Genomic DNA, 57,671 nt, shown 5'->3' with positions numbered 1-57,671 from the left:
ATCTGGCGCACGATTGGCACAGGGTCAGGGTGTTGATCCAGCTCGCGAGTATAATGCTCAATGAACTCACCAAACTCTTTTATCGTGCCATACGCTTTAGACGGCAAGACATGAGCAAGACCGGCGTGCGTGCAAGAGGCTAATAATGAGATGCTATGCTCTTGCGAAAACAAGCCTAATTTTTCCAGCGTTGCCGGTCCCATGCCGCGTTTGGGCGTATTGATAATACGTAAAAATGCACTGTCGTCTTCTGGGTTTAGGATAAGACGCAGATAACCCATGATGTCTTTGATTTCACTACGGGCAAAGAACGACTGACCGCCTGATAGCTTATAAGGCACTTGCAACTGGCGCAATTGCGCCTCCAGCATGCGCGCCTGAAAGTTACTGCGATACAGAACGGCATACTGCTCCCACTCATTACCGAAACGTAGCTTATGCGTGACAATCTCTTTTGCCACGCGCTCAGACTCATCGTCGTCATTACGGCAATTAATAATGCGAATCTTTTCGCCTTGCCCTTTATCTGACCACAGTTTCTTTTCGAATAAATGCTCGTTATTCATAATAACGGCGTTAGCAGAGGTCAAGATGCGCGTGGTCGAGCGATAGTTTTGCTCAAGCATGACGATTTTAAGCTTTGGAAAATCTTCTTTTAGTAGCGCCATGTTTTCAGGCTTAGCGCCTCGCCACGCATAGATAGATTGGTCATCGTCACCAACGACAGTAAAGCGCCCTTGTGGCCCGACCAAATATTTAATCATCTCATACTGCGCGGTATTGGTATCCTGATATTCATCGACGAGCAAATAACGAATACGGTTTTGCCATTTATCACGCAGCTCTCGATTTTCACGCAGGATTTTGGTTGGCAAGACAATCAAATCATCAAAATCGACGGCATTATAAGCCCGCAAATTACGCTCGTATAATGCATATAGGGTGGCAAAAATCATATCTTCTGGGTCGTCTAAGGTTTCCATCGCCTTGTCAGGTTCAACCAAATCATTTTTCCAGTCAGAAATGAATTTAATGGCCTTGCCAACCAGCTCGCGACTTTCCGCACCGCTTAAGTTGTCACGCATCATCAGCTCCATCAGCAAACGCTTACTATCGTCGCTGTCCATGATAGAGAAGTTACCTTTTAGAGGCGTATGAATCAGCTCATAGCGTAAAAATTGCAGACCAAATTGGTGAAAAGTTGATACCGTTAGGCCACGCATCTTATCGCTTGGTAGCAATTTACTGACACGCGCTTTCATTTCACGCGCCGCTTTATTGGTAAAGGTCACCGCCGTGATGCGCTCAGCTGGCATGTTGCATTCTTCGATCAGATACGCAATCTTGCGCGTAATCACCGACGTCTTACCGGAGCCAGCACCTGCTAGTACGAGCAATGGGCCCGATACGTAGAGCATCGCTTCTTGTTGTTTGGGATTAAGTTGACTCATAAGGTGACCTGTAAGACAAAAGCAAAAAAGAGGGCAGAGCTAAGACAGTCAGTCCAAAATAACATCAGTACAAGACAAGGAAACCGAATGCAAGCTATACCTTAGTATAGTAATCGAGGTCGAGGCTGTAGTGATTTTATAGTGGGTAGACTATAGCCGCATAGCTAAAAGAGCGCGGTATATATCATTAAAATTGATAGCGGAGCGATATTTTTAAATACATAAATCAGATAATAACGCTAATAAAATCTACAGTTTATTGACTATGTGTCATTGAAATTAGGTGGGCTATTATAAAGCAAAAATCACCACTTTGGGGAAGGAGTTAGCTAATGATAGTGGCATGATAAAGCATGCAGTATTTGGCAGCTAAAGTGCTAACAGTGGCTAGCGGTAAAAATTGATGACAGTTGACCATAAAATATAATTATTTGACATCAATATAAGGTAACGTCTATATCATAATTTATAATAAAAAAAACATGTTTTATTACATATAAAATGACCGCTCAATACAGTTAAAAACTAGCTTTTGGACACTGATATGCGTATAGTACGTACATAATTTATGCCAGTTGTCTCGTCATTATTGACTACGTGTAATGAGCTATTAAATCAATTAAGTAAACTATCGAATATGATATTGATTTAATAAGTTGATCTTACGTTTTTAGAAGATGCGTTAGACGACCAGCCATGTTTCCGTGCGTATATCGGAATCCCTGCCGTTGGTTATGTCTGACATCGTCGTCAATACACTTGATAATTGGTTGTTACTAGCAAAATACCTAACATGTGACTCAATGACAGTTACTTAAACACAGTGACAGTTACTGAAGTGCAGTGACAATTACTTAAATAAAGTCACTTTGTGTTTTCGTCTGCGTTATACCTGTCGCAACATGGCCTGAGTGGGTCAGTGCTTGCGCTGTGTCTAACACTCGATTGGGTGAGGAGCACGTATTATCATGTCTGCTTTTAATTGGTCAGCCATTGCTTTTATCTTAGCCGCCATTGGGCTAGTTGTCTTTATGCTGGTCGTACCGCGCTTACTTGGCGGTCGCTCTCAAGGCTCACAAAAGGAAGAAGTATTTGAAGCGGGTGTTGTCGGATCTGGCAACGCCCGTATTCGTTTGTCTGCCAAATTTTATTTGGTCGCAATCTTCTTTGTGATTTTTGATCTAGAGGCGCTATATCTCTACGCTTATGCTGTCTCGGTACGAGAGGCGGGTTGGCTTGGCTTTGCCGCCGCTGGCACGTTTATCACTATTCTGATTATCGGTTTGATTTATGAGCTGAGCTTGGGTGCGATGAACTGGGCACCTGCTGACAAGCTACGCAAAAAAGCACGCTTATATGCGGCGCCTGCAGGCTTTAATCTGGCAGACATCACCAAGTTTGATGGTGCTCATGAGCTAATGGTCGATCCGACAGGTAAAGTGCCAGCGCAGTCATCCGGTCAAATCAATGTCTCAAACAATATTGAGACCAATCGTCGTCATCTACAAAACATCGATCATATTAATACCACGGGTAACGTTACTTCTGTGGATTTTGCGACGTCTGCTCAGCAGGACAAAACTGAACGTTAATAGCAGTTGATGCTCAGCTTATAGCGTTTGCAAAAACGAGCAGCAAAGCATGAAAGCGTCAGTTCTGTTTGTATTAATGATCGCTGATGATTAGCCACTTATTTATCATAAAAGTTATGGTGACAGCGCGAGCAAGATGATTGCCACGCCAAGCCTAATATGAAGGTTGTATGTTATGAAATACACATTAACAAAAGCCAACCCCGATGCAGATACCTATCCTGCACAGACCAGTCAAACGGTCAATGATCCTATCGAAGATGAAGTGAATAAAAACGTCTTTATGGGTCGTCTCGAAGACCTCGTTCATTCAACAGCAAACTGGGGGCGTAAGAACTCACTTTGGCCATTTAACTTTGGTACCTCTTGCTGTTATGTTGAATACGCTACTACCTTAACCGCCGTTCATGATTTGTCACGTTTTGGGGCAGAGGTTATTCGTGCCTCGCCTCGTCAGGCGGATGTCATGATCGTCGCGGGTACTTGTTTTGTCAAAATGGCCCCTGTTATCCAGCGTCTTTATGAGCAAATGCTTGAGCCAAAATGGGTCATCTCAATGGGTGCCTGTGCCAACTCGGGCGGCATGTATGATATTTATTCTGTCGTACAAGGTGTCGATAAGATTATCCCTGTTGATGTCTATGTGCCAGGTTGTCCGCCGCGTCCAGAAGCGCTTATTCAGGGTTTGATGTTGTTACAAGAATCTATTACTAAAGAGCGTCGTCCGCTGGGTATCCATGTCAATGAGCAGGGTATCTATCAGCCGCAAATGACGCCTGAGCGTGACCGCAAGCAGGCAGATCGTATTGCTGTCAAAAACTTGCGCAGCCCAGACAGTATTTAAGTTTCAAACAGCATTTAGACTTGTAGCAACAGTTTCAATATTTTATGCGCTTATCATAGTTCGGTTATGATTAACATAGCTCAGTTATGGTTGACATAGTTCGGTTATGACTAACATAGTTCAGTTATGATTAATGAAGGAATACATCATTCATGGTCACGGTAGTCGAAAACATAGATCCTAAGATCAAGCCCGTCCCAGCAGTCATCACAGAGCTGGAGCAAAAGTATGCTGGTAAATTTGTCGTGCAGCAGACTGTGGATGAGATTCCAACGGTTTGGGTGGCGCGTGCTGATTTATTAGATATTCTTTTATTCTTGCGCAAACTGCCTAAACCTTACGTCATGCTATTTGACTTGTCAGCGATAGATGAGCGTTTACGCCAGCATCGCGCAGGTTTGCCTGACAGTGATTTTACGGTGTTTTATCACTTGATGTCGCTTGAGCGCAATAGTGATGTACGCATCAAGGTCGCGCTAAGCGAAGACGATGTCAATGTACCGAGCGCCACCAATATTTGGCCAAATGCCAACTGGTATGAGCGTGAAGTGTGGGACATGTTCGGTATTGTCTTTACAGGTCATCCGCATTTGACCCGTATCTTGTTGCCAAAATACTGGGAAGGTCATCCACTGCGTAAAGAGTATCATGCGCGGGCGACTGAATTTACCCCGTATTTCTTGAATACCGCCAAGCAACAATACGAGCAAGAAAACCTACGTTTTGTCCCAGAAGAGTGGGGCATGAAGCGTTCAGGTCGTGATGAAGACTTTATGTTCTTGAACATCGGTCCTAACCATCCCTCTGCTCACGGTGCATTCCGTTTGGTACTACAGCTCGATGGCGAAGAAGTTGTCGATTGTATTCCTGATATCGGCTATCACCATCGCGGTGCAGAAAAGATGGCTGAGCGCCAAACTTGGCATTCATTTATTCCTTATACCGACCGTATTGATTATCTCGGCGGTGTAATGAATGAGCTACCGTACATCATGTCGGTCGAAAAGTTGGCTGGAATTACCATTCCACCGCGCGCTGAAACTATCCGCGTGATGATGAGCGAGTTTTTCCGTATCACCAATAATTTACTATTCGTCGGTACGTTCATTCAGGATGCGGGCGGTATGACCCCTGTATTCTATATGTTTACCGATCGCCAAAAAGCCTATGACGTTATCGAAGCCGTGACTGGCTATCGTATGCATCCCGCTTGGTTCCGTATCGGCGGTACTGCTGCTGATTTGCCACGTGGCTGGCAGCGTTTGGTACGTGAGTTCTTAGATTGGATGCCAAAACGTCTGGACGAGTATGTCAAAGCAGCATTGCAAAACAGCGTGCTCAAAGGCCGTACTCAAGGGGTTGCTCAGTACAATGCTAAGCAAGCACTTGCTTGGGGCGTGACGGGCGCTGGTCTGCGCGCGACAGGCGTTGATTTCGACCTGCGTAAAGCGCGTCCATACATGGGCTATGAGAATTACGATTTTGAAGTGCCAGTTGGTTACAACGGTGATGCTTATGATCGCTGTATGGTCAAAGTTGAAGAGATGCGTCAGTCATTGCGTATTATTCGTCAATGTATGGACAATATGCCACAAGGTCCTTACAAAGCGGATCATCCGCTGGCCGTACCTCCGCCAAAAGACCGTACATTGAATGATATCGAAACGCTTATTAATCACTTTATCTCAGTATCTTGGGGTCCTGTGATGCCAGCGGGCGAATGTACAACGATCGTCGAGGCGACTAAAGGTCTGAACAGTTATTACATCACCTCAGATAAGGCCACGATGAGCTATCGTACCCGTATTCGTACGCCGACATTTGCGCATTTGCAGCAGATGCCATCGGTCATCAATGGCTCGCTGGTTTCTGATGCCATTATGTATTTGGCATCGATTGATATCGTGATGGCGGATTGTGATCGTTAGAGCCGCTGCTTCAAAAGTATTTGTTCATCAATATATTACTGCCAAATGGCACACCAAAATGCTGTAATATTTCAGTGCAATGATAGTCAATGTTTAGACAGTCGTTGTAGTGTGATAAAGCGTGATGAGTGAGGAAAGATAAAAGATTATGAAAATTGTTTCCGATAAAATGCCAAAAGTAGATGTGGCAAGTATCCTCACTGCTGAGGAAATTGCTGCCATTCATGAGTTTATGCACCATTACCCACAAGCACGTGCTGCCTCGTTAGACGCGCTAAAAATCGTGCAAAAGCGCAACGGTTGGGTCGATGATGCGCAAGTGAATGCTATTGCTAATATCTTAGATATTCCGATGTCAGATATGGACGGTGTTGCCACGTTTTTTAACCGTATTTATCGTCAGCCTGTCGGTCGTCACGTCATTCTCATTTGTGATTCAGTGGCTTGTTATTTGACCGGTTATGAGGCGTTATCGGCTGAAATCAGATCGCAATTAAATATTGAGTACGGCCAGACGACTGCTGATGGTCGTTTTACGCTATTACCGATTTGCTGCTTGGGCAACTGTGATAAGGGACCAGCGGTACTGATTGATGAAGACACTTACGGCCCTGTCCAGCCCTCCGAGGTCGCGCAATTATTGGAGCTATACGCATGAGTTTAACGATTTCAGAGCAAATTGCTCGTCGCGGTCAAGGCCAAGCGCCAAGCCAGCTAAATGCACAGCGTGTTCCAATCTATGGCGATAAAGCAACCGCCACTAGCGAAACCAAGCCTTTGACTTGGCGTTTAGCCCATCATGATGCGGTGCTTGATTTAGCCACTTATGAGTCTCTAAAAGGCTTTACAGGTCTAAAAGAAGCGTTATCTAAGTCGCCTAAAGACGTTGGCAATATGATTAAAGCGGCCAATGTTCGAGGTCGCGGCGGTGCAGGTTTTAACGCTGGTCTTAAATGGTCATTTATGTCGCCGCCGGACGGTTTGCCGCGTTATCTCATCTGTAATGCTGATGAAATGGAGCCGGGCACGTTTAAAGACCGTCTGCTCATGGAGCGTCTACCGTTTCAGCTTATCGAAGGTATGCTAATCACCGCTTATGCGATTGGCGCCACTGACGGTTATATCTTTATCCGCGGTGAATATATATTGGCTGCTGAGCGTTTGGTTGCGGCTATTGAAGAATGTCTGGCCAATAATCTAATGGGCGACAATATTCTTGGCTCAGACTTTAGCTTCAATCTGCATGTGCATACTGGCGCTGGGCGTTATATCTGCGGTGAAGAAACCGCATTGATTAACAGCTTAGAAGGTCGCCGTGCTAACCCACGTACCAAACCGCCGTTTCCACAAATCTCTGGTGCATGGGGTCGTCCAACGGTTGTCAATAACGTTGAAACTCTATGTAATATGCCAGCGATTTTGAATCACGGCGTTGAGTGGTATCAGTCGTTATCTGAAATAAAAGGCAAAAGTAAAACGCCAGGCACCAAATTATTTGGCTGTTCAGGCTTGGTCAATGATCCAGGCCTCTGGGAGTTACCCTTTGGTTATACGGCTCGCGAAATCATTGAAGATTTAGCCGGTGGTATGAAAGATGGTAAAACGCTGAAGGCTTGGTTACCGGGCGGCGCCTCGACTGACTTTTTGACTGCAGAACATTTGGACGTGGTCGTAGATTTTGACACCATTCAAGAAGCGGGTAGCCGTATGGGTACTGGGCTTATCATGGTCGTCGATGAGTCGCAAGATATGGTGCCGTTACTTCGTAACCTTGAGATTTTCTTTCAACGCGAGTCGTGCGGCTGGTGTACACCGTGTCGTGATGGCTTACCGTGGGGCGTCAAATTGCTGACCGCTATCAATAACGGTGAGGGACAAGTGGGCGATGTCGAAAAACTAGAGGGCCTGACGCGTGATTTATGGATTGGCAAGACGTTTTGTGCCCATGCACCAGGTGCGATGGAACCACTAATGAGTGCGATTAAATATTTCCGTCCAGAGTTTGATCAAAAAATCGCGCAGGCGGTTGGTGTCGATGTGATTGATGCGGCAGCCAACCAACAGCCAGCAGTGAAATAAGGAGAGCGGCATGGCAGTCATACATATTGATGGAACCACTGTCGAAGTAGATAGCAGCGACAACTTACTACAAGCCTGCTTATCACTCGGCATTGATGTGCCGTATTTTTGTTATCATCCAGCCCTTGGCTCAGTAGGATCGTGCCGTCAGTGCGCGGTCAAGCAATTCCAAAATAAAGAAGATATGGAAGCGGGTCGCGGTCGCCTCGTGATGTCATGTATGGTCGCTCCTGGCGATGATATGTACATCTCTGTGACTGACGATGAAGCCAAAGCATTCCGCAAGTCGATGGTTGAGTTACTCATGACCAACCATCCACATGACTGTCCAACTTGTGAAGAGGGTGGACATTGTCATTTGCAGGACATGACCTATATGTCAGGTCATAGCCGTCGTCGCTATCGCTTTACCAAACGCACCCATCATAACCAAGAGCTTGGGCCATTTATCGCCCATGAGATGAACCGTTGCATCGCTTGCTATCGTTGTGTCCGTTTTTATAAAGACTACGCAGGCGGCGAAGATTTGGGTGTTTATGGCTCAAACAATCGCGTCTACTTTGGCCGTGATAAAGATGGTCAGTTTGAAAGCGAGTTCTCAGGCAACTTAACCGAAGTATGCCCAACGGGTGTATTTACCGATAAAACGCATTCTGAACGCTATAACCGCAAATGGGATATGCAGTACGCACCAAGCATCTGTCATGGTTGCTCAGCAGGTTGTAATATCTCACCGGGTGAGAGATATGGTGAATTGCGCCGCATCGAAAACCGCTATAACGGCGAAGTAAACCGTTACTTCTTATGTGACCGTGGTCGCTTTGGTTACGGTTATGTCAACCGCGCTGATCGTCCAACCCAAGCGCTTGAGCGCATCAATGATAAACATGTCAAAATCAATATCGACTATGCTCTTGATGAAACCATCAAACGTATCAAAGATAAAAAAGTCATTGGTATTGGCTCGCCGCGCGCCAGCCTTGAGACTAACTTTGCCCTAAAAAACCTCGTTGGCTTTGATAACTTCTCAACAGGTCTGAATCATCAGCAACAAGCACTGGTCAATAAATGCATCGAAGTGCTTAGCACGGAAGGCATTTATAACCCTAGCATGACCGATATCGAAACGCATGATGCAGTGCTCGTATTAGGTGAGGACATCACGCAAACCTCATCACGAGTGGCGCTATCAGTACGCCAAGCCGCAAAGAACGAAGGCCTAAAAATGGCGGCGGCGCTGCAAACGCAGCCTTGGCTTGCTGAACCAGTTAAGCGTATCGCGCAAGATGCATTAAGCCCAGTTTATGTCATTGATGTGACCCAAACCAAGCTAGAAGACATCAGTAAAGTGAGCGTAGTCGCGACACCTGAAGACATCACTAAACTTGGTTTTAAAGTCGCTGATGAAATTGCTAACTTCGCTGATGATTTAGCAGAAGTAGCGGACCCACAAGCGGCTGAACAAGACGCTAATGTGGATGCGATGCAAGCATTGGCTCAGCAGATCGCTTATGATTTGGTTCAAGCGGATAAGCCATTAATCATCTCTGGTACTAGCCTGTCGTCTACCGCATTAATAGAAGCGGCGGCACAGATTACTCAAGCATTAACACAAAAACGTGCTGCGATTAAAGCAACGGAACAGCAGCAAGTTGAGGCACATAATGAGCAGGTTCGCGCCGCTGAAGCACAAACAGCAACTGCTCAGCAAAGCGAAGACAAAGACTTGTCTGCTAAACCCAACAAACCGGAAACGGGCGTTGATACAGAAGCACAAGACGATGTCGAGCGTGAGCCTGCAACCAAGCTTGAGCTAAAAGAAGTGAATGATAGCTATCATGCGCAAGCCGGTATCTATCTAACGGTTCCTGATGCCAACAGCATGGGTGTCTGCATGCTCGGCGGTCAGTCAGTCGAAGAATTGTTAGCGACTGATTTTGATGTCGTCATCGTCGCTGAAAACCAGCTAACTGATGCCATCGATGCCAATAAATTAACGCAGCTATTATCTGATAAGACCGTCATTGCACTGGATCATCAGCTACTTGATTGGCACAAAGATGTCGATATCGTATTGCCAGCGGCTAGTTTTGCAGAAGCGGACGGCACATTGATATCTGCTGAGGGTCGTGCCCAGCGCTTCTTCCAAGTTTATGATAACGAATATTATCATCCGATGAGTAGCATCAAAGAAGGCTGGCGCTGGCTGCACGCGGTACATAGCAGTATTGAAGGTCGCGACGTCGATTGGACACAGCTTGATGATGTTATTAATGCACTAATCGCTACGCATCCTAAGCTTGCTGGTATCAAGAATGCTGCGCCTGATGCTGATTACCGTATGACGGGTCTAAAGATTGCCCGTCAGCCGCGTCGCTATTCAGGCCGTACCGCCATGCGGGCCCCAATCTCAGTCCATGAGCCAATGCAGCCAAAAGATTTGGATACTGGTTTAACCTTTTCAATGGAAGGCTATAGTGGCAAACAAACACCAAGCTCGATGATTCCTTTTGCCAATGCGGCAGGTTGGAACTCACCGCAAGCGTGGAATAAGTATCAAGACAAAGTGGGCGGCAGTCTAAAAAATGGTGATCCCGGTGTACGCTTATTTGATCAATTAGAGCGTTTAGCCATGCGTCAATATGTTGCACCAGAAGCGATGTCTGCAACCACGACCGACATGCAGCAGGGACAGGCTAAGCTTGTGCCTATTTATAATATTTATGCCAGCTCAATGATGGCATCACGTAGCCCAATCGTAGCTGAGCAACTGCCTATCGCGACATGGCGTATTGGTATGGACGATGCCAAAGACTGGAATATTGCAGCTGGTGATTACTTAGCCATTGAGATTGATAAGCAGCAAATCACCTTGCCAGTACAGATTGTCGGTTATCTAGCAGAAGGTTGTATTGGTTATCCGGTTGGGCAGGTGAGTATTATTCATCCATCCATGCCAGCATCAGTACGTAAGGTTGATGCGCCAGTAACGATGATGGGCAGTATGGCTAATGACAGCTCTTTAACTGCGAATACTAACGATACAGCGCCAGTAGATAACGCGCCGACCACTACACAGGAGGTGTAATATGCAAGTTACCCGTATTATCCCTGATGTGCCAAGCTTCTTAGCGAGTAGCATGAGCTTTGATACTTGGTCGATACTTTTTTTGGTCGTACAATCTTTGGTTATCTTTTTAGTGGTAGTCATTGTTGCAGCGTTGATGATTGTCTATGAGCGTCGTATGTTGGCGCTTTGGCAAGACCGTTATGGTCCAAACCGTGTGGGACCTTTTGGCTCTTTGCAACTGGTCGCGGATATGCTCAAAATCTTCTTTAAAGAAGATTGGACGCCCAATTTTACCGACAAATTTATATTTACTCTAGCACCTGCAGTGGCCATGTTTACTGCATTGGCATCGTTCGCAGTTATTCCTATCTCACCAACACTGGGTGTGGCTGATTGGGATATCGGTATCCTGTTTTTCTTTGCGATGGCAGGTATCGCTGTTTATGCCGTTATGTTTGGTGGCTGGGCATCGGCTAATAAATTTTCGTTACTCGGTGGCTTACGGTCTGCGGCACAAACCATCAGTTATGAAGTATTCTTGGGTTTATCGTTGATGGGTGTCGTCGCCTTGACCGGCTCATTTAACTTACGCGAGATTGTCGAGTCACAAATTGATGGCTGGTATATCATTCCACAGTTTTTCGGATTTTTGACCTTTGTCGTGGCTGGTGTGGCTGTTACGCACAGACATCCATTTGATCAGCCAGAAGCAGAGCAAGAGCTGGCCGAAGGGTATCATGTTGAATATTCAGGCATGAAGTTTGGGATGTTCTTTATCGGCGAATATGTCAACGTCGTTTTGATTTCTGCATTAATGACATGTTTATTCTTCGGTGGTTGGCTTGCGCCTTTTAACCTAGATATTCCATTCATTCCACCCGCTTTTTGGTTCATGATTAAGACGCTATTCTTTATGACCATGTTTATTCTGGCTCGAGGCTCACTCATGCGTCCGCGCTATGATCAGGTGATGAACTTTGGCTGGAAAGTCTGCCTGCCCGTCACGCTAATTAATTTATTGGCTACTGCGGCAGTCATATTGCTGATGATGGATTAAAGGCATTGACGTAATATCATTGCGGTAGTTTGGAATGAAGAACACGTATCTTATTTTATAAGTTTGTTTGTGGTAGATACATCCGTGATTTTTCGGATAGAAATGAGGTGATTGCTCGTATTGTTGAGCAACTTTATCCATATTTGGGATAAACCTAATCATTTAGCATTGCAAATATGCAAAGGAAAGTTCCATGTTAGCAACTTTTTTTACGGCCATAAAAAAGATCGTCATTGGTATGTTTACCATTGTACGCAGTATGTGGATGGTTAACAGTCATGCCCTTAGGCCACGTGACACCATCCTTTATCCTGAAGAGCCGGTACTGGTACCGCCGCGCTTTCGTGGACGTATTATATTGTCTCGCGACCCTGATGGTGATGAGCGCTGTGTTGCTTGTAACTTATGTGCCGTGGCCTGTCCAGTCGGCTGTATCTCCTTACAAAAAGCGGAGCGTGAAGATGGTCGTTGGTATCCGGAGTTTTTCCGTATCAACTTCTCGCGCTGTATTTTTTGTGGCCTATGCGAAGAAGCCTGTCCGACGACCGCGATTCAAATGACCCCCGACTTTGAGCTCGGTGAATATAAGCGCCAAGATTTGGTCTATGAAAAAGAGCATTTGCTGATTTCAGGACCGGGTAAATATCCCGATTATAACTATTATCGTGTGACGGGTATGGCGGTAGCGGACAAACCAAAAGGCGCTGCTCAAAATGAAGCAGCACCGATTGATCTAAGGAGCTTGCTGCCATGATGAATATCTTGAACAATCCTGAACTGGCAGGTTTTTATGCGCTTGCCGCGGTGGCTATCTTTGCCAGTCTACGGGTAGTTACCCATGCCAATCCTGTACACGCTATTTTGTCGATGATTGTGTCTTTATTGGCGGTCGCTGGCATATTTTTTGTGCTGGGTGCGCCATTTGCTGGGGCGTTAGAAATTGTTGTTTACGCTGGCGCAATTCTAGTGCTCTTCGTCTTTGTTATTATGATGCTCAACTTGGGTATGAGTAATGATGAGCGTGAAGAGCGCTGGCTCGATGCAGGCACTTGGGCAATACCGACAGGGTTGACGATCGTTATCGCCGTTGTGCTCTATGCGCTGATTGGTCTTAATCACGACGAAGCAGCCGTTATTGGTGGTATGAGTGTTCCTGCTAAAGCAGTGGGTACTGCCTTATTTAGTAAGTATATTATGTTGGTAGAAGTCGCTGCTTTGTTATTATTAGCGGCGCTAGTGGCTGCGTATCATGTGGGCAAAGAGTCGAGTGATGATGAAATTGTCGGCAATGACAGTCAGGACTTTAAGCCCAGTGTGGGCAGTATCACCCAATACGATAACGATAGCACTCATACTGAACATGATGCGGTAAAAATGGCTAAACCCTACGAATATAAAGATGTCGATCCACATGACTACGTTGGTAAGAAGGTAAGTATGCAGGTGGGTATGAAGAAAGTCACGCGCAAGGAGTCTGACTGATGGTACTAGCAGCAAGCGTGGCACAAGACGTGTCGAACGTGCCGTTTGCCCATGAGGTGGCAGGCTTAGTACAGCCCGCTGCCGCGGCGCAGAATGTACTGGGTATGATACCCATGAGCCACGGACTAATTTTGGCGGGAATTTTATTCGCCATTGGTCTGTGCGGTGTCATGGTACGGCGTAACTTTTTATTTATGCTAATGAGCCTTGAGATCATGATGAACGCGGCAGCCTTAGCGTTTGTGGTCGCAGGCAGTCGCTGGGTCGATCCGGATGGACAAATTATGTTTATCTTTATTTTGACGTTGGCAGCCGCTGAAGCCTCTATTGGTCTGGCAATATTATTACGTTTTTATCATCAGCGTGGGCATCTCGATGTCGATAGCGCCAATGAGATGAAAGGATGATGTCATGAGTTTATTACCATTAACCTTTATATTCCCGCTCGTTGGCTTTTTGATTTTAGCCTTTATGCGTGACAAATTATCAGAGCAAGTAGCCGCGATTGTCGGTGTCGGTAGTATGCTGCTATCAGCGCTATGCACACTGGTGGTCAGCTATACTTTTTTAACGACGCATCCTGCGGGCACGGTCATTGAGGTTCCGCTATGGACTTGGTTCCAAGTGGGAGACTTTGCACCAAGCTTTGGCTTGAGCTTTGACGGTTTAGCATTAACGATGACAGGTGTTATTACTGGCATTGGCTTTTTAATCCATCTATTTGCCGCATGGTACATGAAAGGCGATACAGGCTTTGCGCGTTTCTTTAGCTATATGAATTTGTTTGTCGCCAGCATGCTATTGCTAGTCTTGGCAGATAACCTGTTCTTGCTATATCTCGGTTGGGAAGGCGTCGGTATCTGTTCATACTTACTCATTGGTTTTTATTATCATGACAGAGCCAATGGTCGGGCGGCGATGAAAGCCTTTACCGTCACCCGTGTGGGTGATGTGTTCTTAGCCTTTGGTTTGTTTTTATTATTCCGCGAATTTGGCACGCTTAATATTCAAGAGATTATTACGCGCGCTCCGGAAGTGTTTGATATTAACAATCCAACGATGATTCTAACGACCATGATGCTCGTTGGTGGCGCGATGGGTAAATCAGCGCAGCTACCATTACATACGTGGCTTGCCGATGCGATGGCAGGTCCGACGCCAGTTTCGGCATTGATTCACGCGGCAACGATGGTCACGGCAGGGGTTTATTTAATCGCCCGTCTGCATCCACTGTTCCTGCTGACGCCTGGTATTTTATTATATTGGGTCGGCGGCGTTGGAGCACTGACGTTGGTCGTTGCTGGCTTTTGTGCACTGGCGCAAACTGACATCAAACGTATCCTTGCTTATTCGACTATGAGCCAAATTGGCTATATGTTCTTAGCACTTGGTGTGGGCGCATGGCAAGGAGCGATTTTCCATTTGATGAGCCATGCTTTCTTTAAAGCGTTGCTATTTTTATCATCAGGCGCGGTCATTTTGGCGGTACACCACGAGCAAGATATCTTTAAGATGGGTGGCTTACGCAAAAAGATTCCATTAGTGTTTTGGTGTTATATCATCGGTGGCGGTGCGCTGGCTGCGATACCTTGGGTCACCGTTGGCTTTTATTCTAAAGAAGCCATTCTGTGGGAAACCTATGCCACTGGTCATCAAGTTTTATTCTATATGGGTGTATTCGGTGCTTTCTTAACCGCGCTTTATACTTTCCGTATGATTTGGATTGTGTTTTTTGGCGAAGAAAAAACCCATGCGCACACGTTGTCAGGGGTGTCATATTGGTTGCCACTGACTGTATTGCTGGTGTTATCAACTGCGGTTGGCGCATTGATTACTCCGCCATTGCAAGGGGTGCTGCCAGAGAGCGTTGGACACTTATTAGAAGTTGCTGGTCAAGCGCATGCCAAGCACACCGCAGAGTATATCGCGATGGGTGCGATGCTCGCAGGGCTTGTCTTAGCAGCACTATTATATGTGGTGGATAAAGGTCGTACACTCACACGCTTTAAGCGCTCACGTATCGGCGGTGCGTTATATCATTGGTGCTACCACGGTCTGGGCTTTGATGCGCTATACGATATAATTTTTGTAAAACCCTTTTTGTTCATCGGCCGCTTATTTAAAGCCGATCCTGTCGATAAATCGTGGCTCCTATTACCTAAGCTGGCATCGGCTGGTAATAGGGTATTGTCTGCGACGCAAACAGGGTCACTTCGAGGTTACGCTACAAGCTTTGGCTTGGGCATGGCTGTATTGCTGGTGCTGGTAATGATGACGGTGGTATAAAATGATTGAGTTACAACAAACGTGGATGCTACCAGCATTGATTGCGATTCCGTTTATTGCTGGATTGCTGTGTTGGCTGGTAGAGCGCTTTAATAAACGTCTGCCGCGCTGGATTGCTTTAATTGGTATGACGTTGACTTTTGCTTTGTCACTGGTACTGTGGCAATACGGTGATTTTGGTGGTATGAGCAAGCAGGTGATTGCACCAGATGCTGCTGTGCCTTGGGTCGCTGAATTTATGGTGCCTTGGATACCGACTTTTGGTATTAGTTTTCATTTAGCGATGGATGGTTTGTCGCTTATGATGGTGGCTCTTACAGGGCTACTGGGTATCGCAGCAGTGGCCTGTTCGTGGAATGAGATTCAGCGCCGCGTTGGTTTCTTTCATCTAAACTTGCTGTGGAGTTTGGGCGGCGTTATCGGTGTTTTCTTAGCAATTGACTTGTTTTTATTCTTCTTCTTTTGGGAGATGATGCTGGTTCCTATCTACTTCTTGATTGCTATTTGGGGTCATGATGTGGTCGGTGGCAAGACCAAAGAATACGCGGCAACCAAGTTCTTTATCTATACCCAAGCGTCTGGCCTCATCATGTTGGTCGGTATCTTGGTACTGGTAATCATTAGCTACGCACAAAAAGGCGTGGTCAGCTTTAATTATAATGACTTGCTCGGTACCTCGCTTGGCGGTTGGGAATATCCCATCATGCTATGCTTCTTTATTGGCTTTGCGGTCAAGCTACCGATTGTTCCCTTTCACGGCTGGCTACCTGACGCCCATGCGCAGGCACCAACCGCCGGTTCAGTGGATTTGGCAGGGGTACTGATCAAGACCGCCGCTTATGGTTTGATTCGTTTTGTCTTACCACTGTTCCCAGCCGCATCACAAGATTTTGCGCCAATAGCCATGACCTTGGGTACGATTGGTATCTTTTATGGCGCATGGCTAGCCTTTATGCAGACCGATATGAAGCGCCTGCTGGCTTATACCAGTATCTCGCACATGGGTTTTGTGGTATTGGCAATCTATGCAGGTACGTTGCTCAGCTTGCAAGGTTTGATGATTCAAATGCTGGCCCATGGCTTAAGCTCAGCGGCTCTATTTATTATGGCAGGGCAGTTGTACGAGCGTCTGCATACCCGCGATTTAACCTTAATGGGCGGTATGTGGGGACAATTCCGCTACTATGCACCGATACTGATGTTCTTCTGTGCCGCTTTGTTAGGTATTCCAGGTACTGGTAACTTCATCGGCGAGTTCATGATCTTATTAGGCGCATTTGCTCAGTATCCTGTGTTTGTGATATTGGCCACCTTTAGCTTGGTATTGGCAGGGTTGTACTCCCTTATCTTGATTCATAGCGCGTTGTTTGGTACCAATAATGTTAAAGAATTGGCCATGCGCGAGACCAAATCACACGGTTTACCGAGCCGCAAATTAAAAGATTTGGGCAAACGTGAGCTGTCATTATTACTGATGCTCGCCGCAGGCTTGGTCTGGCTCGGACTGTATCCACAGCCGTTCCTTGATACCTCAAGCCACGCGATGCAGTGGATTAATAATGCCTATATATATAGTCAAGTGACACAAGTAGACGCATCGCAGCTGCTTGATGCAATGGAGGCACGTTAAGTCATGAATGAATTTACGATGAATGATTTGATGGGACTGATGCCTTATGCACCGATCATTGCCGTCGTCATTACGGTATTGCTGGTAATGATCGCCATCACTATTAAACGCTCACATATGATAACCGGCACTATTACAGTCGTTGGTCTCAACATTGGTTTGTTTACGTTAATTGGGCAAATGGCAGGCATCATTACTAGTGGGTCGCAGTTACCAGTCGCCGAACAGCTTTTTGTGATTGATAACTTTGCGCAGTTCAATATGGTAGTGATACTGATCTGTGCGCTGGCTTGCTGTACGTTGTCTTATGCTTATTTGGCTGATTTCAAAGACAATAAAGATGAGCTGTACTTGCTCATGCTGCTATCGACCACTGGCGCGCTGCTCATGGTCTGTGCTCAGCATATGGCATCGTTCTTTATGAGCTTAGAGCTGCTCTCAGTGCCACTCTATGGTCTGTTGTCTTATACTTACATGCGCAATCGCTCGCTTGAATCAGGGCTTAAGTATCTGGTGCTGTCAGCGACGGCATCGGCAACCTTGCTCATGGGCATGGCCTTTATCTATGCGCAAGTCGGCACGTTGGCCTTTAAACCGATTAGTATTATGTTGGGTGACGTGTTTGAGTCGCCACTATTAATACTCGGCGCGGCAATGATGATGTTCGGTATTGCGTTTAAACTGTCGGCTGCACCCTTTCATATGTGGACGCCCGATGTTTACGAAGGCGCACCGGCACCGATTGCCACGTTTTTAGCATCGGTATCAAAGGTCGCTATGATGGCGCTTGCAGTACGGTTCTTAATCGATACGTCTTTATTGGCATTACCGTCGGTACAGATGTTACTGATGGTTATGGCGACCTTATCGATTTTGGCGGGTAACTTGTTGGCAGTCCGTCAGACTAGCCTAAAACGCTTATTGGGTTATTCATCCATTGCGCATATGGGTTACGTGCTTATTGTCATCGTCAGCATTGGTACGGCAGCAGATAGTATTTCTAGCATGTATATGGCCGTTTATGCGTTTACCTCTATCGGTGCTTTTGGTGTGGTGACCTTGATGTCGAGCCCGTATCGATTGGCTGGTGAAGCGGATGAGCTGACCCATTATCAAGGGCTGTTTTGGCGTCGTCCGGTGCTGACCGCTGTTATGACAATTATGATGTTGTCATTGGCTGGTATTCCACTGACGGCAGGCTTTATCACTAAGTTGTTTGCGATATTGGCTGCGGTACAAGGCACACATTGGTTCTTGGCGGCTATGATTATCTTGGGTAGTGCCATTGGCTTGTTCTATTACTTGCGCGTGATGCTTACCTTATTTAAACGTCCTAAGCAATTTATCGAGTTTGACGTCGCTGGACAATGGGGTATTCGTACCGGTGGTATCATGGTGATTGCCGCGACTGCGCTGATTGTCTTCTTCGGTATCTTGCCAAACACCTTAATTGAGTGGGCAAGTCTGGCTCGTATTTGGTAATACTATTATAAATGTAAGGTAAGTCGCTGCATTCTTATGGAGCTGCTTATCTGCTGTTACGGTTAGAAAAACAAGATGCGCCCGCTTTATGATAAGCTTGGCGCATCTTTTTTTGTACTTTTTAAATTCTTATAAGTATAAATCTTAATAAAATATGAGTGACGAATGATTATGAGTGACAATATCCAAAGCGTGACGGTACTGAGTAAAACCACTTGGACCCCGAATTTGTTTAGCTTTACCGTCAGCCGTCCAGATAGTTTTAAATTTACGGCGGGGCAATTTGTACGTTTGGGTGTCAACCCGAGTCAATTAAAATATTATCAGCAGCAAGGCGAGTCTGCCAAAGATGCACCTAATGCTGCATTGAATGAAGATATCTTTCGTGCCTATTCTATCGTCTCATCTCCTTTTGATGAGGTATTAGAGTTTTTCTCTATCGTGATTCCTGATGGCGCGTTCACCTCGCAGCTGCAGCACTTACAAGTGGGCGATGAGCTATTGCTCAATACCATGCCGTTTGGTTTTTTAACCTTAGCACGTTATCAAAAGCCGTTGCCAAAAGACTTATGGCTGCTGGCGACAGGTACGGGCTTGGCACCGTTCTTGTCGATGCTACAAGACTTGCAAACGTGGCAGGATTACGATCATATTGTCTTGGCGTATAGTGCGCGCTCGATAGAGGAGCTGGCCTATGTCGAGCAGATTGAACGCTTGCAAGAAGACTTTGGCTCGCTGGTCGATAATCCAGCCAAATTAATCTTCATTCCTATTGTTACTCGTGAGCCAGTTGAGGGCGCACTGACAGAGCGGCTACCAAAACTGTTATTAGATGGTACGTTACAAGAACGCGCGGGCATAGCGTTAGACACTGAAAGCACGCATGTTATGTTATGTGGCAATCCAGATATGGTAGAAGACACTAAAGAGACGCTAAAGTCGTTAGGTTTGGTGATGAATCGTCGCGGTGAGGGCAATATTGCGGTAGAAAACTACTGGTAACGCTCGCTATAGTTAGTAAAAAGTAATATCGATACATGACGCACTGCTGATATCAATTTTCCTTGCTTGCTGTGCCTGCGCAGACAGAAGCTACAAAAAATTGGTATCAATAAAAAAACGCTGACTCTTAAAAGACCATAGTCTCCAAGAATCAGCGTTTTTTTATGAGCTAAGAGTAATAATGTCTAAACTTGACTCGGCTCAGTGGCATCAGCAATTGGATTGATTGGGCCTTGCATCAGCTCAGGCTCATCATCGTCACCAATGATGTCTTCGTTGCTGCTCGCTGCCAATAGATCTCGATAATTGATTTGCGTTTTCAAAATCATTTGCTCTTCTTCAATTTCGCCATAATTTACTTGCACCTTATGCAAAGTGCTCATGATTTTTTTGTTCTTCTTCAGCCAGCGATTGATATCAAGATAGATGACTTCGTCTTTTGCGCGAGCGATATTGATATAGGACAAAATAAAACCCAACGGGTCTTTTTTCAAGATGCGGTGATAGAACCAGATAAAGAGCTTAATGCCTTGGCGCTTGATAAACGACTCGCAGCGTAGGTTGAGCACATCGGTATAAGTCTGCTGCCCAAATACAAAGCGCTGTACATTGCGATCAAGCTGCACATGAACCAAGCTAAAATTACTGGCAACTTCCGCATAAATACCGGCTGCATTTATCGTGCAGTATAAGCGGAACCAATCGTCATGCATCTCAACACGCAGCTCTAAGATGGCTTTGACATTGTCGGTCACGAACTTTTGCAGGGCATCATTGACATAGATTTGTGCCACTGGCAGCGATAGCTCGTCCTCAAACTTGTCAGTCGTTCTGTTATAAATATTCTTAATAGTCTGGGTCAGGCGCTCCCAACCATCGCTGAATGACTCGTCAAAACGATAGCCGATACTATCGAAGAAGTCATCGAAGCTGTCTGAATTATTCATGTTATCAAAATCACTCAAACTTATTATCCTTATCATTATCGGGCAGCAACATCAGAGGCGACGCAAAGTAGCGTTTATGAAAAATAGCGTCTATAAAATAGAAAACGTCTTGTAAAAGTCAGACATGCTACATGAGTTCAAAGTAGTTTTGGCTCAAAAAATGGTCACTATAAAACGGGTTTAAATGACATATATTGATACTAGGGCGTGTCCTCAATTCAAGCGATGAACCTCTAAATGAGCTAAAAATGGCTAAATTTTGTCAAACGTCGTCAAAGAGCTGGGCAATATCCCAATATTATCTGCGCTGTTTTCCTTGATTGACTGCAATTTATTTCATTCTTATCTCCATTTTTCAAAAGAGAACACGCCCTAAGCTTAGAGCAGCGCTATGTCATATACAATAGAAATTCACGATTGTTAGGGTAATACCTACTATTTATTATTGTCATCATTAGAAACAGTATATAACAAATCAGCAGCATGCAAAATGAACACATGCGTTTTGTCGCTATTCATTTAAACCTATTGCAGGTTAATAAACTAATAATGTACCCCTGTTAACGGATATTCGTCATAAAACTGTCTCACCCTCGCTAGGTTATGACTTTGCCAAAAAAGGCCAAGATGATGCAATGTGTGCTAGCAACAGTTATGCTAGCGACATAATTATGTGTCATGTTATGATAGCGCCAACATATGCTCATGTGCTTTAAATAGTGCGCGCCAACATTATAAGCATATTGTCTGCACCCTTATATTTATAAATAACTATAAGCTCATACCTAAAAGCTGAGACCAATTGTGGCCTATATCAAAGACTCGCAAAGCTACCACTTTTCAGCGCAAACCCCTAAGCGTGATATTAGCTTGCCTGTTGCTATTGTCATCGCCGTTGCCGTCCATGCGGTGATTATTTTTGGTATCAGTTTTTCGATGGGCAAAGACCCTGCCGCGATGATGCAAGACGTGGCCAAGGCACTCACCGATAATATGCAGCCGAATGAAGATGCGCATTTTATTGCCAATGCCTCCCAAGAGGGCGGTGGCACAGTGCGTGAACCGTTGCGGCAAGAGAGCGATCAGAGCAGTCCGCTCTCTGCTGAGCAAATGAGCGAAACGCAAGATGTGATCAGTTTGCAGCGCCAAGTGCGCCAGCAGCGCTATCAAGAGAGCTATCTGCGTACCACGCTGAGCTGGCGGCAGGCTACGGTAGAGTCTGATAATGACAGTAAGCAAGCAAAAGATGATCTCATGGCGCAAGAAGAGCGGCTGCGTAAAGAGATTGCCACGTTAGAGGCGCAACTGTCTCAGCGTCAGCAGCTCTACGCGACCAAGTCGAAAGTGGTGACCGTTGACAGTAATTCAACGACGCGTGGTGCAGCTGCCGATTATATCAATACTTTTCGTGAGCACGTCGAGCGCGTTGGCAACTTACAGTATCCTGCCCAAGCGCGTGCGCAAGGTATTACGGGCGAGGTGCGCCTCATGGTTATTATCAATCATGATGGCAATATTAAAGCCATTCGTCTGCTTGAAAGCTCAAACTCCACGATACTCGATGAAGCTGCCAAGCAATCAGTACGGCAAGCAGCGCCCTTTGGCAAATTCACTGAAGACATGCATGATATCGTCGAGTTGCGTTTGATACGTACCTATCGTTATAGTGACAAAGTAGACGTGACTTATTAAACTGTTAAAAGCCCATTCTATTTTTCAAAATGACGTCTATAACGGTATAAATTTAACGACAATTTTTTAATGATAGTCTTTAATGACCGTTTTTTAATAATCGTGTCTTTTATAGCAACTACCCACATTCATAAAACACAGTAATAGAGTAAAGAGTCAGTATGGAATTTTTAGGTTTTACCGTAGATGTTGCCAGCTTAACCAGTAACGCTTTAGGCTTAGTTATTAAAGTGGCCTTAGCCATACTCATATTCGTCGTAGGGCGCTGGCTGGCAAAAAAAGCTGTCACCGTCGCGCATCGAATTATGCTACGTAGCCACTTAGATGACACCGTTGCAAGCTTTTTAGGTCGGTTAATTTATGGGGTACTGCTGGTCGTGGTATCTTTGGCTGCGCTAAGTAAAGTTGGCGTACAGACTACCTCGGTTGTCGCTATATTAGGTGGTGCTGCGGTTGCGATTGGTCTGTCCCTCAAAGATCAGCTGTCAAACTTCGCGGCTGGTATCATGATTGTGACTTTTCGTCCCTTCGTACGCGGTGATTTTGTGCAGATCAGCAGTTACACTGGCACCGTCACTGAGATTACGCTAGTCAATACGCATATTACGACGACCAACAATCACGATATTATTATTCCTAATAGCAATATCACTACCTCAGCGGTCATCAACTATACGGCGCTGCCCAATCGCCGTGTCGATATCACAGTAGGTATCGGCTATGATGCCGATATTAAAACGGCAAAAGAGGTCATGCTAAGTTTGGCTAGAAATAATGCAATGGCCTTTACGGACCCTGAGCCCATCGTACGGGTGACCAACCTAGGTGATAACTCGGTTGATCTGACTTTAAATGTCTGGACGACTAACGCCGACTGGTGGTCAATGCAATGTGACTTGCTTGAACAGTTTAAACATGCGCTTGATGATGAGAAAATTGAGATTCCATTCCCGCAGCGCAGTGTCCATGTCAAAGGTCTAGATCAAATGATTAACCAAATGGGTGAGGCACAAAAGCTAACCATGACTAAAGACTAACCAAAGATTGGCCGCATAAATTTAACTGTTTATTAACTTATCGCTTAATAACCGTTATTAACTTAACGGTTATTAAGTTAAACAGCCATTAAATTAAATATAAGGATTTGGTAGGTTTAAACCTGCCAAAATCTCAATCTCAAAACTTTCCATCTCATCTTGCTCGGTCTGTCCGAGCTCATGATCAAACCCTAATAAGTGCAGCATACCGTGTATCAATAGGTGACTAATATGCTGCGCGACGGTTTTGTTTTGCTCGGCGGCCTCACGTACCATGACTTCATGACAAATAATTAGCTCACCCAGCGGCAGCGTTGGCATCAGCTCAATAATGTTGGCTGGCATCTCACTGGGGTAGGACAGAATATTGGTCGCATAATTTTTGCCACGCGCTTCCAGATTTAACTCGCGTCCCTCCGCCTCATCCGTAATATATATATCGAGTGCTTTTGGCTTCTGTTGCCATTGCTCATGACTGATATCTGCAAAATAAGGCAGCGTCATGCCAGTGTTAATACGTTTATCGATATAATTTAAAGTCGCCATTATGACTGACAACAGACTATCTTCACTATAAAAGCGCTCAATCAAATCATCATTAATACTGTCAATAGCGCTGACATTGAGCTCAGCACTGGTGAGATTGTTTGCATCTGTTTCATTCATATTATTATCATTAGATTGGTTCATTTTTCTATCCTATTAACAAATAGCACGGCCTAATAAAAAACCGAACTACTGTCTTTAGTAATCCGGTTTTGATTAGTTTGAAGCTAAACGTTTTAAAGCTAAACGTTTCATTATAGCTACAATTCAACAGCTATAGCTTTTCACCTATAGTTTAGCCGCCGCGTTACTTATCGCTTGTCTGCGCTCTTGCTCAGCTAAGCGTTCTTGTTTGCGTTTTTCTTCTAGTATCAACTGCTCATTATCAAACACATCATAAGCTTCAACGATTTGTTGCACCAACTGATGGCGGACCACGTCTTTTGAATCAAACTTAGTGATATGAATCTCTTCGATACCGCTTAGGATTTCGAGCGCCTGCGTCAGTCCTGATTTGGTACCGCGAGGCAAATCGACCTGAGTAATGTCACCCGTGATGACTGCACGTGAGCCAAAGCCTAAGCGTGTCAAAAACATTTTCATTTGCTCAGGCGTGGTGTTCTGCGCTTCATCCAAAATGACAAACGAATTGTTCAAAGTACGACCACGCATATAGGCCAGCGGGGCAACTTCAATGATTTGCTTCTCAATCATTTTGCCGACTTTTTCAAAGCCAAGCATCTCGTACAACGCATCGTATAAAGGGCGTAAGTAGGGATCGATTTTTTGTGACAAGTCACCGGGTAAAAAGCCTAACTTTTCGCCTGCTTCTACCGCAGGGCGCACTAATAAAATACGCTCAATCTCATTACGCTCTATCATATCGACGGCACAAGCGACTGCCAAATAAGTCTTACCGGTACCGGCAGGCCCAATCCCGAACGACACATCAGACGATAAAATATCTCTCACATAACGCTGCTGATTGCCACCGCGCGGAATTATTTTACCATTACGAGTACGCAAGCTGATCGGGGTAAACTCACTAGCAGTAGCTAAGTCGTCCTTATTCTCCTCAGCAGCTGCTTGCTCATCTTCCTCATTGTCTTGATCGCGCGAGATGCTTGACTGGATAATGAGGTGCAGCTCTTCTGCGCTAATATCTTTTGAATTTTGAGCTTCATCGACCATTTTATAAATGATACGTTCGCCGCGCTCAACGCCAGTGATATCGCCACTCAAACAAAAATCGCCTTGGCGTTGGCTAATTTTGATATCGAGGCGTTCTTGGATATATTTCATGTGGTTATTGTATTCACCAAGCACGGTTTTTAGCTGTGCTGGAGTCAATGATTCGAACTTTATACGGCGGCTCATGGAGTCAGTCAATCGATTATCCTTATATTGGTAGCCCGATGCTATTGCTATTTATTGATAGAGGCAGGGGCATAATAGATAAAATAGTCAGTAATGCTTTATTGCTTTTAGAGAGTAGCGACAACAATGACGGTAAAATTATTGTGGGGTTTGTGGATGATAATAAGTGAATGGCCTGCCTTCATTATGGTAGATAGATTTTAAAATTCAAGCAATAGATGGCGTGAAAGGCCTTGTTTTTGTATGACGATTGCAACCGCTGCGCCAAGATTTTACAAGCGCTGATGCTTAAGCTATACAACTTTGTGTCTCAAGCACACTATCACTGCTGTTTTAGATATTTCAATAGTTTTTGTACACGCTGTCTATACCGTCGAGAGCACAGAATAGTAGACAATTTGTGGTAATCTATCAGCCATATCATCACAATTTAATTAGTTATAGAGGTGAAAAATAATATCAGCCATACCGTCACGTTTTTAGGATATTTTGACTATATCTAAATAGCTAACTTAACAGAAAAATTCACGTCTTAATAGAACGATGACGTTTTCACATAGAACAATATAACGTCTACGATAATAACGTTCTTGAAGGTTCATCAATAACTCGTTTTTGCTAATGATGGATAGCCAGCCAGCATGCTAAAGAGATCACATAAGGAATAATAATGACACAACAGAAAGGTTCAAATTTATCGGATGCTACAAACCAGTCTAAAAATACAAAGGCAATGACTGAGCAGCAAGTCCTTATCGCCGGCGGTGGTCATGTAGGCTTGTCTTTTGCACTGTTACTCGCACATCATGGTATTGGTAGCACCTTGCTTGAGAAGATGAGCTATCCAACCATTAGTCCCAGTGATGATGCTAAGCGCCGCCATTATTTGGATAGCCGTAATACTGCTTTATCGCGGCGCACGGTACAGATCTATCAAGAGATTGGCCTTTGGGATGAGCTGCAAAGTCACGCTTGCCGTATTGATGCGGTGCAAATTAGCGAGCAGGGCAGCTTTGGGCGCGCGCAATTAAACAAAGCGGAAGAGCGGGTCGAGTCATTCGGCCAAGTAATGGAAAATGCGTGGCTCGGACGCAAGCTGTTATTAGCTGCGCAACAAGAACCGCTGATCACTTTGATTGATAATGCCAATGTCACGGCAGTTGCGCAGCAAAACGATATGGTGACGCTGAGCTTTAGCCGCCATAGTGAAAAGGACGATGAGCAGCAATTGCAGGGCAGCGTGTTGGTCGCTTGTGATGGTCGTGACTCTACCGTACGTCAGCTATTGAATATCGGCACGACAACTTATGATTATCAGCAAACTGCTATCGTCGGCGTGGTAGAGACTGACAAGCCACATGAGCATGTGGCGATTGAGCGTTTTAGCCCAGCAGGGCCACTGGCGGTATTGCCATTGACCGATCCAGAAGGTGATGGTAATGATGACTATCAAAAAGGCTATAGACGTTCAGTCGTTTGGGTTTGTCCAACGGGTGAGGAAACGCAGTATCTAGAAGATGATGCGCATTTCTTGGCAACCTTGCAGCAGGCTTTTGGCGCGCGCGCTGGCACCTTTATAGCGGCTGGTCGTCGCGGCGCTTATCCTTTAACGCGAGTGCTCGCTGACAAACAAGTCGAGGGTCGCTGCGTCATCATGGGTAATGCAGCGCACACCTTGCATCCAGTCGCTGGACAAGGCTTTAACCTGTGTATGCGTGACGCTCATGTACTGGCGCAAATGATGAGTAGGCAAGTGTTAAAGGGCGCAGATATCGGTGATACGCAACTGTTAAAACGCTATGAGAAGGCACGTCAAACGGATCAAAAACGCGTCATTCGCTTTTGTGATGCCGTCGTACATGGCTTTACGCATCCAAATCCAGCGGTGAAGCTGGCACGTAACGTGGCTTTGGTTGCCTTTGATAAACTGCCAAATATTAAGCCGCTAATCGCTAACTATGCGATGGGCTTGAAGTCGTAGTTTGTCATAGCACGAGCACGTTATATCAATTGTCTATACCAATGTTCTATACGATGGCACTTAAATGTAGGAATAACTTATGAAAAATAATCATACGCTGATTATCGGTAGCGGTATTGTTGGGGCGACATTGGCGTTAAAACTGGCGCAAGCAAAAATGCCCGTGACGTTGATTGATGCACGTCCTGCGCGTGATGAGTCGGATTGGCAAGAAGTATTGAAGCAACGCGACGCTCGCGTTTATGCACTGAGCGTGGCCAGTATTAACTTGCTGAGCGATGTCGGCGCGTGGCAAAAGATTGCTGCCTCTGAGCGTAAAGCGGACTACTCACAAATGCAGGTATGGCAACTCAACGGTATGGGCGAGCTGTTATTTGGCGATAGCAGCGACAATCATCCTAACAGTACGCTGCCGCAAATGCTTGGCAGCATGGTTGAGCCCGCCATCATTGAACATGCGTTATGGCAGCGTTTATCTGAAGATGATGTCAGTGACTATTTAACCGTCATCGCTGGACATAAAGTTATCAATATGGATTGGCTAGGTGCAGAGCAAGGTTATCGTGTCACCGTTGATGATGGTACTGTGATTGACGCTCAATTATTAGTGGGCGCGGATGGCCGCGGTTCATTTGTGCGTCAGCAAGCCGCTATCGAACTAGATACTTTAGACTATAAGCAAACGGCGATTTGCTGCGCTATTCAAACTGATAAACCTCACCAAGCTACTGCGCGTCAAGCGATGCTACCTACCGGTACGCTGGCACTATTACCGTTAGCCGATATTACCGATGAGGATAAAGCCAACCCACAACATTGGCAATCGGTAGTCTGGACGTTGCCGCGCAATCAAGCATTGGCGTTGATAGAGGAGGACGCGCGCGTCATTGCTGATAAATTGGCTGCTGCCAGTCATTATGAGCTGGGTGCTATTCACAAAATTGAATCAATCGCCAGTTTTCCATTAGCGGCGCAGCAAGCGAAGACTTATGTCGCAGATAATTTAGTATTGATTGGTGATGCGGCGCATGGGGTACATCCACTTGCTGGACAAGGACTCAATCTGGGCATGCTCGATGTAAAAGCGTTAAGCAAACAATTGGCGCATGATTATAACCGTAGTGGCGGCGCGCTTTGGGGTACCAATCAAACTTTGCGTAGTTATGAGCGTTTGCGCCGTCCGCATAACAGTCTGATGATGCATAGCTTTTCAGCGCTTAACTGGCTGTTTGCGGGCTCGCTGGCTCAGATGCGTCCTATCCAACAACTTCGTAATGAAGGTATGTATCGTGTTAGTAAAATCAAGCCATTGATGCGGCTATTTGCTAAGCAGGCGAGTGGGGTTTAGGGTTTTGACTTAAGGAGTGAGTGATGCAAAACCTAAAAGTGCTAAGAATTATGGTAATGAAATTTATGAAACTCTTACAACCTTAATTCCGCCTATACCAGATTCAGATGGTGATGGCGTTTTAGATGATATTGACAACTGTCCAAAGACACCAGTTAATACTGTAGTAGATAATGATGGTTGTCCTGTAACAAAGAATTTAATGGGACCTTTTGCATTAGAAATTAAAACTTACTTTGAACAGGGTGGTGCAGAGTTTTTACGTGAAGGTTATGCTACAGATATAGACAAGCTTGCTGATAGATTTGCAGCTTATTCCTATTTACCAATTATTATCTTAGGGCATATCTCCAAGCCTGAAGCGCTACTTATCCAAACCGCTAATAGTAAGCAAGCCAGCGATAAGACTCCTATAAATAAGCAATTAGCACAGGATCGCGCGCAGCTTGTCAAAGATCGTTTAGTGAGCCAAGGCATCTCTGCAAGCAAAATATTTACTTATGATTGTGGAACGAGTTATCAGGTTATTTCAGATGATGCTGAGGCAAACATATTCATGAATCAGCGAGTATTCGGTTGGTCTGCTGTTGAGGATGAGAAGTACATTGTTCGATCCTATGGTTTGGAAGGCTATAAAGAGAAGTGTAAAGCTTTTCAAAGGTGATCAATTATGAAAGCTAAGTTAAGATTAACTATTGCAACTATTATAAGCGCTTTAACACTATCCGCGTGTCAAACGTCCAATCAAACTCCTGATTTGTCTAAGCAAAAAAGTCAAACTATCAACATGCCAACGGTTATGGTTAGTTTAGATAGCGACGGCGATGGCGTTCCTGATGAATTAGACCAGTGTCCGAATACGCCAGAAAATGTAGTAATAGATGGTAGAGGCTGTCCTTTCACCACTATTGGAACTGGTTTGCAAATGGAATATCGTGCCTTTTTTGCAAAGGGTAGCAGTGAACTAACATCTAAATATCAGGTTGAACTGGATAAAGTAGCGGCAAGAATGAAAGAGTATGATACCGCTATTTTTAAGATTGAAGCGCATATTTCAGAGGATGAAATTAATAAAGAGTTAAGTTCATTACCTAAAAATAGAGCATTAATAATCAAAAACTATCTTTTATTAAAGCATGGTATAGAATCGAGTCGATTAATGACTTTAAATTGTGACGCTAGAGCGCCCATCGCACCCAATGATACTGATGAGGGACGATCTTTTAATCGTCGGGTCTATGCTTTATTAACTGAACCTGATAATGAGTATCCTATCAATTTAAAAGATGGCATCTGCGTTAAATTTTAAATCAAGTTTTTATCAATTATTGACCATTCTCTCAAATCAAACACTCTAAGGTAACCCCTTATGCTCATCCCCAAATACTGGGCGCAATACAAACAGCGCTTTGATTCGCTAGAGACGTCTAATAAATTCTCCAAGCAAGCAACTATTAAGCGTTATGGTTGGTCAGATATTAGTCAAAGTGCAGCATTAAGTCATGCCAAAGCGCGAGTGGAAGAGGCGCATAAGCGCTGGCTGGCAGGTGAGGATATCTTACGCCGCGAACGCAGGGAAGAATATAACGCAAGCAACGGCATTCCCATTCGTGAACAGATTATCTCCGAGCATTCTTTTCCAGAAAGTGGACTGCCTAATAATAGCGCAGCAACGACGCAGCTCATTGTCACGCGTAACAGCTATGGGGCGCACGTCGCCAACGTTGATAACATCGCCATTATTGATGTCGATAATGATGATTTATTGCGTCATAACTATCCTGATGATTATAACCATCATGGCTTTATGGCTGCCTTTCTCGTTAATCAAAGCAATCCATCAGCCAAAGTGAAGGTTTGGCTTTTTGTCATCGTCTTTATACTTATTGCCAGTGTCATCGCTTGGCTAGGATTATCATGGTTATGGCTGTTAGTGTTGATGATCGGTGCGACTGCTTATTTGTGGCAACAGGCTAGTCAAAAGGATAAAGCCCGCGCGCAAAAATATGCCGATGATGCCGCTTCATTGCTACCTTATATGACGAATTTAATAAAAAAGCGTATCGCCAGTCATCCCAATGAGTCCTTTCGTCTATATCAAACACCTGCAGGCTTTCGTATTATCGCCACTCACGATATCGTGTCGCCAAGTAATAGCGTGGTCGAAGAATGGTTTGAGTATTTTCATGCGGATACCAATTACGTGCGTCTATGTCAGATACAGCACTGCTTTCGTGCGCGGCTCACTGCCAAGCCGTGGCGTATGAATGAGGTCGAGGATAACAACTTGGCTAAAGATATCCCTGCGAAAAACTTTTGGTTCGCTGATGATAGTAATACTGATGATACGGACTCACAACACCACAAAGCGCTTGCGGCACGCCAGCAATGGATTACCGACTATGATCAGTATGCTAAAAGCTATCGAGCTTGCCGTTATATCGAGAGTATTACTGGTAGAGAGGTTGCCAATATAAGCGCCAGTACAGCACAAGCTACTATTGATGAGTTTATCCAGTGGCATGACAAGGCTTGTCAAGTAGATAAAGAGTTACCGTTGGCTTGACTCGGATTTTATTTTATACATAAAAATGAGCTTTTGACCATTTCAAGGAAAAATCACTATGACTATTAAACTAAAATGCTACAGCGCTTTATTATTAACCGCATCTATAACACTAGCAGGCTGCCAAACTACTACAACTACGCCGTCCAAAAATACCTCTCAGTATGAAAAAATCAGAACGATGCAAGCAGATAGCGATTTAGATGGCGACGGCGTCCTTGATGCTATCGACGAGTGCCCTGAAACGCCACCTAACATCGTTGTAGATAGTGCAGGTTGTCCAGTAGTGGTTTATACAGGATCGTTAGAAATAGAATTTCGAGGATTTTTTGAACCGATGAGCAGTCAACTATTTGACAAATATGATAAAGGATTTGCAATAATTGAAGAAAGTCTTAACGAGCATCCAGACGCTAAGGTTTTTATTTTTGGTCATATGGCATCTAATGAGCTTGAGTTAACGCACAATAAAAATAATTTATCGCGCAACCGCGCCATTAATGTTGAAAATAGGTTAGTAGAAAGGCATCACATTGCCTCTGATCGCATCTCTACTTACGATTGCTCAGATAGATATCCGTTTATAGATACAGACTTTAGGAAAAGTGATTTTGAAAATATGGAGTCTAAAAATAGAAGGGTATCTGTTAAAGCAAGTACGCAAGTAGATGATTTAGCAAATCTGGAAGCCGCAAGTGATCGAGAAAATTACGAAAGATACTCAAAGCACTGCGAAATATTTGAATAAGGGTTTAAATGCCATCAAAATTTTTATTCACCCCAACGCCGAAAATACCACCATCAGTACTGGCGCGACAATATTGATAATAAAGCCAAAGCTAATCGCCAATGGCACGACTTTTAAACCACCCGATTGCTGAATGATTGGTAAAGTAAAGTCTAAGCTGGTCGCACCACCCAATCCAACCGCTGCCGACGGATATTTACGCATAAAGACGGGAATAAATATCAACGCAAAGAATTCACGTATCAAGTCATTAAATAACGCCACACTGCCCCAAATTGCCCCATAAGCATCGGTCATCACAATCGCTGATAGCGAATACCAACCAAACCCTGACGCCAGCGCCAAGCCTTTAGTCCAAGAGACATCACTAAATATTAGCGCAAAAATAAGCCCGCCAACCAGCACGGCTAGCGTAAAGATAATACTCATCTCAACGCCGCGTCTATTGAGCAGCACTTCTTTTAACGTAATACCTGAGCCTTTAAGTCCTATACCCACTAGCAAGATTAGTATCATTAGCATCACCGTCATGGTGTTTTCAGGCGGCATATAATCGGCCGGTAAAAAATAGCCAATCACCATCCCAATGACCACACAGATAACTTGGGCGAGGCTGCCGCGAATACTAACGCGATGTTCTTTAGATTTTACGCTGAGTTTTTTGGCATGCCATGGGCGCAGACGGTCAAATAGCATAAGAGCAAATAAGCCCGACCCAATCGTCAATATCGATAATATCGTGACATACAGCGCAATCTCGCCTATCTGGCTGCCAAGCCCTTCCACTTGTGATAGCTCAATACCTATCAAAGCTAGAATAATAAAGACCAAATAAGATAAGCCTTTATCAGCAATCTTAGTCATAGTAGGATTGGATGGAATGGCAAAACCAATAAACATTGGCATTAATACCAAGACGAGGGTAATTAGGCTTTGCATGGTGATAGGCTCGAAATATTGGACTCGAAAGGTGAGACTTTGAATAGTGGAATCATGGCCTTTTTATAAGCGGGCAATTGTATCATATCAGAGGTTAAAATCTGGCTATTAAAGCTGCTATATTGATGACGTAGACGTTAATTAAGCAAGTTATTGAGATTTTTATTTATGCCAAACAATTCAACATCCAAAAATACTAATAATAAAAATGATTTAGAACCTTTAACTAAAATTCATTTGGCAGTTTTCGGTGGTACTAGCGGTATCGGATTGGCTTTAGCTTTGCATCATTTAAAACTAGGTGTGCTGACGAGCGTATGGCCGTGCATCATTTTGATGCGCAGCGGTGCAACTAAATAGGAGTAGCCACATGATCGCACTAATTTGGTGCTAGCCATGAAGTGGTAGATAGGATAAGTGTTTATGGCTACTTAGTGGCTACGACCTCAGTATTTATGCCGCTTTAGCGGTGCAAATTAAGCGCGTTGAGATGTGGTTTGTGAAGTTGGCACGGCAGCTGCTATGTGTATCGTGTGCAATGTTTATCGTGCACATCGTGGAATTAATACCGCGAGTCATCCTAAATAGAGTAAATGGAGTTTGACCATGAAACTGACCAAATTATCACATGCTGTTATCGCTGCTTCTTCAATGACTGTAGGCGCAATGGCTCACGCTGAAATTACTACTTCGGGTTCGGTGGCATTAACTAGCGATTACAAGTTCCGCGGTATTACACAAACATCTAATAATGCAGCTATACAAGGCAGCTTGACTGCATCTCATGATAGCGGTGCTTACGCAACGGTGTGGGGCTCAAGCGTAGATAGCTTAGTCGGTGGTTCAGAAATGGACTTTATGCTCGGTTATGCTGGCGAATCGGGTGATATTTCTTACGATGTCGGTGTAATGCGTTATGCCTACCCGGGTGCTAATAGTGGCAATGCTGGTGGTGCTGAGCCTGATTACAATGAAGTTTATGGCTCTGTAGCTGCTCGCGGCACGAAAGTTGGCGTGGCATATTCCGATGACTATTTTGCCGAAACCGGCAAGTTTGGTTATGTTTTTGCCTCATACGGTACTGAGGTTTCAGGCGTCGGTGTATCGGCATCTGTTGGCTATAACTATTTCTTTGATGACAACAATGCGGCAGGTGAAGGTCTAGGAGCATTCCTAGGAAATCCAGCTGTCACTGATGATGCTTATATCGATTATAAAGTCGCTGTTAGTAAAGAAGTTAAAGACATCGGCTTTGAGTTGGCTTATATCGGCACTGACCTAAACGAGAAAGATGCTGGTGGCCTAAACATCGACGGCTCCTTCGTAGTCACTGCCTCCAAATCTTTCTAATCCCACTGTTTTCCGGTTGCCTCTCGAGGCAGCCATCTCCCAAACATGGAGTACGCTAATATGAAATTGGTCACTGCCGTTATTAAACCTTAGATTAACAAATGAAGATAAAACTAAAGAGCAGGTCTAATAAATTTAGACGAGCATAAGAATAGATTGACTGTAAACTTTCTCATCAGCTATTGCTTTTGGTTGCAAGCCGTGCGTTTGCAGTTTGCGAATAAACCGTGATTTGCTATCTATACACCATAAACGTTCGATCTCGTAGCTATAGTCAGAGAAAAGTAATATTGATACATCAAGTACTGCTGGTATCAATTTTTCTTGCTTGCTGTGCCCATGCAGACAGAGGCTGAAAAAAATTCATACCAGCAGCATTGTAGCGTTTTTGAGATATTTTAACTATACCACGCAGACCGATTAGTATAAAAAATGTGATAAGAAGCCATTGATAAGGATAAGACAGTGTTTAGGTTTGAGATTGCGGCTGAAGTTGAGCGTATTGAGCATATTGAGAGTCATTAGTTATTTTAGCAATCACATAACAAACACAGCGCGCGGCTAACATCAGCCACCAAGAGCGCGCGATCAGATAAATGGTCGGCAGACGCTTGCGAAAATGCGGTAGCGCCAGCGTGCCCCACGTCAAACTGACCACCATCATAAGACCAATAACAAATAGCGTATCAGTAGTCATATACTCAGCACTTTGAAAGATAAAAACGGTCATTAACCGCGTTTGGAATGGCTAGAACAATAATCTTACATCACTATTAGATATGAGCAACTGCTGGTGCTGCTCTAGCCTCTGTGTGCTTGATTACAGGCTGAACTAACCAAGCAATGCTATCTTCTTGCACATTTGATAAGGGCTCAATGATGCTGGTCTTAGGCGTGACCGCTAAATTTGGATAATCTTTACGATAATGACCACCGCGACTCTCAAGGCGTTGATAAGCCGATTGAACGATTAAAGTCGCCAATTGCAGTTGCCGCGCTAATTGAAAACGCGCCAACTGATTAGAGTTCGTAAAATTGTCTGCACTATTTATATTGTCTGCACTATTTATATCGAGCTGTTTGGCTTCAGAGTTAGCTAGCTGTTGCTGCCACTGCTGAATTTGCCTAAGCGCTTGCTCTAACTGCTCAGCACTGCGGCTGATACCCATGTTATTGGTCATTAATACTTTGAGCTGGGCGGTTATGTCAGTTAACTCATTATCGCTGTTTAACTCATTTTTCAGAGTGCTATGCTTATAAGTATCGAGTGGCGGCAGAGTAGCGACAGATAATCTAACGGGCTGGGTTTCTTTCAATATGGGCGTTGTCCATCTATCAATCGCTGGCTGTTTTACATTCTTAGCACAGGAAGTTGTCGCTAATTTTTCCATCGATATTAGATAGCGCGGCAAGTTGGCAGCGATATTACGCCCAACCACCACGCACTCTAACAACGAATTACTTGCCAAGCGATTGGCACCATGCAAACCCGTGTAAGCCACTTCGCCAGCAGCGTATAGCCCTTGTACATCGGTCAAACCATTGGCATCAGTGACCACGCCGCCACAACTATAATGCGCGGTCGGGGCAACCGGAATAGGGTCGGTAGTGATATCGATACCGAGGTTGAATAGCGTCTGATAAATTTGTGGAAAATGCTGTTGTAAAAATGCCGCTGGCAAGTGACTGACATCAAGATGCACGTAGCCTAAACCGTTATTATTAATCTGATCAGCTATGGCACGAGCAACGATATCTCGCGGGGCAAGTTCAGCGCGCGCATCAATATCCAGCATAAAGCGTTTGCCAGTTTTTGGGCAATATAATCGACCACCTTCACCGCGCAGGGCTTCAGATATCAAAAAGCTACTATCGCCTAGTGCTAAACCGGTTGGATGAAACTGGATAAATTCTAAATTTGCTAAGCGGCAACCTGCTTGCCACGCCATCATAACGCCATCACCGACACAGACATTGGGCGCACTGGCACGTTGAAACAGTTGTCCTAAACCGCCACTTGCCAGTACGACTGCACGACTATAAAAAGTGAGTTGGCGTTGGTTATTATGATCAAAGACCTTCGCGCCTTGGCATTGGTTATCATTGTTTTTTAAAAGGCTCAGCGCTTCATGAAACGTAAATACAGTAATATTGGGCTCAGCTTTGACCTTTACCGTTAAAGCTTCCATCACATGCCGGCCAGTGGCATCTTCAGCGTGGGCAACACGTCTACAGCCATGTCCGCCTTCTTTGGTTAAATGTAGGTTAGTAGTTTGTAGTTCAGTGAAAGGTTTTGTGCTGTAGTTTTGCCCATTATTATCTTGCGGAATCTGAGTAAAGGGCACGCCTTGCTCGCACAGCCATTGAACTGCTTGTTGCCCAGCGCTTAGAATACTACTGGTATTGTCAGTGGCACATAATCCTGCCCCAGCAACTAATGTATCGGCGATATGGTCAGTGATGGAATCATCTTTATCTAAACAGGCCGCTATACCGCCTTGGGCATAATGGCTAGAGCAGGTTTCAAGTGCTGCTTTACTTAAAATGGTAATATTTAGCGATCTTGGCAAGGCAAGAGCAGTACTTAAGCCAGCCAGACCTGCGCCAATGATCAGTACATCCGTTTGTATGATTTTATCAGAGTCATTAGCCACTTTAGAACTGGCTTTAGCGTTTGCCCATATCGTGCTCATACTAGGCAGCCCCGACATTAGCGAACAGCGGACGGTCTTTGACGATATCTCCGCTTGCCGCTACTCGCTGTTTTTGTGATTCGGCAAAATCAAGCATGCGTTGTAATGGCTTTCTAGCTGCTGCTGCTAGCTCAGGTGTCATCAACACTTCACCGCTCCGATGCTTTAAGCATTGCTCGATACCTTGCAGTCCATTCATTGCCATCCAGGGGCAAAAAGCACAGCTTTTACAACTGGCACTTTCACCCGCAGTAGGCGCAGCCAAAAAGCGCTTATTTGGCGAGCGCTTTTGCATTTCATGCAAGATGCCCAAGTCGGTGGCGACGATAAAGGTATCGGCATCCATCTCATAAGTTGATTGCAATAATTTGCTAGTAGAGCCGACCACATCGGCCAGTGCTACGACGCTATCAGGTGATTCAGGGTGTACCAATACTTTGGCATCTGGATGATCCTGTTTTAATTGCAGCAGCTCGGTCGCTTTAAACTCGTTATGTACGAGGCACGAACCTTGCCAGAGCAGCATATCTGCGCCCGTCTCTTTAGCAATATATTTACCCAAATGGCGATCGGGGCCCCAAATAATTTTTTCACCATTCGCATGCAAATGACGAATGATGTCGATGCCAACCGATGACGTAACTACCCAATCGGCACGGGCTTTCACAGCAGCACTGGTATTGGCATAAACTACGACGGTACGCTCAGGGTGAGCATCACAAAAGGCCGAGAACTCATCAGCAGGGCAGCCCAAATCGAGCGAGCACTCGGCTTCCAAGTCTGGCATCAGTACGGTCTTCTCCATACTTAAAATTTTGGCCGACTCACCCATAAAGCGTACGCCTGCGACTACTAAGGTCCGCGCACTGTGCGCTTGTCCAAAGCGCGCCATCTCGAGCGAATCACCCACGCAACCGCCAGTTGCTAATGCCAAATCCTGAATAAAGGGATCGACATAATAATGGGCGACCAATACCGCATTATGTTCTTTCAATAATTGCTTGATATTTTCTTCAACCGCAAGCCGTTCAGCACGTGGTAAGTCTGCTGGCATTTTAGCTTTGGCATATTCAATATTCATTTGAGTGGCAATGCGAGTGTCATTGCTCATGATGGGCGCGTCGTAAGGATAAGTTTTCATAAATGCAAACCTTTTAGGCAGTAACGACAAGCAATATGTCGCGAAAAACAAGTCAATTAGAGACAGCTGGCGAATCAGATGTTTTAATTATGCTCATTTTGAGCATAAATACAAGTGTTTTTTATAACTTGATTTCAAAATAATATTTATTTTTACAGAATTTTCCTAGGGCGTGTCCTCATTTTAAAAATGGTGATAAAAATGAGGTGAATTGTAGTCAAACAAGGAAAATAGTGCAGACAATATCGAGATATTACCTAGCTATTTGACGATGCTTGGCAAGATTTAACCGTTTTTAGCCCATTTAGATTGCTATCGGTTGAATTGAGGACACGCCCTAATGATTGTTGGTATCCAACTCTTTCAACCCCTTATAATTACAACCGCAGGCTATGATAGTTTTAGATTCACGTTATACTGAGCACTATTGTTAGAGTTGCATATGACGAGCTCATCATTCCATTCATATAATCAAAGGATCGTTGCTAAAGTCATGACGTTGTCTTATTCACATGCACATCAACAGGGAAGTGGTACCACTGAGGTGGTCGCGGTGTTAGTTGCGATTACCGACCACAGCGCCCGGGTCTTAACAGTGGATCAAGGCAAACTCTTGCCCAATGGCCCTTTGATGCCGTTGCATCGCTCCTTGCAAGCAGGTGTACGGCAATGGGTGGAAGAGCAAACGCAGCAGCCGCTTGGTTATCTAGAGCAGTTATATACCTTTGTCGATACCAATAGACGCAATGTTGATGGTCATGCACTGGTGTATGTGAGCTATCTGGGTCTGGTGCAAGAGACACAAATGCAAGCACGCCAAAGTCAGGCGCTATGGCGAGATTGGTATGATTATTTTCCATGGGAAAATCACTTGGATGGGACGCCTAGCATCATTCTGGATTACATCGTGCCGGCGTTATTGGACTGGGCAAACGCTGGGTCTGATGAGGTCATTCAGCAGCGTCGCCGTCAGCGTATTGGCTTATGCTGGGGCTTAACGGCAGCATCTATCGCTGACGATACAGATATTGAGAATGCCAGCGCAGCAAGTCATGACAAGGCTTATGAGAGTAGAGAGTGGGTCGCTGAGCATGTACTGCTACGCTATGAGATGCTGTACGAAGCAGGACTGATACCTGAAGCACCGACATATCCACCCAGTTATCAACTTAATGAGCAAACCTCTCAGCAGCCTGCTTCTTATCAATCTACTTCTCATCAACCTAAGCTGCCTACCGATTGGTCGCAGCTGATTGGCGTGCCCATGTATTACGATCATCGTCGCGTGATTGCGACGGCCATCTCTAGATTGCGCGCAAAGATTGAATACCGACCGCTTATCTTTGGCTTAATGCCAGACGTTTTTACCTTGTCACAATTACAACAAAGCGTTGAGGCGTTATCAGGGGTGCGCCTGCACAAGCAAAACTTTCGCCGATTGCTAGACTCGCAAAACTTAGTGGTACCGACGGGGCAGAGTAGTAGCGCCCAGCGCGGTCGCCCTGCCAAGCTTTATCGTTTCCGTCATGATATCGAGCTACAAAGCTTGTTAATGGACAGTAAATTACCCAAACGAAACAAATAGTCGCCACCTTATTCCTGCGATATTCTTGCCGCATGCTATTTCTATAAACTTTAAGCACAGGTACAAAGAGCTATAAAATGCTTACCTTTGCTTGCGAGCTTGCTCACTTTGCGCTATATTTATGCTCATTTTGAGTTTAAATCATTAAAATTTATATAAGGGTTAAAGATGACAGTTGCACGAGAGCCAGCGTTGGATGAAGTATTGCTTAAACCCTTGGTTGAGGCTGCCCTAACCGAAGACTTGGGTCGACGCGGAGATGTCACATCACAAGCCACCATTCCCGCCGATATGCAGGCGCAGCTCCAGATTAAAGCGCGGCAAGCCGGCGTGATATGTGGTATGGACTTGGCGCGTTTATCGTTTGCCTTGGTTGATGCACAGATAGCGTTCATCGCTCAAGTTACCGATGGTGAGAGAGTTGAAGCAGATACGGTATTGGCTATCGTGCGTGGTAATGCGCGTCATCTATTGACGGCAGAGCGTACTGCATTGAACTTTATGACCCATCTGAGTGGCATTGCGACGGCAACACGGCAGATTGTTGACAGTGTAGCAGAGTATCCGGCGCAAATTACTTGTACGCGCAAGACCATTCCTGGCCTGCGTATCCTCCAAAAGTACGCGGTACGCTGCGGCGGTGGTCGCAATCATCGCTTGGGCTTAGATGACGCCATTTTAATTAAAGACAATCATATTGCTATCGCTGGTGATATCAAGACCGCTATTCAACAAGCGCAAAATTTCGCTGGCCATTTGATTCCCATTGAAGTAGAGGTGGATACGCTAGAGCAATTAGCGCAAGCACTAGACGCTGGTGTGAGTTTGGTGCTATTAGACAATATGTCCCCTGAGATATTGTCGCAGGCGGTGGCCATGTGTAAAGGTCGTGCCAGAACAGAAGCCTCTGGCGGCATCACCCCTGAAACGGTGCAAGCAGCCGCAAAAACGGGCGTTGATTTTATTGCTATGGGCTATTTAACGCATAGCACTACTGCGCTAGATATTGGTCTGGATTTTAGCGCGTAGTTTTCAATACGCCTGTCTTAACACGACTTGTTTAACCATTAGTCTTCATCAGATTATCCACCCACCAAATGACTGCTGAGCGATCGGGGGTCAGCCACTATTTTCGCTGATATACTAGTGTCAGAAAGGTAAGCAAAGTTAATGATTTAATTAGCTTATCTGCCTATGCTACAATGCCACTGCTAACCGCCTATTGGGTCATCGTTGCACTCGCACGATGGCCTTATCTTTTTGCCCAAGTTTTATCGATAGACAAGCGAGCGCTCAGTGAATACTGAAATCATCAAAATTATCTTAGCTTTTGTGGTGTTGATCAATCCGTTTAGCGCCTTGACGTTATTTTTGGACTTGACTCGTGGTTATTCAATGAATAATCGCCGCAAAGTGGCACGCGTTGCTTGCTTGACTATTTTTATTACCATCAGCTTTTTTACGATAGCAGGTGAAACGCTACTAAAAGCTTTGGGTATCTCTATCGGCTCGTTCCAGCTGGCGGGTGGTATATTGGTATTTTTGATTGCCTTGAATATGATGAATGGCGACGGGAATCCCGTTAAGCCGGACCAAGAAAACTTCGATGTCGATCATGTACAAGACTCGCCACCGACGATGGCTGCTGCAGTAGTGCCATTGGCGATCCCTATGATGATTGGACCGGGTGGTATCTCCACAGTTATTATTTATTCTTCACAAGTTTCTGGTATTTTGCGGGTATCAGCGGTATTAATCGCCGGCTTATTAATCAGTCTCTTTTGTTATTTGGCATTGATGGCAGCAGGTCGTATCAGCCGTCTATTGGGTGATACTGGGCTTAATATTATGAGCCGAATCATGGGGATGCTACTGGCTGCGGTCTCTATCGAAATTATTGTCAGTGGACTGCGCACCTTATTTCCCGATTTAGTCTAATTACTTATTTTTTCGACATTTCATTTCCAACATTCCAACTATCATTCTCAGGCCATTTAGGCTCTTGCGTTCAGATTGAGCACACGCTCTAGGCTGTGTAACACATATACAGTCTATCTTCGCTTAGCAAACCCCTCCAACAGTATCAATTCAGATAAACCGATATTTACTGAACACCTTAATGTTACAAGACTAAACTTTGAATGGAGTCTATCTTTTATAGTCAAAATATCTTAAAAAAGCGATGGTATTGCTGATATCAATTTTTTGTAGTCTTTGTCTGCGCAGGCACAGCAAGCAACAAAATTAGATATCAGTAGTACGTGCTGGTTCGATATCACTTTGTACTCACTATAAATGGTAGTTGTGTCTTCAATAATCATTATTAATTACCAAAAGTACTGTCAAAAACGCCATTAATGAAAATATGTTATAATAGATATACATTATTCTTATGGGAGTTAATCTTGAGTAACAAAAGAATTGCTATTTTAGGAGCAGGTCCAAGTGGTTTGGCGCAATTACGAGCCTTTGAAGCGGCTCGTTTAGCTGGTGCGACAGATTTACCTGAGATCATCTGTTATGAAAAGCAAAATGCTATCGGTGGCATGTGGAATTACAGTTGGCGTACTGGATTAGATAGAAACGGTGAACCCGTTCACGGCAGTATGTACCGCTACTTATGGTCGAATGGGCCAAAAGAATGCTTAGAGTTTGCCGATTATTCGTTTGATGAGCATTTTGGTGAAGCGATCCCCTCATACCCACCGCGTGAAGTTTTAAAAGACTACATCATGGGACGCATCGATAAGCAAGACATTCAAAAGTACATCCGTTTTGAATGCCCAGTACGTTGGGTATCATTCGATGATGAGACACAAAAATTCACCGTGACGGTGATGAATCATAAAAGCGGTGAGCAAGAAGTTGAAGAGTTTGATTACGTCGTAGTAGCGACCGGTCACTTCTCAACGCCGAATATGCCTTACTTCGAAGGATTAGAAGCGTTCCCCGGTCGTATCTTGCACGCCCATGACTTCCGCGATGCCTTAGAGTTTAAAGACGAAGATATCTTACTGATTGGCAGCAGTTATTCTGCTGAAGACATTGGCACCCAGTGCTATAAGTATGGCACCAAGTCAGTTACTATCAGCTATCGCAGGCAAGCACTCGGCTATGACTGGCCAGAAGGTATTAAAGAAGTGCCTTTAGTCACCCATTTTGAAGATGATGTGGCACACTTTGCTGATGGTACTAGTCAAAAATTCGACGCCATCATTATGTGCACAGGCTATTTGTTTCACTTCCCCTTTATGCCAGATGAGTTACGTTTGCAAACGCACAACTGCTTATATCCAGCCAATTTGTATAAAGGTATCTTTTGGCAGCCCAATCCAAAGCTTATTTATCTGGGTATGCAGGATCAGTATTTCACCTTTAATATGTTCGATGCGCAAGCGTGGTATGCCCGCGATGTGATGGTGGGTGATATCGAATTGCCTGATTTGGCGACTCGTGAAGCAGATGAGCAAGAGTGGTTGGCAACTTATGCGAAGTGTGCGACAGTCAGTGATTCGATCGACTTTCAAGCCGCTTATATTCGTGACTTAACCAATGCGACCGATTACCCAGAGTTTGCGGTAGAGAAGCAGGGCGAAATCTTAAAGGAATGGCAAAAAGACAAAGCCGACAATATCATGACCTTTAGAGAAAAGGCCTATCGTTCTACGTTGACAGGTACGTTATCGCCTGAGCTACCAGAGCCTTGGCTGGATGTCCTTGATGATTCCCTAGAGCACTTTTTGAATTTAACCTTTGTTAAACCTAAAAAGCGTAAAAAAGCTTCATAAATAACAAGTGCGAACTAAAAAAGCCAAACACGTTTATACAATGTGTTTGGCTTTTTTGCTTTTAAAGAATCAGTGTGACCTCTTAAGCTAAAAATCTGTATTTGTGTAGCTATTTTACGGCTTTGACATATTGGCTTTGACATATTGGTTTTAATATATTAGCTCTGGTATAAATGCCAAGCCAAATACAACATCAATAACCCTACCAAGGCATCGAGTATGTTCCAAGCTTTTGGCTTGGCAAATAGGGGTCTGAGTAAGCGTGCACTATAGCCTAGCGCGAAGAAGAAAAAGAACGAGGCGCTGACAGCACCAACGGCAAAGGCCAGTTTGCTACTTGCGCCTGTTGAAACCATGCCGACGAGTACCAAGGTATCTAGATAGACGTGTGGATTGAGCCAAGTAAAACCAAAACAGAGTAACAAGGCTTTTTTTAAGCTGGTAACAACGTGTCCATCGACAGTGAGCGCGTGTGATAAGCGCACACTGGCATACAGACTTTGGATGCCATAGGCCAGCAAAAATATGACGCCCGCAATTTTGGCAATATTGACGGCTTGCGGGTACTGAGCCGTGACTGCGCCAAAGCCTGCAACGCCAGCAGAGATTAAAAACGCATCGCTCACTGCGCAGAATAGGCAGATAAAAAAGATGTGCTCGCGTTTGAGTCCTTGTTTAAGGACAAAGGCATTCTGTGAGCCAATAGCAATAATGAGTGAAAGCCCTAGCAAAAATCCAGAGGTGTAGTCGGTCGCATTCATAGTTATTTACTTGGGGTCTGTTAAATATTCAAATATTAGGACTGCTGATCGCTAAAATGGTTCCAAACCTTTTATCAAATCAGGCGTATACCGACGTTAATGTCTAGACCTTAGCGAGGTTTACAACGACGTTTGGGGCGATTTTAGCATCAGCCTTTCAGGGCAGGACTATTTTTTGCCAATATACTGTGAAATTTTCTAACTTAGAATGACTAAGTGTCCAAAATTTCCCTGCATATTGTCTAGGCCGTGTCCTCAATTCAACCGATAGCAATCTAAATGGGCTAAAAATGGTTAAATCTTGCCAAACATCGTCAAATAGCTGATTAATATCCCGATATTATTTGCGCTATTTTCCTCATTTGACGGCAATTCACCTCATTTTTATCACCATTTTTAAAATGAGGACACGCCCTAAAAAATAGCCACTGCCAGTGCCACATTTGAATGTACAACAGAGCCTAATATTAAAGACCAAAACGTTGACGTTTGCTTACTGGCAGCAGGCTAAAAAACTGTTAAGATAAGTCATCGAGTTATTGAATGCAATAGCATCAAATCACAATAGAAGTAGTAAAATTAAAAAACTGAGTATAGAGCGATAAGTACTACTGAGAGTGCGGCTGATATTTTATTGTCTGTATAGACGTCGCTGTATGGTAGGTAGGCGTGAGTAATAAATGGGTGAGGGGCAGAGTAAAACATGGTCGTAAGTTTGACAAGAATGCTACAGTCATTTGGGCAAGCTCAAGATGACCTGCCAGCCATAGCTGCCAAAAATGCTCAGGCAACGGCTATCAGTCAAGATATAGAGGTGACTGATAACAATGATAAAAACAATCAAGCGGTCAGTCAGCGTTCTGTACTGACGCCTCCTGAGCGTGCCGATCGTATTTGTGAAGCGTTATCGCAAGTCAATGACATTCGCTCGCCCACGCCACTGACCGACCGCTATTTGTCCAATCGCGCTGCGATGCGACCGACCAATAGACCACCTTTTGACCCCGATACCTTGTGGTATCTCAAACATGGACGCTGTCCGATTATGACTGAGCTTGTTGATGTGGTCGATGAAGCCACCCTAAATGCCATGCCTATTGAGGCCGTTGCGATACTAGACCGTATTAACGGCAAGCTAAAGCGCTACCGTGAGTGGAGCAGTGAGCTGAACGAGCAGCAACAGCAGCAACATAACGAGCGTCAGTTTGTCATTGATAAACTCATATCTGAGAGCATTCCAGAAGCGCTACACCATTATGAACAGCTACAGCGCTTTAGCCCGCATCGTACCAAAAATACCATGGTGCAAGGAAAGATGACCGCAGGTGATATGTTGACCGATTTGTTTTTAGAGATTGATTATGAGCTTGATGAATTGCTAGACGAGCTACACCAAACGGTGATGAACAAACTTGCTTCTACCCATCGTTATGTCAAAAGTCGTACGCAAAGCTGAACGATAGTACTTGCACTCGTTCTGTGACTGCTATAAACATCATTAAAAATAATAATAAACTTGCTAGACCATTCTGCTAAATCATTTTATTCAACCATTAGGACACTCCAATGACCCAAGTAACTGCGATGCTCGTGATGTTTGTTTTATATGGGGTGTTACCAGTAGCAGGGTTATATCTGGGATATCGTGGTATCAAAAAAGTGACTGCGCCTAAAATGCTTGAATACAAAGCAATGCCGCAGCTAGGTTATATCCCCGAAAAAAGCTTGCCGACTGAGGTTAAAACAGCCCTCGAGCAAATTAATGAAAAAGGGGAGAAGCTGCGGGTCATTTATGGTGATACCAACAATGATGGCAAGATAGACGATAAAGATACGGTCAATGAAACTTATATCATGATTCAAAATTTGATGGACAGGCACGTACCACAAGCAGTGACTGACTATCGCCGCTTGCATGATTTAGATGTTGGGGAGGGCGCGCTTGCCGATAGCACTAAGATTAAGCACTCTAACGTCACTGGAAAAGAAGCGTTACTAGACGTGTTGCGCACCATCAATACGCAATTTGACGATTTATTAAATGCCTCCTACCATCAAGACGGCCAAAAGCTGCTGGCGACCAATCGATATTTACAACAACGTTTTAATAATCCTGCTATTACTACCGATATTCAAAAGCTCAATAACGATGTTAATAGGGTTAATAGGGTTAATAGTGTCAGTGATGCTGATACTAAGGTAAAAAGCCAAGCAATTGAAAGTCCAACTGGCGCCAATGACGGACAGGTGAGTGCTGAGGATATCAAACTGTAAAAAAGGCAAAGTCGTATGGTTAAAAGATGAAGAGTAAGCGTATATGAGCATCTTAATAGGCATTGGCATTGTGACGACGGTGACCACCTTCTATTTAGGTAGAAAAGGCTGGCAAGCGTTGCATAAAGCCGTCGGTATCACCCCAAGGGTGCCCACTTATCAAGATTATGATGTACCGTTATCACTATCTACGTTGTCACCATCTACGTTGTTATCTACCATACATTGGCAACAGCTAACATTGGATACAGAACATCTAAAAGTTTTGTCCGAGCCACAGTTGCGTCAATTAAAAGGTATTGATGAAAAAGTAAACAGCTATCATAATTACCAAAAAGAGCAGCAAGCGCAGCATAAAACGCCTGAATTCACAGAGTCGCAGTTTGTGCTGCACAAACTCTTGCATACTCGCTTGCCTGAGACGCTTGCCAGTTATTATCATCTAGCAAAGGCCGATATAAGCACTACCAATATAAGCACTAACAATGTGAGTAATGGCAAAAAAGCGGAAGCCAATGAGTTATTACAGCAGGTATTCAACAATATTGAGAGTCGCCTAGATATATTATTAGCGCAGGAGGAGACGCGGCATTTACAAGACTTACGAGTGATGACACGTTATATGGATAGTCATCGTAGCTAAATCCTGAGTTGGTAAAGTGCTTATAAAAACGCATAAAAAAGCTGCCCATAATGAATATTCATGATGGGCAGCTTTTTTATGGTTTACGCTAAATCTAGCAACGACTTAACATAAATTTCGATTAACGCTTATCGTTGCGATCACGGGTATTGCGCGAACCGCGACTGGCAGGGCTACCGCTACTTTTTGGTTTCGCATTGCCACTACTATTGCGACTATCGCTACGAGTATCGGTGCGACGCGCTTTAAGTGGCTTATTCTTGATACGTTCTTGCTTTTCTTTCGCGGCGCCATGCAGACCAGTACCGTGGCGTGGGCGTAAGCTGACTAAGTCTGTTAGAGTATTGATGTCTTTTTTATCCAGCTCTAAAAAGCGACCTGTGCGTAGCTCTTTTGGTAACACAATCGTGCCGTAGCGCGTACGCAATAGACGGCTGACTTTGAGACCTTGTGACTCAAATAGGCGACGTACTTCACGATTACGGCCTTCTTTTAGTTTGACGTGATACCACTTGTTGACGCCTTCACCGCCACCTTCTTTGATGTCTTCAAACTGTGCCATGCCATCTTCTAACATAACGCCAGAAGTCAGCGCACGGGCGATATCAGGGGTAACTTCGCCCAATACACGTACCGCATATTCGCGTGTTACTTCGCTAGATGGGTGCATCAAACGGTGCGCCATCTCGCCATCATTGGTAAACAACAATAGGCCAGTTGAGTTAATGTCCAAGCGTCCGACCATGACCCACCGATCATGAGTTAGCTTTGGCAGACGTTCAAAAACCGTTGGACGACCTTCTGGATCGTTGGCAGAGCAGACTTCGCCTTCAGGCTTATAATATGCCAATACGCGGCGACGCTTCTCATTTTCAGCCGTATATTTAATTTGACGACCATCAACACGGATCTCATCGCCTGGTTCGACGCGATCACCGATGGTTGCTGGGCCATTATTGACCGTGACGCGCCCAGACTTAATGACTTCTTCCATCTGACGACGTGAACCAAGTCCCATACGGGCGAGGGCTTTCTGTAATTTTTCATCTTTCATAATCAATTCCTTGAGTCGGTGGGTTTACATTTCTCAATGTATAAATTTGAAGGGCATATTCTACGCTATTTGTGTTATATATGCAGCACTTGATTGTCATTAAAAAATTGCTTTAGTTATTAAAACAAAATATATTCAAATATTTGAATATATTTTAGAAAATTAGGTAACAACTGTCTAATAACTAACTTCATGTGTTATTATAACGGTGTTTATTTTTGTTTCTACTACGATGGTTTAGTGTGTTCTTGCTAATGTAGTATTACAAAAGTTGCTCAATCGTTAATAGATGATATTTATCACTATGTTTTATAAGGTTCTTCTATGCGTCGCAAGTCATACAGCCTATTAAGAGTAGCGTGTTTCCTACTTGTCAGTATGTTATCAGCCTGTACCAGTATCAATTCTGGACTTCAAGCGGGTGATTTGCCGCCTAATGGGGCCTTTGTGGCCGAAAACGGTATTACCTTTAATGTTCAGCCATTAAACGTAGCGACATTACCGCCTAAGCAAGCCACAGTGCTCGATAGCGACTTATATAACCTAGTCAAAGCATCGGGACGGATAGATTATCGTATTTCTGAAGGCGATATTCTAAGTATCGTCCTGACCGGCTATCCTGATATAACGCCTTCTGCCGCTGCTAGTAGTGGTAATCCTTATACTTCGGGCTTTCCGGTTGATCAACAAGGCTTTATTCAGTTTCCTTTAATAGGACGTATCAAAGCCAGCGGTATGAGTGTGCCGCAGTTCACGGCGACGTTGCAAAGTAAGCTACAGCGCTATCTTAAATACTCAGATCCACAAGTCAAAATTGTTAACTATCGGGGCAGTAAGTTTTTTGTCGATGGTGACGTCAATCAATCTGGGGAGTTTGCTATTGCTGATGTGCCGGTTTCCTTATATAGCGCAATTTCTATGGCGGGCGGTGCTACAGAAGCTGGTGACTCCAATAATATTGTCTTAAATCGCCAAGGTAAGAACTATAACCTAGGATTGCGGTCATTACGTCAAATGGGTCTGTCTGCCAATCAGATTTACCTACAAGATGGCGACTCTATCCATGTCAATAGCCAAAGTCGTAACAAAGTTTATGTGTTGGGCGAGTTTGGCAAAATTGCACCAGTTGCTATCCCTGAACAAGGGTTGAACTTAGCGCACGTACTGGGCGAGTCGAGTGGGCTAAACGCTAACACTGCCAATGCTGCCAAAGTATATGTTGTCCGTGATAACCCAGAATACAAGTATACCAATATTTATTACGTCGATATGCAGACCATCACCAGCTTAGCATTGGCCAATCGCTTTGAGATGCAGCCTAATGATATTCTTTATGTTGATCCGACTGGTTTAACGCGTTGGAATCGTATTATTAGTGCCTTATTACCATCAACCTCTGCAATCAATACGCTTTCACGGTTATAGGTTATAGGTACGAAACATTATGACGTTTGAAAATATTTTGGTCGTTTGTGTGGGCAATATCTGTCGCAGCCCTATTGCTGCCGCCCTATTGATAGATAAATTTCCGCAGAAAAATATTGATTCTGCTGGGCTGTCCGCCGTCGTTGGGCATTCCGCGGACGCAAAAGCGCAAGAAGTTATGAGGGTGGATGGTTTAGATATGTCTGACCATGTCGCTAAGCAGATTGATGAAGCATTAGTGACAAAGGCTGACCTGATTTTAACTATGTCAGTCAACCAAACTAGATGGATTGAAGAGCAATGGCCACATTGCCGTGGTAAGACCTTTCGGATTGGCCATTGGCTGGATAAAGACATTGCCGATCCTTATCAGCATGAAAAATCTGTATTTGAGACAGTAAAGAAAGATATTGTCGAAAGCCTTAAGCAATGGAATGACAAAATTAGCTGAGCGATTAAAATTAAGCGACTGCTATTAAGCAACCAACATGAAGTGGTGAATACATAGTGATAAATACAGATTCAAAGAACCTATCAAAGTCTAACGGTGACAAAGAGGGTGATGACATTGATTTAATGGCACTTTTACTAGTGTTGCTACGTGGCTGGAAAGTCGTGGTTTTTTTTGCTGTATTAGGGTTGATAATAGGGATATTGTATAGCCGTTATGTCAATCCAACATTTAAGTCAGATGCGCTGATACAGATTGAGGAAAACTCTCAAGGTATTGCTGCACTCGGCGATAGTATCTCAGAGCTGGTCGGCTCAGAGGCCAGCAAAGCCCAAACAGAGGCAGAGCTCATCAGATCACGGATGATATTAGAGCCGGTCGTTAATTTATTACATCTGCGTATCCAGCTTACTGATCCTAATATCAGCGCTATTGATAAAATAAAAAATGATCGTACTGATACCCAAATTAATACTGCTGAAGGCGTGTCACTAGATACTGAAAGTGGCCAGGTACAGATCAGCCAGTTTGATGTATCACAAGCCTATCTAAACCAAAATTTTACGTTGACGAGATCTGCCACAGGATTTGTATTAACCAATGGCTTTGATGAGTTTAAGGGTCAGATTGGTCAGCCGCATAAGTTCAAAGGCGTAGACGGTCAGATCCATATTACGGTGAATGAGCTACCGACTGAAAGCTATCCTATCAATATTAGCAAACAGTCAGTAAAGGCCACCACAGATGCCATCAATACTGCATTGTCTGTAGTGGAAAAAGGTAAGCAGACAGGTATTATTCAGCTGTCGATGACTGGAGCAAACCAGCAGCAAGTGACAGCAGTGCTGAATGAAATCGTTTTATCTTATGTCAATCAAAACCAATCGCGCGGCTCTGAAGAAACCACCAAAACCATTAGTTTTATGGAGACTCAGATCCCAACACTAAAGAAAAGGCTAGAAGACTCTGAAGCCATATTTAATGAATTCCGTAAAAAATACGGCACGATTGATGTCGGTAAAGAAGCGGAGTTACTATTAGGTGAAAACTCTCAAATCGACGCACAACTGAATGAGCTTAAACTTAAAAAAGCGGATCTGACGACTTATTATACTGAAGAGCATCCATTGGTCATTCAAATCAATGAACAACTTGCCGTGCTCAATGGTAGAAAGCAGGAGATCGACAATACCATTGCTGGTTTGCCTGAAATCCAAAGAGAATTCTTACAGTTATCCGAAGATACGGCGATCAATAGAGAAATCTATCTAACGCTGCTCAAAAACTACGAACAGCTAAAAATCGTCAAAGCAGGTCAAATAGGCTTTGCACGTATCATTGATTTGCCGATCAGTACCTTTAAAGCCATCGCGCCTAAGAAGCTGCAGATCATGATACTAGCAATGCTCTTAGGTACGATGCTAGGAGCTATGCTCGTTTTACTCAAAAACTTACTGAGAAACGTGGTAAAAGACCCAGAGCGCTTAGAGGCCAAGACTGGTGTTCCGGTGATTGCGACCATTCCGCGCTCACCCTTATTATCAAGATTAAGTAAAAGTAAAAAATCTGCCGATCGGATGCTGGCTCATGTCGATCACAATAGTCTGAGCTATGAAGCGATAAAAAGTCTCAGAACGAACCTGATGTTCGGAATGCCAAGAGAAGGTTTAACGGCCCAATCTGCCAAGGTAATATTAATTACTGGAGAAAGCCCAGGGGTTGGTAAGTCTTTTATTTCTGCTAACCTCTCAGAGGTATTTGCCCAGTTGAACAAAAAGATATTGGTCATCGATGCAGATATGCGCTTAGGTGAGCTGCATAAGATGTTTAATATGAGTCAATATAATGGCCTCGCTGATTATTTGATGCAAGACAACGGCAACAGTCACCTGGCCCAAGTCACTGGCCTCCAAAAAAATAATGCGGTCTCTAACCTAGGTATTGCTGACTTTATTCATCCTACAGCTATGGATCATATTGATTTTATGCCGCGAGGCAAGCATCCGCACAATCCTGCATCGCTACTGATGAATGATAATTTTGGTCAGCTGATGGCAGAGCTAAAGTCTCAGTATGATTATATTATTATCGACTCACCACCAGTACTGGCAGCTTCAGATGCCATGGTCTTAGGTCAATATGCGGACAAGGTACTCATGGTAACGAGGTATGATGATTCAATAGAGGGACAGTTGGTTTATGCCGTCAAGCAGATGAATAAATCCAACATACAAGTAGATGGCATTATTCTCAACGATGTACAGCAAGGTCTGATGAGTAAATACAGTTATCACTATAATTATGCTTATGGTAATAACCAATAGTTAGCTTTTTGGAAATTCTACCAAAATTCACGTTTTTAAGTGGTTGAGTGTTATGTCTACTAATTCAAAACCGTCAAGTGATTATCCATCACTTAATGGCAAAACTGGCTGGCTACAACGTATAGCCGAATACTTGTTATCGTTGCCCCGTAGTGTAAAACGAGCGATTTTACTCACTACAGACTTGGTAGCATCTTTAGTGTGCCTGTTCTTAGCGTTGTCGTTGCGCTATGGTGACATCGCTCATAACATTAGTCCTATCATATTATTATCTTATGGTACGCTGCCTATTGTCGGTTTATATTTGATTGGTTTCTATAAAGGGGTGGCACGTGGTTTTTTAGACACGGTTATGGGTAGTGTGGCAAAGCTGTTCTTTTTGCTTATGGTGGTCTATGAGATCATTATTTATTTAAACCCTTTAGAAGATATACCGCGCTCCGTTCCCATTATCTTTCTATTTTTCTTCTTTATCTGGTTATGGAATAGTCGTCTTACTATACGTGAGCTCTTGATGCGCTGGAGCGGTAGAGCCCAGCGTCGCCTTAAAGACGATGGTGTTTATGACAATGTAGTTATTTATGGAGCGGGAGAGGCTGGTCGAGACTTATTAGAGGGTCTTAGAAATTCGCATAAATATAATGTTGTGGCTTACGTTGATGATGATCCACAGCTTGCTGGTGCTTATTTGCTTGGTAAAAAGATTTATCCGGCTCGTGATTTAGTAAGCTTAGTAGAAGAGTTAGATATTGCGCAAGTATTTTTGGCTATTCCTTCTATCAGCCGCGCGCAAAAACGCCAGATTATAGATAAACTTTCGGGCATCGCTATAAAGATTAAAGAATTGCCTAGTCTAGAGGAAATTGCTGACGAAAAAGTGACCGTTAGTAGTATGCGCAAAGTAGACATCTTAGATGTGTTAGACAGACAGACTGTTGAACCTGATGAAAAATTGCTACAGATGAATATTAAAGATAAGTGTGTGTTGGTCACTGGTGCTGGTGGTTCTATCGGTAGCGAGCTATGTCGTCAAGTAATCAAGAATAAGCCAAAATGCCTAGTACTCTATGAGCTGTCCGAGTTTGCGCTTTATTGCATCCATCAAGAGCTAACCATTAAGCAAGCAAATACGCCTGCTTATCAAGATATTAAAATCGTTGCAGTCATCGGTAATGTCACCAATGAATCCAACCTGCTTAGAATACTGAATCTCTATAACATCCAAACGGTTTATCATGCAGCTGCCTATAAACATGTGCCAATGGTAGAGCATAATCCTTTTGAAGGCGTTATTAATAATACCAAAGGCACTTATCACTGTGCCCGAGCGGCGATTGCAGCAAATGTAGAAACATTTGTACTGATCTCGACCGATAAAGCGGTAAGACCGACCAATGTGATGGGCGCCTCTAAGCGTCTGGCAGAGTTAGTTTGCCAAGCGCTAAGCCATACGGATAGCCAAACCTGTATCAGTATGGTGCGTTTTGGTAATGTCCTAGGTTCGTCGGGCTCTGTTGTGCCTTTATTTACCAAGCAGATTGAGCAAGGTAAGCCGATTACGGTCACCCATCCTGATGTGACTCGTTACTTTATGACGATTCCAGAAGCGGCAAACTTAGTCATCCAAGCAGGTGCGATGGCATCGGGTGGTGAAGTGTTTGTCCTCGATATGGGCGAGCCCGTTAAAATCGTTGATTTGGCCCACCGAATGATTCATTTAAGTGGTTTTGATATTAAAGATGCTGCCCATCCTGAAGGTGATATCGAAGTAATCTTTACGGGTCTTAGAGCCGGAGAGAAGCTCTATGAAGAGCTGATCATCGGTGAAGACAACATTGAATCGACTTATCATCCATTGATCATGCAAGCAATAGAGCATAGCTTTCCATTAGATGAGCTTGAATCGGTATTGTTTGAGTTGAACGAAAAACAAAAAGAGTTTGATGTCCCTTGGCTAAAGCAGCGGTTTAAGCAGTTCGTCGCGGGTTATCAAGAAGGAACTAAAGCTGCATAACACTTAATAAATGCCTTAAATATTATAGTTAAATAAAACTGGTTAGATGAACAAAGGAACATTATGTTAGATATCAAGAATATAAAAATAGCGGTTATCGGACTTGGCTACGTCGGTTTGCCTTTAGCAGTTGAGTTTGGCAAGCAGCATTCAGTCGTGGGTTTTGATATCAATGCCAGTCGTATTGCTGCTTTGATAGCGGGTAGCGATCATACTTTAGAGGTTAGTGACGAAGAATTAGCTGAAGCGACACATTTGCGCTACAGCTCAGACATTCAAGTGCTGAAAGACTGTAATTTCTTTATCGTAACAGTACCCACACCCATCGATGACTTTAAGCAGCCTGATTTGACACCATTGATCAATGCCTCAAAGGCGATTGGTACATTACTAAAAAAAGACGACATCGTCGTTTATGAGTCGACAGTCTATCCTGGCGCGACCGAAGAAGTTTGTATTCCGGTGTTAGAGCAAGTATCTGGCTTAGTCTTTAACCAAGATTTTTATGCAGGTTATAGCCCAGAGCGTATCAATCCGGGTGATAAAGAGCACCGCGTGACCAATATTTTAAAAGTAACGGCAGGCTCTACCCCAGAAATCGCAGATTTTGTGGATGAGGTATATAACCTAATCATCACGGCAGGCACACACAAAGCGCCGAGTATTAAGGTGGCAGAAGCGGCAAAGGTAATTGAGAATACTCAAAGAGATGTGAACATTGCCTTAATCAATGAGTTGGCCGTTATTTTCAATAAGATGAATATTGATACCGAAGCCGTGTTAGAAGCAGCGGGTACTAAATGGAACTTTTTGCCGTTTCGTCCGGGTTTGGTCGGTGGACACTGTATCGGTGTCGATCCTTATTATTTGACTCATAAAGCGCAAGCGATTGGTTATAACCCCGAGATTATATTGGCTGGCCGCCGTCTAAATGACAGTATGGGTGAGTATGTTGTCACTCAACTAGTCAAAACCATGATTAAAAAACGTATTCAAGTTGAAGGTGCCAAGGTTCTGGTATTAGGCTTGAGTTTTAAAGAAAACTGTCCTGACGTACGTAATACTAAGGTTATTGATATCGTACACGAGCTGCAAGAATATAATATCGATGTCGATGTGTACGACCCATGGGTAGATGCTGTAGAGGCCCAAAGAGAGTACGGTGTTAAGCCTGTCAATGAGCCTACAGCCAATAGCTATGATAGTATTATTTTAGCAGTAGCTCACAGTGAGTTTGTCGATATGGGCGTAGCGCATATAAGAAGTTTAGGTAGACATAATCATGTGCTATATGATCTGAAGTATGTGTTCGCCAAAGAAGACACAGATATCCGTCTATAAGCCTATATAGTCTTACAATAACAGCATGCGAGCAATACTATGACAGCGACAACCTACAATAAAGTGAAAGAAACATTAGTACAGACGCCTAAAACTTGGCTTATCACAGGAGTAGCGGGCTTTATCGGCTCTAATTTGCTTGAGACACTATTATTGCTTGATCAAAAAGTGGTGGGGTTAGACAATTTCGCCACAGGTTTTCAGCATAATTTAGATGAAGTAAAAAGTTTAGTAAGCGCTGAGCAGTGGGAAAATTTTACTTTTATAGAGGGTGATATTCGTCAGTTAACTGATTGCTCGAAAGCCTGTCAAGGTGTTGATTACGTGCTGCATCAAGCGGCTTTAGGTTCTGTGCCGCGCTCTATTAAAGACCCGATTACGACTAATAGCGCGAATATCACAGGATTTTTAAACATGTTGACTGCTGCTCGTGATGCAGAGGTATCAAGCTTTACCTATGCGGCGAGTAGCTCAACGTATGGCGATCATCCGGCACTGCCTAAGGTTGAAGAAAATATTGGTAATCCTCTATCACCTTATGCAGTGACTAAATATGTCAATGAGCTATATGCAGATGTATTCTCACGTACTTATGGCTTTAAGACCATCGGTCTGCGTTATTTCAATATCTTTGGCAAACGCCAAACACCGGATGGTGCATACGCTGCGGTAATACCAAAGTGGACGGCCGCTATGATCGCAGGTGATGAAGTATTCATTAATGGTGACGGTGATACCAGTCGCGACTTTAATTTTATAGAAAATGCCGTGCAGGCCAATATTCTGGCAGCAACTGCCACTGAAGAAGCTAAAAATCAGGTGTATAACGTGGCAGTAGGTGGACGTACGACCCTTAATACGTTGTTTTTAGCACTTAAAGAGCATTTAGGTGCTAATGGCGTTAGCTATACTCAAGACCCAGTCTATCGAGATTTTAGAGCAGGGGATGTGCGTCATAGTCAGGCTGATATTACCAAAATACAGAATGCGTTAGGCTATGCTCCACAGTTTGATATTATCCAAGGTATTGAGAAAGCAATGCCTTGGTATGTAACTAGTATTAATACTTCTAGTTATCATGGAAAGTAACAAATACAAACGAATGGCCAAAAATACGGGAATGCTTTATTTTCGTATGCTACTGACTATGGCAGTCTCGTTATATACGTCAAGGGTGATATTACAAACCCTTGGCATTGAGGATTATGGTATCTATAACGTAGTCGCAGGTTTTGTTACTATGTTAGGCTTCTTAAATAGTGCTATGTCCTCAGCAACGCAACGATTTCTAGCATTTGAGTTAGGCAAACCTAATGCTAACGATGTTCGTGGCATATTTAGTATGAGCTTAAATATTCATGTACTTATAGCTTTAGTCGTATTTTTATTGGGTGAAACTATCGGCATTTGGTTTGTAAGAACGCAGATGACGATACCTATAGATAGATTGTTCGCTGCCCAATGGGTATTTCATTTAGCACTTTTATCCTTTGTAGTGAATATAATTAGTGTGCCTTATAATGCATTAATCATTGCTAACGAGCAAATGAAAGTATTTGCTTGGGTTAGTATTGTTGATGTGATACTAAAGTTATTGATAGTATTCATGCTAGCTTGGTTCGGTATGGATAAACTTATTCTGTATGGAATTCTTAGTCTAGCAGTCACGGTTGCAATATTTATGATCTATCGGCTTTATTGTAAACAAAAATATGTCGAGTCTAGATTCAGGTTGTATTGGGA

Annotated in this window: 48 protein-coding genes (2 of these 48 cut by a window edge); 38 read left to right on the top strand and 10 right to left on the bottom strand. The window is 44.1% G+C overall.

Annotated elements, in window-relative coordinates; all coding sequences use genetic code 11:
- A protein-coding gene (locus AAEY79_RS07415; RefSeq protein ID WP_201607489.1) for a UvrD-helicase domain-containing protein crosses the window boundary here: on the bottom strand, nt 1-1,451 show its 5' portion. The gene continues 583 nt to the left of window position 1, outside the view; the window shows 1,451 of its 2,034 coding nt (coding positions 1-1,451); its start codon is at nt 1,449-1,451; its stop codon lies beyond the left edge, outside the window.
- A 968-nt stretch (nt 1,452-2,419) separates the two neighbouring features.
- Between AAEY79_RS07415 and ndhC the strand changes: the two genes are divergently transcribed.
- From ndhC to AAEY79_RS07345, 14 genes are all read left to right on the top strand, one after another.
- Nucleotides 2,420-3,043: an NADH-quinone oxidoreductase subunit A gene (gene ndhC, locus AAEY79_RS07410; RefSeq protein ID WP_102091044.1), complete on the top strand. Its 624-nt coding sequence runs from the start codon at nt 2,420-2,422 to the stop codon at nt 3,041-3,043.
- Between the two features lie 175 nt (nt 3,044-3,218).
- Nucleotides 3,219-3,887 (top strand): NADH-quinone oxidoreductase subunit B family protein, encoded by a 669-nt coding sequence (locus AAEY79_RS07405; RefSeq protein ID WP_101206265.1) that lies wholly within the window; start codon nt 3,219-3,221, stop codon nt 3,885-3,887.
- A gap of 152 nt (nt 3,888-4,039) precedes the next feature.
- Nucleotides 4,040-5,815, top strand: a complete 1,776-nt coding sequence (gene nuoC, locus AAEY79_RS07400) for an NADH-quinone oxidoreductase subunit C/D (protein WP_057758925.1) — start codon at nt 4,040-4,042, stop codon at nt 5,813-5,815.
- A 148-nt stretch (nt 5,816-5,963) separates the two neighbouring features.
- On the top strand, nt 5,964-6,473 hold the full coding sequence (gene nuoE, locus AAEY79_RS07395) for an NADH-quinone oxidoreductase subunit NuoE (RefSeq protein WP_173239392.1): 510 nt from the start codon (nt 5,964-5,966) through the stop codon (nt 6,471-6,473).
- Nucleotides 6,470-7,894 carry an NADH-quinone oxidoreductase subunit NuoF gene (gene nuoF / locus AAEY79_RS07390; RefSeq protein WP_352287927.1) on the top strand — a complete coding sequence of 475 codons (1,425 nt, stop codon included), beginning with the start codon at nt 6,470-6,472 and terminating at the stop codon, nt 7,892-7,894. Before nuoE ends, nuoF begins: the two co-directional genes overlap by 4 nt.
- Nucleotides 7,895-7,904: 10 nt before the next feature.
- A complete protein-coding gene (gene nuoG / locus AAEY79_RS07385) occupies nt 7,905-10,982 on the top strand; it encodes an NADH-quinone oxidoreductase subunit NuoG (protein WP_352287924.1) in 3,078 nt (1,025 codons plus the stop codon).
- Nucleotides 10,983-11,034: 52 nt separating this feature from the next.
- Nucleotides 11,035-12,021, top strand: a complete 987-nt coding sequence (nuoH, locus tag AAEY79_RS07380; protein WP_037026128.1) for an NADH-quinone oxidoreductase subunit NuoH — start codon at nt 11,035-11,037, stop codon at nt 12,019-12,021.
- A 193-nt stretch (nt 12,022-12,214) separates the two neighbouring features.
- Nucleotides 12,215-12,775, top strand: a complete 561-nt coding sequence (gene nuoI / locus AAEY79_RS07375) for an NADH-quinone oxidoreductase subunit NuoI (RefSeq protein ID WP_201582253.1) — start codon at nt 12,215-12,217, stop codon at nt 12,773-12,775.
- A complete protein-coding gene (nuoJ, locus tag AAEY79_RS07370) occupies nt 12,772-13,503 on the top strand; it encodes an NADH-quinone oxidoreductase subunit J (RefSeq protein WP_101211531.1) in 732 nt (243 codons plus the stop codon). Before nuoI ends, nuoJ begins: the two co-directional genes overlap by 4 nt.
- 98 nt (nt 13,504-13,601) lie before the next feature.
- On the top strand, nt 13,602-13,910 hold the full coding sequence (nuoK, locus tag AAEY79_RS07365; protein WP_025653102.1) for an NADH-quinone oxidoreductase subunit NuoK: 309 nt from the start codon (nt 13,602-13,604) through the stop codon (nt 13,908-13,910).
- A 4-nt stretch (nt 13,911-13,914) separates the two neighbouring features.
- Entirely contained in the window at nt 13,915-15,789 is a 1,875-nt protein-coding gene (gene nuoL, locus AAEY79_RS07360) for an NADH-quinone oxidoreductase subunit L (RefSeq protein ID WP_201566353.1), read from the top strand.
- Between the two features lies 1 nt (nt 15,790).
- Nucleotides 15,791-17,419 carry an NADH-quinone oxidoreductase subunit M gene (gene nuoM, locus AAEY79_RS07355; protein WP_025653104.1) on the top strand — a complete coding sequence of 543 codons (1,629 nt, stop codon included), beginning with the start codon at nt 15,791-15,793 and terminating at the stop codon, nt 17,417-17,419.
- Between the two features lie 3 nt (nt 17,420-17,422).
- Complete coding sequence (gene nuoN, locus AAEY79_RS07350; RefSeq protein ID WP_025653105.1) at nt 17,423-18,901, top strand: NADH-quinone oxidoreductase subunit NuoN; 1,479 nt, start codon at nt 17,423-17,425, stop codon at nt 18,899-18,901.
- A 171-nt stretch (nt 18,902-19,072) separates the two neighbouring features.
- Nucleotides 19,073-19,903, top strand: a complete 831-nt coding sequence (locus AAEY79_RS07345) for a ferredoxin--NADP reductase (RefSeq protein WP_025653106.1) — start codon at nt 19,073-19,075, stop codon at nt 19,901-19,903.
- 185 nt (nt 19,904-20,088) lie between these two features.
- Here the strand turns inward: AAEY79_RS07345 and AAEY79_RS07340 are convergent, their stop codons facing one another.
- A complete protein-coding gene (locus AAEY79_RS07340; RefSeq protein ID WP_201566355.1) occupies nt 20,089-20,886 on the bottom strand; it encodes a hypothetical protein in 798 nt (265 codons plus the stop codon).
- A gap of 768 nt (nt 20,887-21,654) precedes the next feature.
- Here AAEY79_RS07340 and AAEY79_RS07335 point away from each other — a divergent pair.
- Nucleotides 21,655-22,542 (top strand): energy transducer TonB, encoded by an 888-nt coding sequence (locus AAEY79_RS07335; protein ID WP_201566356.1) that lies wholly within the window; start codon nt 21,655-21,657, stop codon nt 22,540-22,542.
- A gap of 161 nt (nt 22,543-22,703) precedes the next feature.
- Complete coding sequence (locus tag AAEY79_RS07330) at nt 22,704-23,579, top strand: mechanosensitive ion channel family protein (protein WP_025653110.1); 876 nt, start codon at nt 22,704-22,706, stop codon at nt 23,577-23,579.
- Nucleotides 23,580-23,672: 93 nt separating this feature from the next.
- Here the strand turns inward: AAEY79_RS07330 and ybeY are convergent, their stop codons facing one another.
- The gene (ybeY, locus tag AAEY79_RS07325; protein ID WP_025653111.1) at nt 23,673-24,269 is read right to left on the bottom strand and encodes an rRNA maturation RNase YbeY; all 597 of its coding nucleotides are present in this window, start codon (nt 24,267-24,269) and stop codon (nt 23,673-23,675) included.
- Between the two features lie 144 nt (nt 24,270-24,413).
- A complete protein-coding gene (locus AAEY79_RS07320; protein ID WP_101211534.1) occupies nt 24,414-25,502 on the bottom strand; it encodes a PhoH family protein in 1,089 nt (362 codons plus the stop codon).
- 670 nt (nt 25,503-26,172) lie between these two features.
- Between AAEY79_RS07320 and AAEY79_RS07315 the strand changes: the two genes are divergently transcribed.
- The 6 genes from AAEY79_RS07315 (at nt 26,173) to AAEY79_RS07290 (ending at nt 32,145) form a co-directional block, all read left to right on the top strand.
- Nucleotides 26,173-27,483, top strand: coding sequence for an FAD-dependent monooxygenase (locus AAEY79_RS07315; protein WP_407074185.1), 1,311 nt, complete (start codon nt 26,173-26,175; stop codon nt 27,481-27,483).
- Between the two features lie 79 nt (nt 27,484-27,562).
- On the top strand, nt 27,563-28,831 hold the full coding sequence (locus tag AAEY79_RS07310) for an FAD-dependent monooxygenase (protein ID WP_352287919.1): 1,269 nt from the start codon (nt 27,563-27,565) through the stop codon (nt 28,829-28,831).
- Between the two features lie 16 nt (nt 28,832-28,847).
- On the top strand, nt 28,848-29,495 hold the full coding sequence (locus AAEY79_RS07305; protein WP_352287916.1) for an OmpA family protein: 648 nt from the start codon (nt 28,848-28,850) through the stop codon (nt 29,493-29,495).
- A gap of 6 nt (nt 29,496-29,501) precedes the next feature.
- The gene (locus tag AAEY79_RS07300) at nt 29,502-30,140 is read left to right on the top strand and encodes an OmpA family protein (protein WP_352287913.1); all 639 of its coding nucleotides are present in this window, start codon (nt 29,502-29,504) and stop codon (nt 30,138-30,140) included.
- Between the two features lie 60 nt (nt 30,141-30,200).
- Nucleotides 30,201-31,397, top strand: coding sequence for a hypothetical protein (locus tag AAEY79_RS07295; RefSeq protein ID WP_352287910.1), 1,197 nt, complete (start codon nt 30,201-30,203; stop codon nt 31,395-31,397).
- Nucleotides 31,398-31,455: 58 nt separating this feature from the next.
- The gene (locus AAEY79_RS07290) at nt 31,456-32,145 is read left to right on the top strand and encodes an OmpA family protein (protein ID WP_352287907.1); all 690 of its coding nucleotides are present in this window, start codon (nt 31,456-31,458) and stop codon (nt 32,143-32,145) included.
- Nucleotides 32,146-32,172: 27 nt separating this feature from the next.
- Here the strand turns inward: AAEY79_RS07290 and AAEY79_RS07285 are convergent, their stop codons facing one another.
- Nucleotides 32,173-33,084, bottom strand: coding sequence for a lysine exporter LysO family protein (locus AAEY79_RS07285; RefSeq protein WP_352287904.1), 912 nt, complete (start codon nt 33,082-33,084; stop codon nt 32,173-32,175).
- 168 nt (nt 33,085-33,252) lie between these two features.
- On the opposite strand from AAEY79_RS07285, the gene AAEY79_RS07280 reads away from it, so the two are divergent.
- A complete protein-coding gene (locus AAEY79_RS07280; RefSeq protein WP_352287901.1) occupies nt 33,253-33,444 on the top strand; it encodes a hypothetical protein in 192 nt (63 codons plus the stop codon).
- A gap of 246 nt (nt 33,445-33,690) precedes the next feature.
- Nucleotides 33,691-34,434, top strand: a complete 744-nt coding sequence (locus AAEY79_RS07275; protein WP_352287899.1) for a TorF family putative porin — start codon at nt 33,691-33,693, stop codon at nt 34,432-34,434.
- A 469-nt stretch (nt 34,435-34,903) separates the two neighbouring features.
- On the opposite strand, the gene AAEY79_RS07270 is transcribed toward AAEY79_RS07275, so the two are convergent.
- The 3 genes from AAEY79_RS07270 to nadA all read right to left on the bottom strand — a co-directional run bounded on the left by AAEY79_RS07270 (nt 34,904) and on the right by nadA (nt 38,268).
- Nucleotides 34,904-35,131: a hypothetical protein gene (locus tag AAEY79_RS07270; RefSeq protein ID WP_352287896.1), complete on the bottom strand. Its 228-nt coding sequence runs from the start codon at nt 35,129-35,131 to the stop codon at nt 34,904-34,906.
- A 76-nt stretch (nt 35,132-35,207) separates the two neighbouring features.
- Complete coding sequence (gene nadB / locus AAEY79_RS07265) at nt 35,208-37,127, bottom strand: L-aspartate oxidase (RefSeq protein ID WP_352287894.1); 1,920 nt, start codon at nt 37,125-37,127, stop codon at nt 35,208-35,210.
- Nucleotide 37,128: 1 nt separating this feature from the next.
- Nucleotides 37,129-38,268 (bottom strand): quinolinate synthase NadA, encoded by a 1,140-nt coding sequence (gene nadA / locus AAEY79_RS07260; protein ID WP_352287891.1) that lies wholly within the window; start codon nt 38,266-38,268, stop codon nt 37,129-37,131.
- A 493-nt stretch (nt 38,269-38,761) separates the two neighbouring features.
- On the opposite strand from nadA, the gene AAEY79_RS07255 reads away from it, so the two are divergent.
- From AAEY79_RS07255 to AAEY79_RS07240, 4 genes are all read left to right on the top strand, one after another.
- Nucleotides 38,762-39,853 (top strand): NrtR DNA-binding winged helix domain-containing protein, encoded by a 1,092-nt coding sequence (locus AAEY79_RS07255; protein WP_352287889.1) that lies wholly within the window; start codon nt 38,762-38,764, stop codon nt 39,851-39,853.
- Nucleotides 39,854-40,021: 168 nt separating this feature from the next.
- The gene (gene nadC / locus AAEY79_RS07250; RefSeq protein WP_101211549.1) at nt 40,022-40,882 is read left to right on the top strand and encodes a carboxylating nicotinate-nucleotide diphosphorylase; all 861 of its coding nucleotides are present in this window, start codon (nt 40,022-40,024) and stop codon (nt 40,880-40,882) included.
- A gap of 267 nt (nt 40,883-41,149) precedes the next feature.
- Nucleotides 41,150-41,791, top strand: coding sequence for a MarC family protein (locus AAEY79_RS07245; RefSeq protein WP_025653130.1), 642 nt, complete (start codon nt 41,150-41,152; stop codon nt 41,789-41,791).
- A gap of 467 nt (nt 41,792-42,258) precedes the next feature.
- Nucleotides 42,259-43,641 (top strand): NAD(P)/FAD-dependent oxidoreductase, encoded by a 1,383-nt coding sequence (locus AAEY79_RS07240; RefSeq protein ID WP_352287886.1) that lies wholly within the window; start codon nt 42,259-42,261, stop codon nt 43,639-43,641.
- A gap of 158 nt (nt 43,642-43,799) precedes the next feature.
- Here the strand turns inward: AAEY79_RS07240 and AAEY79_RS07235 are convergent, their stop codons facing one another.
- Nucleotides 43,800-44,402, bottom strand: coding sequence for a LysE family transporter (locus tag AAEY79_RS07235; RefSeq protein WP_352287883.1), 603 nt, complete (start codon nt 44,400-44,402; stop codon nt 43,800-43,802).
- A 724-nt stretch (nt 44,403-45,126) separates the two neighbouring features.
- Here AAEY79_RS07235 and AAEY79_RS07230 point away from each other — a divergent pair.
- From AAEY79_RS07230 to AAEY79_RS07220, 3 genes are all read left to right on the top strand, one after another.
- Entirely contained in the window at nt 45,127-45,858 is a 732-nt protein-coding gene (locus tag AAEY79_RS07230) for a hypothetical protein (protein ID WP_101211550.1), read from the top strand.
- Between the two features lie 110 nt (nt 45,859-45,968).
- Nucleotides 45,969-46,676, top strand: a complete 708-nt coding sequence (locus AAEY79_RS07225) for a hypothetical protein (protein ID WP_352287881.1) — start codon at nt 45,969-45,971, stop codon at nt 46,674-46,676.
- 43 nt (nt 46,677-46,719) lie between these two features.
- A complete protein-coding gene (locus AAEY79_RS07220; protein WP_352287879.1) occupies nt 46,720-47,319 on the top strand; it encodes a hypothetical protein in 600 nt (199 codons plus the stop codon).
- Between the two features lie 121 nt (nt 47,320-47,440).
- On the opposite strand, the gene rluB is transcribed toward AAEY79_RS07220, so the two are convergent.
- Nucleotides 47,441-48,373, bottom strand: a complete 933-nt coding sequence (rluB, locus tag AAEY79_RS07215; RefSeq protein ID WP_352287876.1) for a 23S rRNA pseudouridine(2605) synthase RluB — start codon at nt 48,371-48,373, stop codon at nt 47,441-47,443.
- Between the two features lie 324 nt (nt 48,374-48,697).
- Between rluB and AAEY79_RS07210 the strand changes: the two genes are divergently transcribed.
- The 7 genes from AAEY79_RS07210 to AAEY79_RS07180 form a co-directional block, all read left to right on the top strand.
- Complete coding sequence (locus AAEY79_RS07210; RefSeq protein WP_352287873.1) at nt 48,698-49,798, top strand: polysaccharide biosynthesis/export family protein; 1,101 nt, start codon at nt 48,698-48,700, stop codon at nt 49,796-49,798.
- 19 nt (nt 49,799-49,817) lie between these two features.
- Nucleotides 49,818-50,249 carry a low molecular weight protein-tyrosine-phosphatase gene (locus AAEY79_RS07205; protein WP_352287870.1) on the top strand — a complete coding sequence of 144 codons (432 nt, stop codon included), beginning with the start codon at nt 49,818-49,820 and terminating at the stop codon, nt 50,247-50,249.
- 59 nt (nt 50,250-50,308) lie between these two features.
- Nucleotides 50,309-52,573, top strand: a complete 2,265-nt coding sequence (locus AAEY79_RS07200) for a GNVR domain-containing protein (protein ID WP_407074187.1) — start codon at nt 50,309-50,311, stop codon at nt 52,571-52,573.
- Between the two features lie 52 nt (nt 52,574-52,625).
- Nucleotides 52,626-54,587, top strand: a complete 1,962-nt coding sequence (locus AAEY79_RS07195; protein WP_352287866.1) for a nucleoside-diphosphate sugar epimerase/dehydratase — start codon at nt 52,626-52,628, stop codon at nt 54,585-54,587.
- A 63-nt stretch (nt 54,588-54,650) separates the two neighbouring features.
- Complete coding sequence (gene tviB / locus AAEY79_RS07190) at nt 54,651-55,928, top strand: Vi polysaccharide biosynthesis UDP-N-acetylglucosamine C-6 dehydrogenase TviB (protein WP_352287863.1); 1,278 nt, start codon at nt 54,651-54,653, stop codon at nt 55,926-55,928.
- 39 nt (nt 55,929-55,967) lie between these two features.
- Nucleotides 55,968-57,017, top strand: coding sequence for an NAD-dependent epimerase/dehydratase family protein (locus AAEY79_RS07185; protein ID WP_352287861.1), 1,050 nt, complete (start codon nt 55,968-55,970; stop codon nt 57,015-57,017).
- 13 nt (nt 57,018-57,030) lie between these two features.
- Nucleotides 57,031-57,671, top strand: the 5' end (the start) of a protein-coding gene (locus AAEY79_RS07180; RefSeq protein ID WP_352287858.1) for a hypothetical protein. 862 nt of this gene lie beyond the right edge of the window; 641 of the gene's 1,503 nt are visible here — the first part of the coding sequence; it begins with the start codon at nt 57,031-57,033; its stop codon lies beyond the right edge, outside the window.

The organism is Psychrobacter sp. GW64-MNA-CIBAN-0177 (assembly GCF_040309585.1).
Lineage (GTDB): Bacteria > Pseudomonadota > Gammaproteobacteria > Pseudomonadales > Moraxellaceae > Psychrobacter > Psychrobacter okhotskensis.
The sequence above is the reverse complement of the archived record's forward strand: the minus strand, read 5'-3'. Positions and strand labels throughout refer to the sequence as shown.

Excerpts from the sequence above, each read along its gene's own strand:
- ndhC (WP_102091044.1), top strand. The coding sequence starts at position 2,420 with ATGTCTGCTTTTAATTGGTCAGCCATTGCTTTTATCTTAGCCGCCATT.
- AAEY79_RS07405 (WP_101206265.1), top strand. The coding sequence starts at position 3,219 with ATGAAATACACATTAACAAAAGCCAACCCCGATGCAGATACCTATCCT.
- nuoC (WP_057758925.1), top strand. The coding sequence starts at position 4,040 with ATGGTCACGGTAGTCGAAAACATAGATCCTAAGATCAAGCCCGTCCCA.
- nuoE (WP_173239392.1), top strand. The coding sequence starts at position 5,964 with ATGAAAATTGTTTCCGATAAAATGCCAAAAGTAGATGTGGCAAGTATC.
- nuoF (WP_352287927.1), top strand. The coding sequence starts at position 6,470 with ATGAGTTTAACGATTTCAGAGCAAATTGCTCGTCGCGGTCAAGGCCAA.
- nuoG (WP_352287924.1), top strand. The coding sequence starts at position 7,905 with ATGGCAGTCATACATATTGATGGAACCACTGTCGAAGTAGATAGCAGC.
- nuoH (WP_037026128.1), top strand. The coding sequence starts at position 11,035 with ATGAGCTTTGATACTTGGTCGATACTTTTTTTGGTCGTACAATCTTTG.
- nuoI (WP_201582253.1), top strand. The coding sequence starts at position 12,215 with ATGTTAGCAACTTTTTTTACGGCCATAAAAAAGATCGTCATTGGTATG.
- nuoJ (WP_101211531.1), top strand. The coding sequence starts at position 12,772 with ATGATGAATATCTTGAACAATCCTGAACTGGCAGGTTTTTATGCGCTT.
- nuoL (WP_201566353.1), top strand. The coding sequence starts at position 13,915 with ATGAGTTTATTACCATTAACCTTTATATTCCCGCTCGTTGGCTTTTTG.
- nuoM (WP_025653104.1), top strand. The coding sequence starts at position 15,791 with ATGATTGAGTTACAACAAACGTGGATGCTACCAGCATTGATTGCGATT.
- nuoN (WP_025653105.1), top strand. The coding sequence starts at position 17,423 with ATGAATGAATTTACGATGAATGATTTGATGGGACTGATGCCTTATGCA.
- AAEY79_RS07345 (WP_025653106.1), top strand. The coding sequence starts at position 19,073 with ATGAGTGACAATATCCAAAGCGTGACGGTACTGAGTAAAACCACTTGG.
- AAEY79_RS07340 (WP_201566355.1), bottom strand. The coding sequence starts at position 20,886 with ATGATAAGGATAATAAGTTTGAGTGATTTTGATAACATGAATAATTCA.
- AAEY79_RS07330 (WP_025653110.1), top strand. The coding sequence starts at position 22,704 with ATGGAATTTTTAGGTTTTACCGTAGATGTTGCCAGCTTAACCAGTAAC.
- ybeY (WP_025653111.1), bottom strand. The coding sequence starts at position 24,269 with ATGAACCAATCTAATGATAATAATATGAATGAAACAGATGCAAACAAT.
- AAEY79_RS07320 (WP_101211534.1), bottom strand. The coding sequence starts at position 25,502 with ATGAGCCGCCGTATAAAGTTCGAATCATTGACTCCAGCACAGCTAAAA.
- AAEY79_RS07315 (WP_407074185.1), top strand. The coding sequence starts at position 26,173 with ATGACACAACAGAAAGGTTCAAATTTATCGGATGCTACAAACCAGTCT.
- AAEY79_RS07310 (WP_352287919.1), top strand. The coding sequence starts at position 27,563 with ATGAAAAATAATCATACGCTGATTATCGGTAGCGGTATTGTTGGGGCG.
- AAEY79_RS07300 (WP_352287913.1), top strand. The coding sequence starts at position 29,502 with ATGAAAGCTAAGTTAAGATTAACTATTGCAACTATTATAAGCGCTTTA.
- AAEY79_RS07295 (WP_352287910.1), top strand. The coding sequence starts at position 30,201 with ATGCTCATCCCCAAATACTGGGCGCAATACAAACAGCGCTTTGATTCG.
- AAEY79_RS07290 (WP_352287907.1), top strand. The coding sequence starts at position 31,456 with ATGACTATTAAACTAAAATGCTACAGCGCTTTATTATTAACCGCATCT.
- AAEY79_RS07285 (WP_352287904.1), bottom strand. The coding sequence starts at position 33,084 with ATGCAAAGCCTAATTACCCTCGTCTTGGTATTAATGCCAATGTTTATT.
- AAEY79_RS07280 (WP_352287901.1), top strand. The coding sequence starts at position 33,253 with ATGCCAAACAATTCAACATCCAAAAATACTAATAATAAAAATGATTTA.
- AAEY79_RS07275 (WP_352287899.1), top strand. The coding sequence starts at position 33,691 with ATGAAACTGACCAAATTATCACATGCTGTTATCGCTGCTTCTTCAATG.
- AAEY79_RS07270 (WP_352287896.1), bottom strand. The coding sequence starts at position 35,131 with ATGACTACTGATACGCTATTTGTTATTGGTCTTATGATGGTGGTCAGT.
- nadB (WP_352287894.1), bottom strand. The coding sequence starts at position 37,127 with ATGAGCACGATATGGGCAAACGCTAAAGCCAGTTCTAAAGTGGCTAAT.
- nadA (WP_352287891.1), bottom strand. The coding sequence starts at position 38,268 with ATGAAAACTTATCCTTACGACGCGCCCATCATGAGCAATGACACTCGC.
- AAEY79_RS07255 (WP_352287889.1), top strand. The coding sequence starts at position 38,762 with ATGACGTTGTCTTATTCACATGCACATCAACAGGGAAGTGGTACCACT.
- nadC (WP_101211549.1), top strand. The coding sequence starts at position 40,022 with ATGACAGTTGCACGAGAGCCAGCGTTGGATGAAGTATTGCTTAAACCC.
- AAEY79_RS07235 (WP_352287883.1), bottom strand. The coding sequence starts at position 44,402 with ATGAATGCGACCGACTACACCTCTGGATTTTTGCTAGGGCTTTCACTC.
- AAEY79_RS07230 (WP_101211550.1), top strand. The coding sequence starts at position 45,127 with ATGCTACAGTCATTTGGGCAAGCTCAAGATGACCTGCCAGCCATAGCT.
- AAEY79_RS07225 (WP_352287881.1), top strand. The coding sequence starts at position 45,969 with ATGACCCAAGTAACTGCGATGCTCGTGATGTTTGTTTTATATGGGGTG.
- AAEY79_RS07220 (WP_352287879.1), top strand. The coding sequence starts at position 46,720 with ATGAGCATCTTAATAGGCATTGGCATTGTGACGACGGTGACCACCTTC.
- rluB (WP_352287876.1), bottom strand. The coding sequence starts at position 48,373 with ATGAAAGATGAAAAATTACAGAAAGCCCTCGCCCGTATGGGACTTGGT.
- AAEY79_RS07210 (WP_352287873.1), top strand. The coding sequence starts at position 48,698 with ATGCGTCGCAAGTCATACAGCCTATTAAGAGTAGCGTGTTTCCTACTT.
- AAEY79_RS07205 (WP_352287870.1), top strand. The coding sequence starts at position 49,818 with ATGACGTTTGAAAATATTTTGGTCGTTTGTGTGGGCAATATCTGTCGC.
- AAEY79_RS07195 (WP_352287866.1), top strand. The coding sequence starts at position 52,626 with ATGTCTACTAATTCAAAACCGTCAAGTGATTATCCATCACTTAATGGC.
- tviB (WP_352287863.1), top strand. The coding sequence starts at position 54,651 with ATGTTAGATATCAAGAATATAAAAATAGCGGTTATCGGACTTGGCTAC.
- AAEY79_RS07185 (WP_352287861.1), top strand. The coding sequence starts at position 55,968 with ATGACAGCGACAACCTACAATAAAGTGAAAGAAACATTAGTACAGACG.